Annotated in this window: 55 protein-coding genes and 1 riboswitch (2 of these 56 running past the window's edge); of the genes, 33 read left to right on the forward strand and 22 right to left on the reverse strand. The window is 72.1% G+C overall.

Annotation, left to right across the window (positions count from 1 at the left end; all coding sequences use genetic code 11):
• A protein-coding gene (gene map, locus N538_RS0116450) for a type I methionyl aminopeptidase (RefSeq protein WP_028638189.1) crosses the window boundary here: on the reverse strand, positions 1-415 show its 5' portion. The gene continues 365 nt to the left of window position 1, outside the view; 415 of the gene's 780 nt are visible here — the first part of the coding sequence; it begins with the start codon at positions 413-415; the stop codon falls past the left edge of the window.
• Positions 416-450: 35 nt separating this feature from the next.
• Between map and N538_RS0116455 the strand changes: the two genes are divergently transcribed.
• The 4 genes from N538_RS0116455 to N538_RS0116470 all read left to right on the forward strand — a co-directional run bounded on the left by N538_RS0116455 (position 451) and on the right by N538_RS0116470 (position 3493).
• The gene (locus tag N538_RS0116455) at positions 451-1344 is read left to right on the forward strand and encodes an aldo/keto reductase (protein WP_028638190.1); all 894 of its coding nucleotides are present in this window, start codon (positions 451-453) and stop codon (positions 1342-1344) included.
• 62 nt (positions 1345-1406) lie between these two features.
• Entirely contained in the window at positions 1407-2012 is a 606-nt protein-coding gene (locus N538_RS0116460; protein ID WP_028638191.1) for a ClpP family protease, read from the forward strand.
• 76 nt (positions 2013-2088) lie between these two features.
• Entirely contained in the window at positions 2089-2691 is a 603-nt protein-coding gene (locus N538_RS0116465) for a ClpP family protease (RefSeq protein WP_028638192.1), read from the forward strand.
• Between the two features lie 28 nt (positions 2692-2719).
• Entirely contained in the window at positions 2720-3493 is a 774-nt protein-coding gene (locus tag N538_RS0116470) for a maleylpyruvate isomerase family mycothiol-dependent enzyme (protein ID WP_028638193.1), read from the forward strand.
• A gap of 5 nt (positions 3494-3498) precedes the next feature.
• Here N538_RS0116470 and N538_RS0116475 read toward each other — a convergent pair whose 3' ends face one another.
• The 5 genes from N538_RS0116475 to N538_RS0116495 all read right to left on the reverse strand — a co-directional run bounded on the left by N538_RS0116475 (position 3499) and on the right by N538_RS0116495 (position 7482).
• Positions 3499-3816 carry a helix-turn-helix domain-containing protein gene (locus N538_RS0116475; protein ID WP_028638194.1) on the reverse strand — a complete coding sequence of 106 codons (318 nt, stop codon included), beginning with the start codon at positions 3814-3816 and terminating at the stop codon, positions 3499-3501.
• Between the two features lie 98 nt (positions 3817-3914).
• The gene (locus N538_RS0116480; protein WP_028638195.1) at positions 3915-4139 is read right to left on the reverse strand and encodes a putative signal transducing protein; all 225 of its coding nucleotides are present in this window, start codon (positions 4137-4139) and stop codon (positions 3915-3917) included.
• Positions 4140-4272: 133 nt separating this feature from the next.
• Positions 4273-5439, reverse strand: coding sequence for a thiolase domain-containing protein (locus N538_RS0116485; protein ID WP_028638196.1), 1167 nt, complete (start codon positions 5437-5439; stop codon positions 4273-4275).
• Positions 5439-6506, reverse strand: a complete 1068-nt coding sequence (locus tag N538_RS0116490) for a thiolase domain-containing protein (protein ID WP_028638197.1) — start codon at positions 6504-6506, stop codon at positions 5439-5441. Before N538_RS0116490 ends, N538_RS0116485 begins: the two co-directional genes overlap by 1 nt.
• 10 nt (positions 6507-6516) lie before the next feature.
• Positions 6517-7482: a Zn-ribbon domain-containing OB-fold protein gene (locus tag N538_RS0116495; protein ID WP_028638198.1), complete on the reverse strand. Its 966-nt coding sequence runs from the start codon at positions 7480-7482 to the stop codon at positions 6517-6519.
• 73 nt (positions 7483-7555) lie between these two features.
• On the opposite strand from N538_RS0116495, the gene N538_RS0116500 reads away from it, so the two are divergent.
• Positions 7556-8599 carry an LLM class F420-dependent oxidoreductase gene (locus N538_RS0116500; protein ID WP_028638199.1) on the forward strand — a complete coding sequence of 348 codons (1044 nt, stop codon included), beginning with the start codon at positions 7556-7558 and terminating at the stop codon, positions 8597-8599.
• Positions 8600-8616: 17 nt separating this feature from the next.
• Here the strand turns inward: N538_RS0116500 and N538_RS0116505 are convergent, their stop codons facing one another.
• The gene (locus tag N538_RS0116505) at positions 8617-9000 is read right to left on the reverse strand and encodes a hypothetical protein (RefSeq protein ID WP_051549368.1); all 384 of its coding nucleotides are present in this window, start codon (positions 8998-9000) and stop codon (positions 8617-8619) included.
• Between the two features lie 101 nt (positions 9001-9101).
• Here N538_RS0116505 and N538_RS25915 point away from each other — a divergent pair, with 101 nt between their 5' ends.
• Genes N538_RS25915 through N538_RS0116535 form a run of 6 tightly spaced genes read left to right on the forward strand, consistent with a single transcriptional unit; the run spans position 9102 to position 14311 of the window.
• Positions 9102-10310, forward strand: a complete 1209-nt coding sequence (locus N538_RS25915; RefSeq protein ID WP_036570795.1) for an NAD(P)/FAD-dependent oxidoreductase — start codon at positions 9102-9104, stop codon at positions 10308-10310.
• Between the two features lie 11 nt (positions 10311-10321).
• A complete protein-coding gene (locus N538_RS0116515; protein ID WP_028638201.1) occupies positions 10322-11395 on the forward strand; it encodes a type III polyketide synthase in 1074 nt (357 codons plus the stop codon).
• Positions 11392-11928 carry an isoprenylcysteine carboxyl methyltransferase family protein gene (locus tag N538_RS0116520; RefSeq protein WP_028638202.1) on the forward strand — a complete coding sequence of 179 codons (537 nt, stop codon included), beginning with the start codon at positions 11392-11394 and terminating at the stop codon, positions 11926-11928. Before N538_RS0116515 ends, N538_RS0116520 begins: the two co-directional genes overlap by 4 nt.
• Positions 11921-12943: an NAD(P)/FAD-dependent oxidoreductase gene (locus N538_RS0116525; RefSeq protein ID WP_028638203.1), complete on the forward strand. Its 1023-nt coding sequence runs from the start codon at positions 11921-11923 to the stop codon at positions 12941-12943. The genes N538_RS0116520 and N538_RS0116525 overlap by 8 nt, the downstream gene beginning before the upstream one ends.
• Positions 12940-13524 carry an isopentenyl-diphosphate Delta-isomerase gene (idi, locus tag N538_RS0116530; RefSeq protein WP_028638204.1) on the forward strand — a complete coding sequence of 195 codons (585 nt, stop codon included), beginning with the start codon at positions 12940-12942 and terminating at the stop codon, positions 13522-13524. Before N538_RS0116525 ends, idi begins: the two co-directional genes overlap by 4 nt.
• A gap of 1 nt (position 13525) precedes the next feature.
• Positions 13526-14311 (forward strand): UbiA family prenyltransferase, encoded by a 786-nt coding sequence (locus tag N538_RS0116535; protein WP_036570797.1) that lies wholly within the window; start codon positions 13526-13528, stop codon positions 14309-14311.
• 80 nt (positions 14312-14391) lie between these two features.
• Here N538_RS0116535 and N538_RS0116540 read toward each other — a convergent pair whose 3' ends face one another.
• Positions 14392-14961: an NADPH-dependent FMN reductase gene (locus N538_RS0116540; protein WP_028638206.1), complete on the reverse strand. Its 570-nt coding sequence runs from the start codon at positions 14959-14961 to the stop codon at positions 14392-14394.
• A 180-nt stretch (positions 14962-15141) separates the two neighbouring features.
• On the opposite strand from N538_RS0116540, the gene fadD8 reads away from it, so the two are divergent.
• Positions 15142-16749 (forward strand): fatty-acid--CoA ligase FadD8, encoded by a 1608-nt coding sequence (fadD8, locus tag N538_RS0116545; protein ID WP_028638207.1) that lies wholly within the window; start codon positions 15142-15144, stop codon positions 16747-16749.
• Here fadD8 and N538_RS25920 read toward each other — a convergent pair.
• Together N538_RS25920 and N538_RS0116555 are read right to left on the reverse strand one after the other, a co-directional pair.
• Positions 16676-17539, reverse strand: coding sequence for a phosphatase PAP2 family protein (locus N538_RS25920; RefSeq protein WP_081790530.1), 864 nt, complete (start codon positions 17537-17539; stop codon positions 16676-16678). The two genes, fadD8 and N538_RS25920, sit on opposite strands and share 74 nt — an antisense overlap.
• Before the next feature lie 82 nt (positions 17540-17621).
• Positions 17622-18425 carry a crotonase/enoyl-CoA hydratase family protein gene (locus N538_RS0116555; RefSeq protein ID WP_028638208.1) on the reverse strand — a complete coding sequence of 268 codons (804 nt, stop codon included), beginning with the start codon at positions 18423-18425 and terminating at the stop codon, positions 17622-17624.
• Between the two features lie 46 nt (positions 18426-18471).
• On the opposite strand from N538_RS0116555, the gene N538_RS0116560 reads away from it, so the two are divergent.
• From N538_RS0116560 to N538_RS0116575, 4 genes are all read left to right on the forward strand, one after another.
• Entirely contained in the window at positions 18472-20124 is a 1653-nt protein-coding gene (locus N538_RS0116560) for an acyl-CoA synthetase (RefSeq protein ID WP_028638209.1), read from the forward strand.
• Positions 20125-20127: 3 nt separating this feature from the next.
• The gene (locus N538_RS0116565; protein ID WP_028638210.1) at positions 20128-21228 is read left to right on the forward strand and encodes an NAD(P)H-dependent flavin oxidoreductase; all 1101 of its coding nucleotides are present in this window, start codon (positions 20128-20130) and stop codon (positions 21226-21228) included.
• A 132-nt stretch (positions 21229-21360) separates the two neighbouring features.
• Positions 21361-21528 carry a hypothetical protein gene (locus tag N538_RS28595; RefSeq protein ID WP_155992168.1) on the forward strand — a complete coding sequence of 56 codons (168 nt, stop codon included), beginning with the start codon at positions 21361-21363 and terminating at the stop codon, positions 21526-21528.
• 28 nt (positions 21529-21556) lie between these two features.
• Positions 21557-22414, forward strand: a complete 858-nt coding sequence (locus tag N538_RS0116575) for an NAD(P)-dependent oxidoreductase (RefSeq protein ID WP_028638211.1) — start codon at positions 21557-21559, stop codon at positions 22412-22414.
• 115 nt (positions 22415-22529) lie between these two features.
• On the opposite strand, the gene N538_RS0116580 is transcribed toward N538_RS0116575, so the two are convergent.
• From N538_RS0116580 to N538_RS25930, 3 genes are read right to left on the reverse strand one after another with little or no spacing between them, the layout of a single operon-like run.
• Complete coding sequence (locus N538_RS0116580; RefSeq protein WP_036570799.1) at positions 22530-23579, reverse strand: NAD(P)H-dependent amine dehydrogenase family protein; 1050 nt, start codon at positions 23577-23579, stop codon at positions 22530-22532.
• A gap of 44 nt (positions 23580-23623) precedes the next feature.
• The gene (locus N538_RS25925) at positions 23624-24865 is read right to left on the reverse strand and encodes a DUF1501 domain-containing protein (RefSeq protein ID WP_036571130.1); all 1242 of its coding nucleotides are present in this window, start codon (positions 24863-24865) and stop codon (positions 23624-23626) included.
• Positions 24866-24870: 5 nt separating this feature from the next.
• On the reverse strand, positions 24871-26343 hold the full coding sequence (locus tag N538_RS25930) for a DUF1800 domain-containing protein (RefSeq protein ID WP_051549369.1): 1473 nt from the start codon (positions 26341-26343) through the stop codon (positions 24871-24873).
• A gap of 194 nt (positions 26344-26537) precedes the next feature.
• Between N538_RS25930 and N538_RS0116595 the strand changes: the two genes are divergently transcribed.
• The 13 genes from N538_RS0116595 to N538_RS0116655 all read left to right on the forward strand — a co-directional run bounded on the left by N538_RS0116595 (position 26538) and on the right by N538_RS0116655 (position 39095).
• Positions 26538-27896: a hemolysin family protein gene (locus N538_RS0116595; protein ID WP_028638213.1), complete on the forward strand. Its 1359-nt coding sequence runs from the start codon at positions 26538-26540 to the stop codon at positions 27894-27896.
• The gene (locus N538_RS0116600; RefSeq protein ID WP_028638214.1) at positions 27893-28939 is read left to right on the forward strand and encodes a hemolysin family protein; all 1047 of its coding nucleotides are present in this window, start codon (positions 27893-27895) and stop codon (positions 28937-28939) included. The genes N538_RS0116595 and N538_RS0116600 overlap by 4 nt, the downstream gene beginning before the upstream one ends.
• A gap of 57 nt (positions 28940-28996) precedes the next feature.
• Positions 28997-29605, forward strand: a complete 609-nt coding sequence (locus N538_RS0116605; protein WP_028638215.1) for a CDP-alcohol phosphatidyltransferase family protein — start codon at positions 28997-28999, stop codon at positions 29603-29605.
• Positions 29598-30455 (forward strand): DUF881 domain-containing protein, encoded by an 858-nt coding sequence (locus N538_RS27570; protein ID WP_051549370.1) that lies wholly within the window; start codon positions 29598-29600, stop codon positions 30453-30455. Before N538_RS0116605 ends, N538_RS27570 begins: the two co-directional genes overlap by 8 nt.
• On the forward strand, positions 30452-30784 hold the full coding sequence (locus N538_RS0116615; RefSeq protein WP_028638216.1) for a small basic family protein: 333 nt from the start codon (positions 30452-30454) through the stop codon (positions 30782-30784). Before N538_RS27570 ends, N538_RS0116615 begins: the two co-directional genes overlap by 4 nt.
• Complete coding sequence (locus N538_RS25940; RefSeq protein ID WP_051549371.1) at positions 30777-31556, forward strand: DUF881 domain-containing protein; 780 nt, start codon at positions 30777-30779, stop codon at positions 31554-31556. Before N538_RS0116615 ends, N538_RS25940 begins: the two co-directional genes overlap by 8 nt.
• 49 nt (positions 31557-31605) lie before the next feature.
• The gene (gene gcvH, locus N538_RS0116625; protein ID WP_028638217.1) at positions 31606-31992 is read left to right on the forward strand and encodes a glycine cleavage system protein GcvH; all 387 of its coding nucleotides are present in this window, start codon (positions 31606-31608) and stop codon (positions 31990-31992) included.
• A gap of 98 nt (positions 31993-32090) precedes the next feature.
• Positions 32091-32624 (forward strand): FHA domain-containing protein, encoded by a 534-nt coding sequence (locus tag N538_RS0116630; protein WP_028638218.1) that lies wholly within the window; start codon positions 32091-32093, stop codon positions 32622-32624.
• On the forward strand, positions 32621-33361 hold the full coding sequence (ftsR, locus tag N538_RS0116635) for a transcriptional regulator FtsR (protein ID WP_028638219.1): 741 nt from the start codon (positions 32621-32623) through the stop codon (positions 33359-33361). Before N538_RS0116630 ends, ftsR begins: the two co-directional genes overlap by 4 nt.
• Positions 33362-33425: 64 nt before the next feature.
• On the forward strand, positions 33426-33899 hold the full coding sequence (locus N538_RS0116640) for a bifunctional nuclease family protein (protein WP_028638220.1): 474 nt from the start codon (positions 33426-33428) through the stop codon (positions 33897-33899).
• Between the two features lie 150 nt (positions 33900-34049).
• On the forward strand, positions 34050-34643 hold the full coding sequence (locus tag N538_RS0116645; RefSeq protein WP_028638221.1) for a MerR family transcriptional regulator: 594 nt from the start codon (positions 34050-34052) through the stop codon (positions 34641-34643).
• A 46-nt stretch (positions 34644-34689) separates the two neighbouring features.
• Positions 34690-34800, forward strand: a riboswitch (glycine riboswitch).
• A gap of 87 nt (positions 34801-34887) precedes the next feature.
• Complete coding sequence (gene gcvP, locus N538_RS0116650) at positions 34888-37758, forward strand: aminomethyl-transferring glycine dehydrogenase (RefSeq protein WP_028638222.1); 2871 nt, start codon at positions 34888-34890, stop codon at positions 37756-37758.
• Complete coding sequence (locus N538_RS0116655) at positions 37755-39095, forward strand: serine hydrolase domain-containing protein (RefSeq protein WP_028638223.1); 1341 nt, start codon at positions 37755-37757, stop codon at positions 39093-39095. Before gcvP ends, N538_RS0116655 begins: the two co-directional genes overlap by 4 nt.
• 37 nt (positions 39096-39132) lie before the next feature.
• On the opposite strand, the gene N538_RS0116660 is transcribed toward N538_RS0116655, so the two are convergent.
• The 3 genes from N538_RS0116660 to N538_RS0116670 all read right to left on the reverse strand — a co-directional run bounded on the left by N538_RS0116660 (position 39133) and on the right by N538_RS0116670 (position 42612).
• The gene (locus tag N538_RS0116660) at positions 39133-39642 is read right to left on the reverse strand and encodes a hypothetical protein (RefSeq protein WP_028638224.1); all 510 of its coding nucleotides are present in this window, start codon (positions 39640-39642) and stop codon (positions 39133-39135) included.
• A 76-nt stretch (positions 39643-39718) separates the two neighbouring features.
• Positions 39719-41092 carry a TldD/PmbA family protein gene (locus tag N538_RS0116665; protein ID WP_028638225.1) on the reverse strand — a complete coding sequence of 458 codons (1374 nt, stop codon included), beginning with the start codon at positions 41090-41092 and terminating at the stop codon, positions 39719-39721.
• Complete coding sequence (locus N538_RS0116670) at positions 41092-42612, reverse strand: TldD/PmbA family protein (protein ID WP_028638226.1); 1521 nt, start codon at positions 42610-42612, stop codon at positions 41092-41094. The genes N538_RS0116665 and N538_RS0116670 overlap by 1 nt, the downstream gene beginning before the upstream one ends.
• A gap of 43 nt (positions 42613-42655) precedes the next feature.
• On the opposite strand from N538_RS0116670, the gene N538_RS0116675 reads away from it, so the two are divergent.
• The gene (locus N538_RS0116675) at positions 42656-43354 is read left to right on the forward strand and encodes a sulfotransferase (RefSeq protein ID WP_028638227.1); all 699 of its coding nucleotides are present in this window, start codon (positions 42656-42658) and stop codon (positions 43352-43354) included.
• On the opposite strand, the gene N538_RS0116680 is transcribed toward N538_RS0116675, so the two are convergent.
• The 4 genes from N538_RS0116680 to pepN form a co-directional block, all read right to left on the reverse strand.
• On the reverse strand, positions 43351-45987 hold the full coding sequence (locus N538_RS0116680) for an AAA family ATPase (protein WP_028638228.1): 2637 nt from the start codon (positions 45985-45987) through the stop codon (positions 43351-43353). The genes N538_RS0116675 and N538_RS0116680 overlap by 4 nt on opposite strands.
• Positions 45984-47144: an exonuclease SbcCD subunit D gene (locus N538_RS0116685; protein WP_028638229.1), complete on the reverse strand. Its 1161-nt coding sequence runs from the start codon at positions 47142-47144 to the stop codon at positions 45984-45986. Before N538_RS0116685 ends, N538_RS0116680 begins: the two co-directional genes overlap by 4 nt.
• A gap of 181 nt (positions 47145-47325) precedes the next feature.
• On the reverse strand, positions 47326-48153 hold the full coding sequence (locus tag N538_RS0116690; protein WP_231496248.1) for a formate dehydrogenase accessory sulfurtransferase FdhD: 828 nt from the start codon (positions 48151-48153) through the stop codon (positions 47326-47328).
• A 10-nt stretch (positions 48154-48163) separates the two neighbouring features.
• Positions 48164-50611: an aminopeptidase N gene (pepN, locus tag N538_RS0116695; protein ID WP_028638231.1), complete on the reverse strand. Its 2448-nt coding sequence runs from the start codon at positions 50609-50611 to the stop codon at positions 48164-48166.
• Between the two features lie 115 nt (positions 50612-50726).
• On the opposite strand from pepN, the gene N538_RS25945 reads away from it, so the two are divergent.
• Positions 50727-52505, forward strand: a complete 1779-nt coding sequence (locus N538_RS25945) for a hypothetical protein (RefSeq protein WP_036570804.1) — start codon at positions 50727-50729, stop codon at positions 52503-52505.
• Between the two features lie 22 nt (positions 52506-52527).
• On the forward strand, positions 52528-54294 hold the full coding sequence (locus N538_RS25950; protein ID WP_231496249.1) for an aminotransferase class V-fold PLP-dependent enzyme: 1767 nt from the start codon (positions 52528-52530) through the stop codon (positions 54292-54294).
• Here the strand turns inward: N538_RS25950 and N538_RS0116710 are convergent.
• Entirely contained in the window at positions 54246-54770 is a 525-nt protein-coding gene (locus tag N538_RS0116710; protein WP_028638232.1) for a hypothetical protein, read from the reverse strand. The two genes, N538_RS25950 and N538_RS0116710, sit on opposite strands and share 49 nt — an antisense overlap.
• 70 nt (positions 54771-54840) lie before the next feature.
• On the opposite strand from N538_RS0116710, the gene N538_RS25955 reads away from it, so the two are divergent.
• Positions 54841-56103: a YncE family protein gene (locus tag N538_RS25955; protein WP_036570806.1), complete on the forward strand. Its 1263-nt coding sequence runs from the start codon at positions 54841-54843 to the stop codon at positions 56101-56103.
• 184 nt (positions 56104-56287) lie between these two features.
• On the opposite strand, the gene N538_RS0116720 is transcribed toward N538_RS25955, so the two are convergent.
• A protein-coding gene (locus N538_RS0116720; protein WP_028638233.1) for a Fe-S cluster assembly protein HesB crosses the window boundary here: on the reverse strand, positions 56288-56460 show its 3' portion. It continues 112 nt past the right edge of the window; 173 of the gene's 285 nt are visible here — the last part of the coding sequence; its start codon lies off the right edge, out of view; its stop codon occupies positions 56288-56290.

Here is a 56460-nt window from a genome sequence, read left to right on the forward strand (position 1 = left end):
CGGCGTCGAGCGCCCGCCCGGTGACCTCGATCAGGTCGAGGTCCTCCCGGCGCGGCGTGCCGACGACGACGCTGAGCGCGGAGTCGGCGACCCATCCGTCCACGCTCGCGGCGAAGTCGACGCTGACGAGGTCGCCGTCCCGGAGCACGTAGTCGTGGGGCAGCCCGTGCAGCACGGCGTCGTTGACCGACGTGCACAGCACCTTGCCGAACGGCGAGGCGCCGAATGACGGGTGGTAGTCGATGTAGCAGGACTCCGCGCGGCGCTCGCGGATCATCGCGTGCGCGAGCTCGTCGAGCTCGAGCAGGTTCACCCCGACGTCGGCCTTCTCGGCGAGGGCGCTGATGACGTCGGCGACGAAGCGTCCGGCCGGACGCATCTGCTCGATCTGGGCGGGGGTGCGGAGCTCGATCACCCGTCGACCCTACCGAGCCTCGTAGGGTCGACCTCGTGGACCTCGTTCTCGGCACCATGTACTTCGGCACCCGCACCGACGAGCCGACCTCGTTCGCCCTGCTCGACCGGTTCGTCGAGGCCGGCGGACGGATGCTCGACACGGCGAACTGCTACTCGTTCTGGTCCTCACCGACGGGTCACGGCGGCCAGAGCGAGGCCGTGCTCGGCCGCTGGCTGGCCGCGAACCCGGGTCTGCGCGACGAGCTGGTGGTCGCCACCAAGGTCGGCGTGGAGCCACGTGACGAGGGCGGCACCGAGGGCCTGTCCGCCGCGGTCATCGAGCGGGAGGCGGGCCGGAGCCTGGACCGCCTGGGCCTGGACGTCATCGACCTGTACTGGGCGCACGGCGAGGACCGGTCGACCGACCTCGAGGAGACGGTGTCGGCGTTCGGCTCGCTCGTAGCCTCGGGCGCGGTACGCCGGCTGGGCGTCTCCAACCACCCGACCTGGCGGGTCGAGCGGGCCCGGGCCATCGCGGCTGAGCTGCGTGTCGAGCCGTGGACGGCGCTGCAGCTGACCACGTCGTACGTCGAGCCGCGCCCGGGCGCGCAGGTGCCCGGCAAGGACCACCGGTTCGGGTTCGTGAGCGACGAGACCATCGACTACCTCGACGAGCACCCCGACCTGGATCTCTGGGTCTACAGCCCGTTGATCCAGGGCAGCTACGACCGCGCGGACCGGCCGTTCCCGGAGGCGTACGACCACCCCGGCACGACCGAGCGGCTCGCCGAGCTGCGCGCGGAGGCCGAGGCGCGGGGTGTGCCGCCGTCGCAGCTCGTGCTCGCCTGGCTGCTGGCCAGGGGGTGGCAGCCGATCGTCGGCGTCAGCACGGTCGAGCAGCTCGACTCCGCCCTCGCGTCGGTGGCCCTCGTCCCGGACCTCAGCTGACGGCAGATCTGCTGCCAGCGGATTCGCTGGTGAGCGCCGGCCCGGCGGCAGAGGCTCGGTGCATGACCCAGACACCTTCGCTCGCCGGCCTCACCGCGGCCGACCGCCTGCTGCACCAACGGATCATCGTGCTCGGCCAGCAGGTCGACGACGACATCGCCAACAAGCTCTGCGCCGAGCTGCTGCTGCTCTCCGCCGAGGACCCCAAGCGCGACATCGCGCTCTACATCAACTCGCCCGGGGGCTCGGTCAGCGCCGGGCTCGCGATCTACGACACCATGCGGCTCATCCCGAACGACGTCAGCACGCTCGCGATGGGGCTGGCGGCGAGCATGGGGCAGTTCCTGCTCTCGGGCGGCACGCCCGGCAAGCGCTACGCGCTGCCGCACTCCCGGATCCTGATGCACCAGGGCTCGGCCGGCATCGGCGGCACCGCGATCGACATCGAGATCCAGGCCGAGAACCTCGAGCACACCAAGAACGTGATGATCGGGCTCATCGCCGAGCACACCGGCCAGCCCGTGGAGCGGATCGAGCGGGACTCGTTGCGGGACCGGTGGTTCACCGCCGAGGAGGCGCTCGAGTACGGCTTCGTCGACCAGGTGCTCGCCGACGTCCGCGAGGTCACCCCCTCCCGGCAGGGTGCGGCGTTCGGGCTGGTCCGATGAGCGAGCGAAGCGAGCGAATCATTCAATGGAGCGCGCCCTGTGCCTCATGCGCGCACGGAGCGAAGCGAGTACGTGCATGAGCAGCTACACGATTCCGTCCGTCGTGGAGAAGACCCACCGTGGCGAGCGGGCGGTCGACATCTACAGCCGGCTGCTCACCGACCGGATCGTCTACATCGGCACCGAGATCGACGACGGCGTGGCGAACGTCGTCATCGCCCAGCTGCTGCACCTGGAGTCCGAGAGCCCCGAGACGCCGATCAACCTGTACTTGAACTCACCGGGCGGCTCGGTGACCGCGATGCTCGCGATCTACGACACCATGCAGTTCGTCCGCTCACCGATCGGGACGACGTGCGTCGGGCAGGCGGCCTCGTCGGCGGCCGTGCTGCTCGCCAGCGGTGCGCCGGGCAGCCGGATGGTCCTGCCGCACGCGCGGGTCGTGCTGCACCAGCCGTCGGGGGGCGGCCAGGGGACACTGCCGGACCTCGCGCTGCAGGCCAAGGAGATCGTGCGGGTGCGCGCCGAGATGGAGCGCATCCTGTCCGAGCACACCGGCCGCTCGGTCGAGCAGGTGCGCGAGGACACCGACCGCGACCTGATCCTGTCGGCGCAGGAGGCCGTGGCGTACGGCCTCGTCGACGGGATCCTGCACAGCCGGAAGGCGCGGGTGGAATGAACCGACGAGGCTGAGAGGTTGCGTCGGCATGAGCGAACTCGTGGACCGGACCATCGCCGCCCTGCGCACCGAGCACGAGATCCTCGTGACGCTGCTCCCCAACCTCGCCGACGCGCAGCTGGCGGCACCCAGCGGCGCCGCGGACTGGACGGTCGCCCAGGTGCTCTCGCACCTGGGCAGCGGGGCCGAGCTCGCCCGCAAGCCGATCGCGAGGGCGGCCGGCGAGACCGTCGACGAGGAGGACAACCAGAGCGTCTGGGCGCGCTGGGACTCCTCCTCGCCGATCGACCAGGCCGCCGGGTACGTCGAGCACGCCTCTCGCTACCTCGAGACCGTCGCGGCCCTGACGCCCGAGCAGCGCGACTCCCTGACGATCGACCTCGGCTTCCTGCCGGAGCCGGTCCCGCTCGTCGTCGCGCTGGCCATGCGCCTCAACGAGGTCGCCAACCACGGCTGGGACGTGCGCGCCGGCCTGCACCCCGGCGCCGAGATCGGCGAGGAGTCGGCGGCGCTGCTCCTCGAGCTGTTCGCGGGCCCGCTGGCGTTCCTGCTCGGCTTCTCCGGCAAGGCCGACCAGGTCGAGGGCCCGGTCCGGCTCGCGGTCCCCGGCGGCGGCATCGTCGTCGACGACGGCGTCACGGTCGTGGCGTCGCTGCCGGACCCCACGGCGACGCTGCGCGGCCCGGAGGGTGCGGTGGTCCGCCTGCTCAGCGGTCGGCTCAAGGAGGGGTACGCCGACGGCGTGGAGGTCGAGGGCAACGTCTCGCTGGACGACCTGCGCCGGGTGTTCCCCGGGTACTGAGACCGCTACGCGGCCAGGCAGACCGGCCCGGAGATCCGGGTCAGCCGCCGGCTGACCCGGATGGTCAGGTCGACCAGCCGCAGGCCGAGCGCGCCGGCGACCGCGCCGAGCACCTCGGAGCTGGGCTCCTTGAGGCCGCGCTCCACCTCGGAGAGGTACTGCGTCGAGACGCCGGCCTCGCCGGCGACGTCGGAGAGCGTGCGGCCCGTCGTACGTCGCTCCTCGCGCAGCTCGTGCCCCACGGCCTCGCGCCAGAGTGGCTCGGGCTCGGTCTCGGGCGCGGGAGTGCGGTCGGGGGTCGGGAACGCGATCAGCTCACCCATGTCCCGACTGTAGGCCCGGGGCGGGCGCGGCGCGCCCCGGTTCGCCGACGGCGAACACTCCACGGCGAACAGCCGAGGCGGGCAACCCAGCCGGGCCCTCAGCCCCGGAGCCACTCGCCGAGGTCGGCCTCGCGGATCAGGTCCCGCGCCTCGTCGGCGCGGTCGTCGGGCACCAGGACGCGCATCTGGATGAACTGGAGCGAGCCGTCGATCACGCTCGCGTTCCGGTCCGCGACGTGCACCGGGATCTCCTCGCCGTTGAGGAGGGCCTCGACGACGGCGATCAGGGCCAGGTCGTTGGTGCGGATCAGCTCCGTCGTCATGCAAGGAGCCTAGGCGCGTTGTGTCTGTCCTCCGGCGCGAACTCGTCGTGGGAAACCCGACCGACACGCCGGGCCGCGTCGGCGTGTCGGGCGGGTTTCCCCGGTCAGCCGGAGAAACCCGCCCGCGTGTCGCTCAGTTCGAGGGCTTCTCCGCACCGACGACCCACATCGCGAAGAACTGCGAGCCCCCGCCGTACGCGTGGCCGAGGGCGCGCCGGGCGCCGTCGACCTGGTGCTCGCCCGCCGCGCCGCGCACCTGCAGGGCCGCCTCGCCGAAGCGCAGCATGCCGGAGGCGCCGATCGGGTTGGACGAGAGGACACCGCCCGAGCAGTTCACCGGCAGTACGCCGTCCATGGCGGTCCCACCCGACTCGGTCAGCCGCCAGCCGCCGCCGTTCTCCTCGGCGAAGCCCAGCGACTCCAGCCACATCGGCTCGAACCACGAGAACGGCACGTAGATCTCGGCCGCGTCGATCTCCTCGAGCGGGTTGGTGATGCCGGCCTGCTTCCAGAGGGCCGCGGCCGCGTCGCGGGACGCCTGCGGGTTGACCTGGTCGCGCTCGGCCGCCGTGGTCGCCTCCGACCGCATCACGGTGCCGTGGATCCACGCCGGGTTGGGCGAGGCGGCCGCGACGTCCTCGGAGACGATCACCAGCGCGCAGGCGCCGTCGGACGACGGGCAGGTCTCGTCGTACCGGATCGGGTCCCAGAGCATCTGGGACGCGAGCACCGACTCGACGGTGGTGTCGGGGTTCTTCAGGTGGGCGTACGGGTTGCGCAGCGCGTTCTGCCGGTCCTTGGCCGCGACGATCGCGCCGACGTGCGTGGGGGCGTTGGACCGCCGGATGTAGGACCGCACGTGCGGGGCGAAGTAGCCGCCGGCGCCGGCGTGCACCGGCATGTTGAACGGCAGCGGCACCGACAGCGCCCACATCGCGTTCGACTCCGACTGCTTCTCGTAGGCGACCGTCAGCACCTTGCGGTGCACGCCGGCCTGCACGAGCAACGAGGCCACGATCGCGGTGGAGCCGCCGACCGATCCGGCGGTGTGCACGCGCAGCAGCGGCTTCCCGGCGGCGCCGAGCGCCTCGGCGAGGAACAGCTCGGGCATCATCACGCCCTCGAACAGGTCGGGCGCCTTGCCGACGACGATGGCGTCGATCTCGTCGAGCGTCATCCCGGCGTCCTCGAGAGCCCGGTCGATCGCCTCGCGGCACAGGCCCGCCATCGAGACGTCCTCGCGCTTGGCTCGGTGGTGGGTCTGGCCGACACCGACCACGGCGGCGGGTTGCTTCGTCATCAGTTGCTTGCCCCTTCGGTAGTCGAGCCCAGGACGCAGACCAGGTTCTGTTGCAGGGCCGGGCCGGACGTCGCGTGCGCGACGGCCTTGGACACCTCGCCGGACCAGATCCGCTGGGCCGCCTCGCCGATGCGGATGCCGCCGGCGGAGAACATCGGGTTGCTGGTGAGCGCGCCTCCCGAGGGGTTGATGCGGACGTCGTCGGCGAGCCCGAGCTCGTGCCGCAGGATGAGCTCCTGGTGGCTGAACGGAGCGTGCAGCTCGGCGAGCTCGACGCCGTCCAGGTCGACGGCGGCTGCCGCCCGGGCCGTGGACGGCGAGCGGGTCAGGTCGCGGGTGCCCATGCTCATCGGGTCGATGTAGTGGGAGACGCCGCCGATCCAGGCCGGCCGGTCGCGCACCTCGCGGGCCCGGTCGCCGGCGGCGAGCACGATGGCGGCGGCGCCGTCGGTGACGGGGGAGCAGTCGTGCTTGCGCAGGGGGTCGGCGTACATCGGCCGCGCCAGGAGCTCCTCCACCGACGACCCGCCCTTGCGGACGGAGTACTCGTTCTTCTCCGCGTCGGTGAGCGAGCGGTTGGCCACCTCGGCCATCGCCCGCTCGTCCCAGAGACCCGCGTCGAGGCCGGCCCGCGCCTGCAGGCCGGCGAGCGACACGGTGTCGGGCCACAGCGGGGTCATCGTGTACGGCTCCAGCTGGAGGGCGAGGGTACGGCGGAGCACGCCCGCCGAGGCCTTGCCGAACGCGTAGACGAGCGCGGTGTCGACCTCGCCGGTCTGGATCTTCAGCCAGGCCTCGTACATCGCCCACGCGAGGTCCATCTCCACGTGCGACTCGTTGACCGGCGGGATCACGCCGATCGCGTCGACCGCCGACACGAACGAGAACGACCGTCCGGCCAGGTAGTCCGAGGAGCCCGAGCACCAGAAGCCCACGTCCCGCCGGGTCCAGCCCGTCTGCTCGTAGCACTCGGCGAACAGCGGGACGAGCAGCTCCACGCACGTGGGCGACCCGTCGAACTCCTCCATCTGTCGCTGGGCGAACCCGACGACTGCAACGTCTCTCATCTCGCGCCCCTCAGAGGTGGTGCCGGTAGGTGTCGTAGTCGGCGTCGGGATCGCCGGTGGGCTCGAAGTGGTCGATGTTCTCGAGCGAGTACGTCCACTCCTCCTCGGGCTTCCAGACCGCCTTGACCCGCATGCCCATCCGCACCTCGTCGGCCGGGACGCCGAGGATCAGGTGCAGGATCGCGATGTCGGCGCCGTCGAGCAGGACGTACGCCGAGACGTACGGCGGGGTGATCTTCTGGCCGAGGAACGGCACGTTGACGATGCAGAACGTCGTGATCGTGCCGGTCTGCGAGACCTCGACCTCCTCGGCCGTGGGCGTGCCGTCCGCCGGACAGGCGCTGCGCGGCGGCACGTAGACCTTGCGGCACGTGGGGCAGCGCTGGCCGACGATGCGGCCCTCGTTCAGCCCGCGGTAGAACGCCGACTCCTCGGGGCTAGCGGCGTACTGGTAGTCGAGCGAGACGGGCGTGATGACACCGGTGACCGGGTTCTCGCCCAGCCTGCCCTCGGGCGCGTCGACGGCGGTCGGTCCGTTGCCGGTGGCGGGTTCGAGGCCCGCGATGTCGGTGATCGCGCCGACCCGCTCGTCGGCCCAGCGCACCTGCACCCGCATCCCCGTGGAGACCTGGTCGGGGGAGGACACGTCCAGTGCGTGGAGGAAGGGCGCGTCGGCGCCGTCCAGGGTCACCAGCACGAAGGCGAAGGGGCGGTCGAACGGCTGCCCCGCCACCGGCTCCGGCACCCAGGTCCACGAGGTGACGGTGCCGGTGGGGGCGACCTCGACGAAGTCGTCGATCGCGGCGTGCGTGACCGGGTCGAACTCCGGTGGCGGCACGACGACCTTGCCCTCGGAGGTGCGGCCGCCGACCAGCTTCGCGTCGCGGAGCCCGGTGAGGAAGCGCCCGAGGACCGGTCCGGTGGAGCGGGTGTAGTCGAACGCTACGGTGACCGGTGCTGACAGTGTTCGTGTCATGGTCCGAAAGTAGAACACGTTCTACAATCGGGCAAGCACCGCGCCCATTCCCGGGCAGACGAACGGAGACCACATGAAGCTCGGACTGCAGCTCGGCTACTGGGGTGCGCAGCCCCCGCAGGGCGTCGCGGACCTCGTCGCCGCGGCCGAGGACGCCGGCTTCGACGCGATCTTCTCCGCCGAGGCGTGGGGGAGCGATGCGTTCACGCCGCTCGCCTGGTGGGGCCGCGAGACGTCCCGGATCAAGCTCGGTACGTCGATCGTGCAGATGTCGGGCCGCGCGCCGACGTCGATCGCGATGCACGTGCTGACGCTCGACCACCTCTCGAACGGCCGCGTGATCCTCGGCATGGGCGTCAGCGGCCCGCAGGTGGTCGAGGGCTGGTACGGCCAGCCGTTCGGCAAGCCGCTGGCCCGCACCCGCGAGGTCGTCGACATCATCCGCAAGGTGCTGGCCCGCGAGGGCGCCGTCACCAACGACGGCCCGCACTACCCCCTCCCGTTCCGTGGCGATAACTCCGTGGGGCTCGGCAAGCCGCTCAAGCCGATCGTGCACCCGCTGCGGGCGGACGTGCCGATCTGGCTCGGCGCCGAGGGCCCGAAGAACGTCGCGCAGACCGCGGAGATCGCCGACGGCTGGATCCCGATCTTCTACACGCCGAGGTCCGCCGGCATGTACCAGCCGTGGCTCGACGAGGGCTTCGCGCGACCGGGCGCCCGCCGTACCCGCGCCGACTTCGAGATCGCCGCGACGTGCCACCTCCAGGTCGTCGACAGCGCGGAGGAGAAGGCCGCCGTCCTCGACGCGATGCGGCCGTTCGTCTCGCTCTACATGGGCGGCATGGGCGCCAAGGAGGCGAACTTCCACAACCAGGTCTTCGTGCGGATGGGCTACGAGGACCTGGCCGCCGAGGTCCAGAAGCTCTACCTCGGCGGCGAGAAGGACCGCGCCACCGCGTTGATCCCCGACGAGCTCGTCGACGACATGCACATCATCGGCACCGCCTCGGAGGTGCGAGAGCGGGTCGCGCAGTGGGAGGAGACCGGCGTGACCACGCTGCTGCTCAGCTGCCGGTCGGCCGACGAGGTCCGGTCGGTCGCCGAGCTGCTCGCCTGAGCCGGACGGTCCGGTGCTCAACTCCGGCGGGCGCGGCTCCACAGCCCGATCCACATCGCCTCGAAGGCTGCGTCGATCAGGTACGTCCAGCGGATCCGCCCCGCGGGGACGAACACGAGGTCGATGGCCAGGAGGGTCCCCGCCGTCCCGTAGCCGAGGGCGCGCGCGGTCGGCACCACACCCCCGCGCGCAGCGAGGACCTGGCTGAGTCCGTTCGTCACGAGCAGGCCCGAGACCGTGTACGCCAGCCACCGGTCCTCCTTGGGACCGAACACCGCCTCGAAGCTGCGCATGCTCACCAGCGGCCAAGCGCCGCCGATGACGGTGGACACCCCCTGGGCGTGCGCAAGTGCGACCGGATCGGCCAGCCGGTCCAGGGCTCGTGTGGCAAGGCGCGTCATGTGGGGGCGGTACCCGCTCCTCCGGTCGAACATCGCGGAGCTGGTCGGGCTCGGCGAGGTGGACCGGCCCCGGACCTGGACGCTCTCTGTACGTTGGGGTGATGACCCCGCCGCATGGGGAGCAGATCGAGTCCTGGGACCTGGTGATCGTGGGTGCCGGCCCGGCCGGGGCTGCCACCGCGCTCGGTGCCCTCGCCCGTGCGCCCGGGCTGCGCGTCCTCCTGCTCGACCGCGCGGACTTCCCACGCGACAAGTGCTGCGGTGACGGGATCGCACCCCACGTCCTGGACGTGCTCGCTTCGGTGGGTGTCCGGGACGCGACCGACGGCTGGACGCCCTTGCGCCGACTGGAGCTGTCCCGGGACCAGCACCGGGTCACCGGCCGCCTGGCCCGGCCCGTGTGGGTGATACCCCGCGAGGTCTTCGACGCGCGGCTGGTCGAGCGTGCGGTCGCGGCGGGCGCGGTGCTGCGGCGGCATCGTGTTTCCGAGGTGCGGCGGGTCGATGGCGGCATCGTGCTGGACGACCGGATCGGGGCGCGGATCCTCGTCGGGGCCGACGGGGCGCACTCGGTCGTGCGGTCCTCGCTCAGCTCGTTGAGCAGGGGCTGTCGGGCGCTGGCGATCCGGGGCTACTCGCCCACGCCGGAGACCAGGCGCGGGCGCCAGATCATCCGCTACGGGGATCGCCGCCAGCCGTCGTACGCCTGGGCGTTCGACCGAGGGGATGGACTGACGAACGTCGGGTACGGCGAGTTCGTGGACGAGCACCGATCTCCCGACAGGGGAGGACCGACCCGGGCGATCCTGCTCGAGCAGCTCGACCGGCTGCTTCCCGGCAGTGTCGCCGACGGTGACGCCTGGCGCGCCCACCACCTTCCGCTATCCGGCTGGCGCTGGAGGCAGCCCGACGGTCCGGTCCTGCTCGCCGGCGACGCGGCCGGGCTGATCAACCCGATGACCGGGGAAGGCATCTACTACGCCGTGGCGACGGGGGTGCTGGCCGGCCGTACCGCATCGCGGGCACTGGACGCCGGGAGCCCGTCGGCCGCGGGAGCCGCCCACCGCAGTGCCGTGCGCGGTCTCCTGGGCCGTCACCTCAAGCACACGTGGGTCGCTTCCCGGCTCACGAGGCTGCCGGTGGTGGTGGACGCAGGGATCAGGGCCGCCGGGCGCAGTCAGCACGTCTTCGACTCCCTCGTCGAGCTGGGGCTGGGCGATGGTCGCATCACTCCTCGCCTGACCGGCGGACTGGCGTCCGGACTGGTCAGCGGCCTCACCACCCGCCCGCCTCTGCCCCGGCGTCGATAGGGAGCCGGCACATGGAGATCCTGTCGGTCCGCGGGGTCCTCCCCGAGCACACCTACCCCCAGGAAGCGATCACCGACGCCTTCGCCGCGGTGATCGCCCGGGGCGGACTCGACGAGCGCCTGCTGCGCCGCTTCCATGCCAACGCCGGTGTCCGCCAGCGCAGTCTCGTCCTGCCCCTGGAGGCCTACGGCGAGCTCGACGGCTTCACCCAGGCCAACGACCTGTTCATCGCGAACGCCGTCGAGCTCGGCGCGCGTGCCGTCGTCGACGCCCTCAAGGCCGCGGACCTCACACCCACCGACGTCGACCTGATCGTGTCCGCGACGGTCACCGGCCTCGCCGTACCGTCCCTCGAGGCCAGGATCACCTCCTTGATCGGGCTGCGAGCCGACGTCAAGCGCGTTCCACTGGTCGGGCTGGGGTGTGTGGCGGGCGCGGCGGCCATCGCGCGGCTGCACGACTACCTGCTCGGTCATCCCGACGAGGTCGCCGTGGCGGTGACGGTCGAGCTGTGCTCGCTGACCGTGCAGCGGGACGACATGTCGATGCCGAACCTGGTGGCGAGCGGGCTCTTCGGTGACGGGGCAGCGGCGGTCGTGGCCCAGGGCGGGACCGACCGGGGCGGAGCGGTGGAGGTGATCGGCACCAGGAGCCGGCTCTACCCCGACTCCGAGCGCACCATGGGCTTCGACATCACCGGGACCGGGCTGCGGATCGTCCTCGACGCCCAGGTCCCCGCGGTGGTGAGCCACTACATCCGCGACGACGTCGACGGGTTCCTCACCGATCACGGGCTGGACCGAGCCGACATCGGGTGGTGGGTCTGCCATCCCGGCGGCCCCAAGGTGATCGAGGCGCTCCAGTCCGCTCTCGAGCTGTCCAGGGACTCCGTCCGGCTCACCTGGGACTCGCTCGCACGGGTCGGCAACCTGTCGTCGGCCTCCGTGCTGCACGTCCTCGAGGACACCCTCCGCGATCGACCTCCCCAGCCGGGCTCCTACGGCGTGGTGCTGGCCATGGGCCCGGGCTTCTGCTCCGAGCTGGTGCTGGTCCGCGCGACGGGGCGTCGGGAGGCGGACTCGTGACCAGCCTGTGGGCGTTCACGGTCCTGGTCGGCCTGGTCGCCGTGGAGCGGCTGCTCGAGCTCGTCGTGTCGAAGCGCAACGCGACGTGGAGCTTTCGACATGGGGGCCGGGAGTCGGGGCAGGGTCACTACCCGTTCATGGTGATCCTGCACTCCGGGTTCCTGGTGGCGATGGTGGTCGAGGCATGGGTACGCCGTCCCGAGGTGGCACCGCTGCTGGCCTGGTCCATGCTCGCGGTGGTCGTCGCATCCCAGGCGCTGCGCTGGTGGTGCATCGCGACGCTGGGTCGACGCTGGAACACCCGGGTGATCGTCGTGCCGGGTCTGCCGCCCGTCACCTCGGGCCCCTACCGGTTCCTTCCGCACCCCAACTACGTCGCCGTGGTGGCGGAGGGCGTGGCGCTCCCGATGGTCCACGAGGCGTGGCTGACGGCCGCCGCGTTCACCCTGCTCAACGCCGCCTTGCTCACGGTCCGGATCCGGGTCGAGAACGCCGCACTCCGGACGCTGCCCGACGGGCTCGTCGATGCGTGACCTGCTCGTTGCCGGCGGGGGACCGGTCGGCCTGGCGGTCGCCATGTACGCCGTCCGCGCCGGTCTCGACGTGGCGGTCGTCGAGCCCCGAGGCGGCGTCATCGACAAGGCGTGCGGGGAGGGACTGATGCCGGGCGCGGTGGCGGCGCTCACCGCCCTGGGCGTGCCTCTCCACGGCCACCCGATCACGGGCATCCGCTACGTCGGCGGGGCTCGTCAGGCCGAGGCGACCTTCCGTCACGGCCCCGGCAGGGGGGTACGACGTACGACGCTCCACCGTGCGATCTCCGCTGCCGCCCTGGCGGCCGGCGTCACGACCGAGCGACGCGCGGTGTGCCAGGTCGAGGACCGTGGCGACCACCTCCTGGTCGACGGCGAGCCCACCCGACACCTGGTCGCTGCGGACGGCCTCCACTCGCCCGTGCGCCGGATGCTCGGGCTCGATGCACCCGTGGCGGGGCGTCGCCGGTACGGGCAGCGCTGCCACGTGTCCGTGCCGCCCTGGACCTCCCTGGTGGAGGTCCACTGGGCGGGCTCGGGAGAGGCCTACGTGACCCCCGTCGGTGAGGACCGGGTCGGCATCGCCGTGCTGAGCCACGAACGACGAGGACTGGCCGACCTGATCGGGGACTTCCCGGCGCTGGCCGCGCGCCTGACGGGGCAGACGATCGAACAGGTGCGCGGGGCAGGCCCCCTGAGGCAGCGCGCCCGCCGCCCGGCAGCTGGACGGGTCCTGCTGGTCGGCGACGCGTCCGGCTACGTCGACGCCCTCACCGGGGAAGGGATCGCTCTCGGTCTCGCGCAGGCGCGTGCGGCCGTCCATGCGGTTCTCGTCGGACGGCCGCAGGCCTACGAGCTCGCCTGGCGCCGGCTCGGTTGGCGGCATGCCCTGCTCACCCAGGGACTGCTGATCGCGACCCGTCATCGCGCGATCCGGAGGAATCTCGTACCGGCGGCGGCCCGGATGCCTGGGGTGTTCGGCGTGGCGGTCAACCAGCTCGCGAGGCCGGCATGAGCGCCGGGGACAGCGAGGAGCTGGTCGTCCTTCTCGACGAGCACGGCCGGGCGATCGGAAGCACCCCCAAAGCCGGAGCACACCACGCGGACACGCCGTTGCACCTGGCGTTCTCCTGCTATCTCTTCGACCCAGGCGGTCGACTGCTGATGACCCGACGCGCCCGCACCAAGCCCACCTGGCCGGGCGCCTGGAGCAACAGTGTCTGCGGGCATCCGGCACCGGGCGAGTCGATCGCCGACGCGGTACGACGCCGGGTGCGCGCCGAGGTCGGCGTCCGGACCGAGCGGGTGACGCTGATGCTCCCGGCCTTCCGCTACCGCGCCGTGATGCCCAACGGTGTCGTCGAGAACGAGATGTGCCCCGTCTTCATCTCCAGCACGACCGAGGCACCCGCCCCTGACCCCGCCGAGGTCGAGGACGCGACCTGGGTGGACTGGGCGGACTTCCGCGCGGCGATCCTCGACGGCAGTCGCGCGATCAGCCCGTGGTGCCGCGATCAGGTCGCGCTGCTCCCGGAGGACCCGTTGCGGGCGCCCGGTCAGCCGGAATCCTTGCTGCCCCCCGCAGCCCGGGGCTGACGTGCCTGCGCTGCTGCGTGCCGCCCACCCCGGACCGGGGTCGGCGGTGGTCGTGCTCGCACTGCTGCTGGCCGTCGGCGCCGACCTGTCCCTCGGCCGGACGGTGCTGGTCGGCCTGGCCGTGCTCGCCGGACAGCTCTCCGTCGGGTGGTGCAACGACCTGGTCGACCGGGACCGGGACCGGGTCGTCGCGCGCTCGGACAAGCCGCTGGCGACCGGGGCGGTCAGCGCTCGGGCGGTCCGGTTCGCCTGCGGGTCGGCGGTAGCCGCGCTGGTGCCGCTCTCCCTCGCCTGCGGCTGGGCCGCCGGCGTCGTCCACATCCTGGCGGTCGCCTCCGCCTGGGCCTACAACCTCTGGCTCAAGTCGACGGTCTGGTCCTGGCTTCCCTACGCATTCTCCTTCGGTGCCCTCGTGGTGTTCGTGAGCCTGGCCGGGGAGCCCAGCCGGTTGCCGCCGTGGTGGATGCCCGCTGCGGGCGCTCTGCTCGGGGTCGGTGCGCACCTGGTCAACGTGCTTCCGGACCTCGCAGAGGACGAGGCGACGGGGGTGCACGGCCTGCCGCACCGGATCGGTGCTCGGCGGCTGCCGGCGGTCGCGACGGCCGTCCTGGCCGCTGGCTCGCTGGTTGTAGCGATCGGCACCGGCCTCGCGAGGGTCGGCTCCGTCGCCGCCCTTGCGGCGGTCGCGGCGCTGGTCATCGTCGCCCTCACCGGTCGTGGACGAGCGCCGTTCCTGGCCGCCGTCGGCATCGCACTCGTCGACGTGGTGCTCCTGGCCTCGGGATGACCCGGCGTCACGTGTCGAGACGTCGCTGAAGACGGCGCCGGCCCCCCGGCGCCGCGCTCGCGTCCCACCCGGAGGTCCCTTCAGGAACGCGGAATCACCGTGAGTACGCGCTCGGTGTGCATGTGGAACTCCTGCATGAAGTCCGCGAGAAATGCCGCGGTCGACTCGTCGGTGACTTCTCCGTCGTCGGTGAAGAGTCCCGGACGGAAGTTGATGTAGGCCTCCGGAGCGGTCATCTGCCGGGCGTTGCAGAAGCTCAGCACCGCGCGCAGGCTCTGCTGGGCGAGGGCCGTCCCGATCTGGCCCGGGGACGCCCCGATCACCGCTGCGGGCATGTGGTCGAACGAGTTGCGTCCCCAGGGCCGGGAAGCCCAGTCGATGGCATTCTTCAGGGCGCCCGGGATGGATCGGTTGTACTCCGGGGTCACGAAGAGGACGGCGTCCGACGCGGCGAGCGCCTCCTTGAGCGCCACTGGCTCGGGCGGGTAGTCGGTGTCGAAGTCCGGACTGTAGAGCGGAAGATTGCCGATCGGGATCTCGGTGAGCTCGAGCTCCGAGGGCGCCAGGCGGATCAGAGCCTTGCTGAGGACCCTGTTGATGGAGCTGGACGACAGGCTGCCGACGAAGAACCCGACCTTGTGCGTACTCACACTGACCTCCCACAGGCAGAGCCCCGGAACCGGTCGCCGAGGCAGGCGGATGTTCCCCTTCCCGTACCCGCGGCCGCCGTGATTACCCACAGCGCCAGGGTCCGCTTCATCCGGCGAACGTTCCGGGCCGACGACCACCTTCCACTGGCGTGGAACTGGAACACGTTCTAGTCTCGGCGCATGACGTCGGACGACATGCGCCTCGGCACCCACAACGGTCACCTGATGGTCGCCGCCCTCAAGCGGCACCGCGACAAGCCCGTGATGTACCTGGGCGACACCACCATCACCGGCGGGCAGGCCGCGGAGCGGATGAGCCAGTACGTCCAGGCCTTCGAGGCCCTCGGCGCCGGCCGGGGTACGGCGGGGGCGCTGCTCGCCCTCAACCGCCCTGAGGTGCTCTTCATCCTCGGCGCCGGCCAGACGCAGGGCTACCGGCGCACCTCGTTGCACCCGCTCGGCTCGCTCGACGACCACGCCTACGTGATCAACGACGCGGAGATCACCAGCATCACGATCGACCCGGTGCCGATGTTCGTCGAGCGGGTGCTCGGCCTGCTCGAGAAGTGCCCGAAGCTCGAGAAGGTGCTGACCGTCGGGCCGGTGCCCGAGGAGCTCGCCCACGTCGGCCAGGACCTCGTCGCGGCCGCGGCGTCCTTCGATCCTTGCCCCCTGGAGGCGCAGACCCTCGACCCCGAGCACATCGTGTCGATCACGTACACCGGCGGCACCACCGGCCGGCCCAAGGGCGTGATCGGCCTGTCCCGGCAGATGAACATGATGACCCAGATCCAGATGGCCGAGTGGGAGTGGCCGGAGTCGCCCCGGTTCCTCATGTGCACGCCCCTGTCGCACGCGGGCGCCGCGTTCTTCGTGCCGACGGTGCTCAAGGGTGGCTGCCTCTACGTGCTGCCCAAGTTCGACCCGGCCGAGGTGCTCAAGACCATCGAGGAGCAGCGGATCACCGCCACCATGCTGGTGCCGTCGATGCTCTACGCGCTCATGGACCACCCGGACAGCAGGACCCGGGACCTGTCCTCGCTGGAGACCGTCTACTACGGCGCGTCCGCGATCAACCCGGTCCGGCTCAAGGAGGCGATCGAGCGGTTCGGCCCGATCTTCGCCCAGTACTACGGCCAGTCCGAGGCGCCGATGGCGATCACCTACTTCGCCCGGGAGGACCACGTCGGCGGCGACGACCGCCGGCTCGCCTCCTGCGGGCGGCCGTCGGCGTTCGTCCGTACGGCGCTTCTCGACGAGGACGGCAAGCCGGTCCCGGTCGGGGAGCCGGGCGAGATCTGCGTGGCCGGGCCGCTGCTGGCCGGCGGCTACTGGAACCTGCCCGACGAGACCGCCGAGACGTTCCGCGACGGCTGGATGCACACCGGCGACGTCGCCCGCGAGGACGAGGACGGCTTCTGGTACATCGTCGACCGGACCAAGGACATGATCGTCACCGGCGGGTTCAACGTGTTCCCCCGGGAGGTCGAGGACGTCGTCGCCGAGCATCCGGCGGTCGCGCAGGTGGGCGTCATCGGCACGCCCCACGACAAGTTCGGCGAGGCGGTCACTGCGATCGTGGTGCTCCGGTCCGACGCCGCGCGCGACGAGGCGTCGATCGCCACGATGACCCAGGAGATCCAGCAGATGGTCAAGGAGCGGAAGGGCTCGGTCCAGGCCCCCAAGCAGGTGATCGTGGCGGACTCGCTGCCGCTCACCGGACTGGGGAAGCCGGACAAGAAGGCACTGCGGGCTCAGTTCTGGACGGGGGACCGGGCGGTCGGCTGAGCTCCCGCCGGCTGGCGAGGTGGCGGCGGCCGGCGGTGTCGGCCGCGAGCCCGCCGAGCAGCAGCAGGACGGCGACCACGCCGTCGAGCCACCAGTGGTTCGCCGTCGCGGACACGACGAGCGTCGTCACGATGACGTGGAGCAGGAAGAACCAGCGCCAGACGCTCGTGCTCGCCGCGATGATGCCGAACGACACGACCGCCGCCCAGCCGACGTGGATCGACGGCATCGCCGCGAACTGGTCGGACACGCCTCGCTGGACGTCCGCGCCGTACACGGAGATCCCGAAGTGGCGGCCGAGGTCCTCGTAGCCGAGGTCGGGGTAGAAGCGCGGCGGGGCGACCCGCACGAACCGGATCACCAGGCACCCGGCGGTGAGGAACACCAGCCCGTTGCGCCAGTGCGGGTACTGGTCCCGGTGCCGGAAGAACAGCCAGACCAGGAACGCGAGCAGCGCCGGCACGTGGACGGTCGCGTAGAACCAGGACGTCGCCGAGGCCAGCCAGTCGTGGCCCAGCACGAAGTGCTGCAGCGACAGCTCGCTCGGCAGGTGCAGCGCGTGCTCGATCCTCGCCACGTCGCGGCCGCGCGCCATCGCGCCCGTGGTCGTCGCCAGGGGGAGCATCCGGGCCAGCCGCCACACGGCGTACAGCGCCGCGATCAGCGCGAACTCCTGCGCGACCGGCGCGACGTGGGCGGTGATCCGGCTCGGGCGGAGCCGGACCGCCCACCAGATCGCCAGGCTGATGGCGGCAGCGATCGCTGCTTGGTCCCAGCTCGGCCACGGCACGCGGGGATTCTCTCAGGTGCGCGGTCGGAATCGCACGGGTACGACGCAGCGCGGGTCCTCGAGGCGGGCCGGCGCGGGCGGTCTAGCGGCCCTGGAAGCTCGGGGTGCGCTTCTCCGCGAAGGCGCGCGGGCCCTCCTTGGCGTCCTCGGAGGCGAAGACGGCCATGCCCACGCGGGCGTCGTCGGCCCAGCAGTCCGCCTCGTGCCTGCCCTCGGAGTCCCGGACCGTCTTGAGGATGGCCTGCACGGCGAGCGGGCCGTTGGCGCAGATGAGGTCGGCGATCTCGTGCGCCTTGGCGAGCGCCTCGCCGTCGGGGACGACGTGGCCGATCAGCCCGATCTCCTTGGCCTCGGCAGCCCGGACCAGCCGGCCGGTCAGGAGCAGGTCGAGCGCGACGGTGTACGGGATCTGCCGGGGGAGGCGGACCGCGGAGCCGCCCATCGGGTAGAGGCTCCACCTCGCCTCGGCGACCCCGAACCGGGCGGACTCGCCGGCGATCCGGATGTCGGTGCCCTGGAGGATCTCGGTGCCGCCGGCGACCGCCGGGCCCTCGACGGCGGCGATCAGGGGCTTGATCAGCCGGAAGCCCTTGAGCAGGCCCTTGATCACCGAGGGGTCGAACCCGGCTTTGAAGCTCTCGTCCGGCGATCGCTCGGTGGCCGCCTTGAGGTCCATGCCGGCGCAGAAGTAGCCACCCGCTCCGGTGAGGATGCAGGCCCGGATCTCCCGGTCCGAGTTCACCCGGTCCCAGGCCTCCTCCATGATCGCCATCATCTCGCCGGAGAGCGCGTTGCGGGCCTCCGGCCGGTTCATCGTGACGACGAGCTTGTGGCCGTCCTGCTCGACGAGGCAGTGGGGGGCCGCCTCCGACTCGGGTGAGGTCATGCCGGCGATGCTAGCCAAAAACGAGAACGTGTTCTAGTCTCGCGGCGTGGCCCTGAACATCGCCGACCTCTTCGAACACGCCGTCGACGCCGCGCCCGACAACGCCGCCCTGAAGGTGGGCGACCGGGTCGTGTCCTACGCCGAGCTCGAGACCGACAGCAACCGGCTCGCCCACTACCTGCAGGCGCACGGAGTGCAGCCGGGGGACCACGTCGCGATCTATGCGAAGAACAGCATCGAGCACGTCGTCGCCATGCTCGCGATCGTCAAGATCCGCGCGGTCATGATCAACGTGAACTACCGCTACGTCGAGGGCGAGCTCAACTACCTCTTCGAGAACGCCGACGTCGTCGCCGTGGTCCACGAGCGCTCCTACGCCCCGCTCGTCGCGGCGTGCTGGGACAAGCACGAGAAGCTGCAGGTCGCCGTCGTCGTCGACGACGCGCTCGACCCCGACGACCGGTCGGACTACTCGTCGTACGGCGGCGTCCACTACCGCGACGCCCTCGCCGGCCAGAGTGCGGCGCGCGACTTCGGCGAGCGCAGCCCCGACGACATCCACATCATCTACACCGGCGGCACGACCGGCTTCCCCAAGGGCGTGATGTGGCGTCAGGAGGACTGGTGGCGTGTGCTCGGCGGGGGCATCGACTTCTACAGCGGCGAGCCGCAGGACGAGTACTCCCAGTCCCGCCAGGCGACCGACCCGCGGATGACCACGTTCCCGCTCAGCCCGCTGATGCACGGCGGCGCCCAGTCGGGCCTGCTCATGCACCTGTTCGCCGGCCACCTGACCGTCCTCGAGCCCAAGTTCGACCCGGTCCGCACCTGGGAGATCATCGAGCGCGAGAAGGTCCAGCTCATCTTCATGACCGGCGACGCGATGGCGCGCCCGCTGATCGAGGCCTACGAGGACAAGCTGAGCGCCGGGAGCGGCTACGACTGCTCGAACCTGGTCGCGATCTCCAGCAGCGCGGCGATCTTCAGCCCTCCGGTGAAGTCGCGCTGGATGGCGGCGTTCCCGAACTCGATCTTCACCGACTCCGTCGGCGCGACGGAGACCGGCTTCCAGGGCATGGGCCTGGGCGATCCCAACAACATCAGCCCGGACGGCCCGGTCGTCGGCATCGGTCCGGCCACGATCGTGCTCGACGAGGACAACCGCCTGCTCGACCCCGCGACCGACGTGGGCAAGGTGGGCCGCCTCGGTCGGGGCGGCTCGGTGCCGATCGGCTACTACAAGGACCCCGAGAAGTCCGCGGCGACGTTCCTCGAGATCGACGGGCAGCGCTACTCGGTGCCCGGTGACTTCGCCCGGATCGAGGAGGGCAACCGGGTCACGTTGCTCGGGCGCGGCTCGAACTGCGTGAACACCGGCGGGGAGAAGGTCTACCCCGAAGAGGTCGAGATGGCGATCAAGAACCACCCGGCCGTGTACGACGTTCTCGTGGTCGGGGTGCCGGACGAGAAGTACGGCCAGGCGGTCGCCGCCGTGGTCGAGCTGCGCGACGGCGAGTCACTGGAGCTGGAGGACCTGCGCTCGTTCCTGCGCGAGTACCTCTCCGGCTACAAGCTCCCGCGGGCGCTGACGCTGGTGGACGAGATCCCGCGCAACGCCGCCGGCAAGGCGCAGTACCCACGCGCGAAGGAGCTGGCCGTCGCCGGCTTCGCCGCCAAGCACCCGACGACGGTGGTGTGAGCGATGCGCACCCCGCTGTGTGACGAGTTCGGGATCGAGTACCCGATCTTCGCGTTCACCCCGTCCGAGCACGTCGCGGCGGCCGTGTCCCGCGCGGGCGGCCTCGGCGTACTGGGCTGCGTGCGGTTCAACGACACCGACGAGCTCGAGCAGACGCTGAGCTGGCTGGACGACAACACCGACGGAAAGCCGTACGGCGTCGACATCGTGATGCCGATGAAGATCCCCACCGAGGGGAAGTCGGTCGACCTGAAGGCGATGATCCCGCAGGACCACATCGACTTCGTCGACCGGACGCTGCAGAAGCTCGGCGTACCCCCGCTGCCGGAGGGCGAGGGTCGCGAGGGCGTCCTGGGCTGGCTGCACTCGGTCGCGCGCTCCCACCTCGACGTCGCGCTCAACCACCGGCCGGTGCTGATCGCGAACGCGCTGGGCTCGCCGCCGGTCGACGTGATCGAGAAGTGCCACGAGCACGGCCTCAAGGTCGCCGCGCTGGCCGGCGCTGCCAAGCACGCGCTGTCGCACGTGCAGAACGGCGTCGACATCATCGTCGCCCAGGGCTACGAGGCCGGCGGCCACACCGGTGAGATCGCGAGCATGGTGCTCCAGCCCGACATCGTGGACGCCGTCGGTCCCGACGTGCCCGTCCTCGGCGCGGGCGGCATCGGCTCCGGCCGGCAGATCGCGGCCTCGCTAGCGCTCGGATCGCAGGGCGTGTGGACCGGCTCGATCTGGCTCGGCACCGAGGAGTACCAGAACCTGCAGTCGAACTCCGGCTGGACCGAGGCGTTCACGCGGGCGACCTCCTCCGACACGGTGCGCACCCGGATCTACACCGGCAAGCCGGCCCGGCTGCTGAAGACGAAGTGGACCGAGGCCTGGGCCGAGGAGGGCGCGCCGCAGCCGCTCCCGATGCCGCTGCAGAACCTGCTCGTCTCCGACGCGCACAACCGGATCAACGCCTCCGGCGACCCGGACGTCATCTCGATGCCGATCGGCCAGATCGTCGGCCGGATGAACGAGGTGCGCCCGGTCGCGGACGTGGTCGCGTCGCTGGTGGCGGAGTTCGAGGAGGCCGTCGGTCGCCTCAACAAGGTGGTCTGACGCACGTCGCCGTACCTCTAGGCATCCGCAAGATGCCGGCGTGCGTGCCGCCGTTCCTCGCGCGCTGTGTCAGCATGGGGAACAGGGGAGGAACACGCTTCACCTGCAGCACGAGGGTCTGGGGGGACTTCGATGCGAGACATCCTGCACGCCTTCGCGGCGGCGGCGGTGATCGCCGTTGCGGCGCTCTGCACCATGGTGCAGCTCAGTGACGCCAACCACGCGTTCGACCACCTGGGTCACGACGAGCAGTCCGTGATCCAGCAGGTCAGCAGCGACACCGGCCACCGCGCCAGGTGAGTTGCAGGTCCGACGTACGGTCGGGCCCATGACCGCTGCTCCGACCGTCGCCCTGCTCGGCACCGGAACGATGGGCGCCGGCATGGCGCGCAACCTCGCGGCCGCCGGGCTTCCCCTCCGGGTCTGGAACCGCACCTCCTCGAGGGCCGAGCCCCTCGCGGACCTGGCGTCCGTCGCGTCCTCGGTGCGCGACGCGGTCTCCGGTGCCGACGTGGTCGTCACGATGCTGTTCGACGAGGAGTCGACGGCCGAGACCATGGCGTCGGCGAAGCAGTCGCTCGCACCCGGCGCCGTCTGGGTGCAGAGCGCGACCGTCGGCGTCCAGGGCGCGGCCCGGCTCGCCGCGCTCGCGGACGAGCTCGGCGTCCGGTACGTCGACGCGCCCGTGCTGGGGACCAGGCAGCCGGCCGAGGCGGGCGCGCTCGTCGTCCTCGCCTCCGGACCGCCCGACGTGCGCGACGCCGTGGCGCCCGTGTTCGACGCGATCGGCAACCGCACGCTCTGGGTCTCGGAGAACGCCGGGGACGGCTCGCGGCTGAAGCTGGTGGCCAACGCTTGGGTCTTCACCGTCGTCGAGGGAGTGGCGGAGTCGCTCGCGCTGGCCCGCGACCTCGGCCTCGACCCCGCGCTGTTCCTCTCCGCGGTCGAGGGCGGCGCCACGGACTCGCCGTACGTGCAGAGCAAGGGCCGGGCGATGCTCGAGGGCGCCTTCGACCCGGCGTTCGCGCTGTCGGGCGCGCTGAAGGACACCGGGCTGGTGCTCGAGGCGGCGTCGGCGGCCGGCACGTCGCTGGGACTGATGCCGGGGATCCGCGAGCACTTCCAGCGCGCGGTCGACGCCGGCCACGGCGACCTCGACATGTCAGCGACGTACGCCGAGCACTGAGCAACGCCGAGTCGGCGCAGTCTCAGCTGAGACTGCGCCGACTCGGCGTCGCAAGGGCTGAGATGGCGCCGACTCGGCATCGAGAGGACTGAGACTGCGCCGACTCGGCGGTGGGTCAGCGGAGGTCGGGGTGCGCGCGGCCGGCGATCAGGGGCAGGTCGAGGTAGGTCTTGATGCCCGGGTCGGCGGCCACGACGTACGGGATCGAGTTCACGCAGTGCACGGCGGTGGCCACCACGCCCGGGTTGCGCGCCAGGCCCTGCTCGACGGTCTCGGGCTGCCAACCCTTGATCACCACGAAGCAGTCCGGGTCGCCCTTCACCTCGACCTCGAACCGCTCGCCCTGGGGGCCGAAGCTCCACGGTGGGTCCAGGTGCTGCTCGCCCATCAGCCAGTTCACCGCGATCCGCACCACGCAGGTCTCGCCGACGAACGCCTCCCAGACGAACCGCTGGCCGGCGACGTGCCCGGGCTCGATCACGCCGATCGGCGTCTCGATCGGCTGCGTGGCGACGGCGACCTCCTGGGAGGTGCGGATGCGCGGGTCCGCCGCGAAGCCGAGCGCGTCGACGCACATCCGCGCGGACTGGATGAAGCCACCCGACAGCAGCCCCAGCATGGGGCCGCCCATCGCCTCGTCCGGCTTGCCGCCGAACATCATGATGTGGCGGACGACGTCCGGCGCGTTGTAGGTGCGGATGTCGCTGAACTCCTCGCCGCGCACGAACGTCACGGCGGAGGACAGCGCGGAGAACATCAGCGGGTGCAGCTCGGTGATGCCGCCCGGGTTGATGCCGGTCCCGTGCAGCGTCGTCCCGCCGTCCGCGCAGGCGGCCGCGAGGGGCGCGCCGTCCTTCTCGGTCGGGTAGAACCAGCCCACCGGCGTCACGACGTTCTTGCCGGAGCGCAGCAGGGCGGCGACCTCGCCGCGGTCCGGGACCAGCGGCGCGTAGACGACCGCGTCCGCGTCCATGGCGAGCACGTCGGCCATGCTGCTGGTCGCGAGTACGCCGAGGGGTCGCGTGCCGATGATCTCGCCGACGTCGACCCCGTGCTTGCTCTCGGAGTGGACCCAGCAGCCGACCAGCTCGAGGTCGGGGTGCAGCAGGATGCTCTCGATCGCGGCCCTGCCGACGCCGCCGGTGGCCCACTGGATGACGCGCACGCCGCCACCCTCTCAACGAGAACGTGTTCTCGTCCAGCGGTGCGTCAGAGCGAGGTCATGACGCCGACGGACTCGGGGGAGAAGCCCGGGAACACCGCGGCGGTCGAGGCGCCGAACCGGTACCGCACCACCTCGGAGAGCACGCTGCGGTAGTCCGTGGTGACCATGACGTCGGAGTCGAGGTCGTTCGTGAGGCCCTGCCACCGGCCGTAGTACGTCCCGCCCCGGACGCCCGCACCGGCCAGGAGCATCACGTTGCCGTAGCCGTGGTCGAGTCCCTGGCTGGCGTTCTCGACGGTCCGCCGGCCGAACTCGCTGATCGTCAGCAGCGTCACCTTCGGCGCCTGGTCGCCGAGGTCGCCGAGGAACGCGGCGACCGAGGTGGCGAGGTCCCGGGCGTTGTCGTTGAGCCAGCCGCCGTCGGCGGTGCCCAGGTCGGCGTGCATGTCCCAGTTGCCCTGGTCCACGGTGATCACCTCGACGCCGACGTTGCCGCGGATCACCCGCGCCACCTCCGAGAGGGCCCGGCCCAGGTCGGTCCTGGGGTAGCTCGCCCGGTTGTCCGCGGTCTCGCGGGCCGGTGCGAAGTCGTCGAGCGCGCCGAACATCGACCGCATCGCCGTGCCCAGGGGAGTGCGGTCGCCGTCCCACAGCGTGTGCAGCGACGCGCGCCGCCCCTTGGTGGTGTCCCACTTGTCGTCGCCGGGGATCTGGACGTCGTCGACGGTGCCGGCCGACATCACCGGCTGGACCCCGTAGAGCGACGTCGGCACGACACCGCCCGCCGCGTTGAACCCCTGGAGCGGTGAGGTCGAGGCGTCGGTGCCGACGAGCCGGTTCAGCCAACCACTGCGGATCGTCGAGCCCGGGTCGGCGTCCTCGACCTCCTCCATCGCGGAGAAGTGCGAGCGGTTCGGCGCGGGCAGCCCGGTCGCGTGCACGGCCGCCAGGCGGCCGGCGTCCCAGAGCGGCACCAGCGGCGCGAGCTCGGGGTGCAGCCCGAACAGGCCGTCCTTCGCCAGCAGCCGGTCCGACGGTACGGCGATGCTCGGGCGGGCGTCGTAGTACACGGGGTCGCCGTGCGGCACGACGAGCGACAGCCCGTCGGCGGCACCGCGCAGCGACAGCACCACGAGCACCGACGCCGCCGGCGTCAGCGCGGCGGCGGAGGTCGTGATCGCGGCCGAGCCGACGATCGTGGTCGCACCGACGAGCGCGACCGTGCCGCCCAGGAACGAGCGGCGGGAGAGGCGGGCGAACTCGTCGCAGCAGAAGGTGTCGGTCATGGCGGTCACCGGGTCAGGAAGGCGGGGGAGTCGAGGAAGGTCGTGAGCAGGCGGTACCAGTTCCACCTCACCAGGCCGTGGTCCTTCGTGATCCGCTCGCGCGGCTGGACGTCGACCGCCTCGCAGCACGCCTGGAGCAGCTGAGCGGTCGAGCGGCGGTGCAGGATCCGTTGGGAGAGCGCGTCGACGAGCACGTCGAAGCGGATCGGGTAGCGCGGCACCCACCAGGCGGTCGAGTGGTACGTCGCGCCCTTGTCCGGCCACCACGTCCCGGCCATGTCGAGGTGGACGCTCATCGTGGCGAGCATCCGCGACGGCGACGACCAGGCGTCGTTGTCGATCGGCTGGCCGTCGGGCCGCGGCCAGTCGAAGGGCTTCGTCCCGATCGAGTCCGCCTGCCAGACGATCTGGTTGGCGGCGTACGAATCGCCGGCGTCCCCGGCCGGCGGCCGATCGAGGCGCACGTCGAGGGCGCGGTACGTCGCCACGACGTCCTCGCCGGGGTCGCGGACCTTGGCGCCCACCGACCGGGCGAACTCGCTCGACCGCACCAGCGCGCGGAGCACCGGCCGGATCTCGGTGGAGTTGTCCAGGTACACGGCCGCGAGCCGGGCGACCAGCGCGTCGGACGGGTCGTCGCTCACGAACTTGACCGCGAGCTTGCGCGCCACGCGCCGCGCGGTCGCCTCGTGGTGGGCGAGGTAGGTGAGGTAGGCCCTCGTCACCCGGCGCCCGTCGGCGTCGGCGTTCGGGTCCGCGAAGCCCATGACCTGCACCGGGCCGGTGTCGTGCCACTTCTGCCGGTAGACGGGATCGAAGGTGTCCCACATGTCCGCGCTCCACCCGGTGAGGATCCGGGCCGAGCCCTTGACGTCGTCCTCGTCGTACTCGCCGCGACCGACGGTGTGCAGCTCGAGCAGCTCGCGGCCGAGGTTCTCGTTCGGGTGTGCAGCGCTGGAGCTGACGTTGTCCAGGTTGATCAGCATCGCCGGATGGGTGACCACTGCGTGCAGGAGGTCGTCGAACCGGCCGAGCGCCCCGGCGCGGATCGTGTCGCCGTACTGCCTGCGCCAGAACCACGCGTTGTCGTTGTAGACCGGCACGTTGAAGTGGTTCTCCCACAGCTCGGTCACGGCCTCGAGGACCTGCCGCCTCGACCGGATGCGGCGCAGCAGCACCCAGCGCTGGTAGTCCTCCATGACCTCCCAGCCGCCCTCGACACCGTCGCGCTGGCGGTGCCAGATGTCCGTGGCGCTGCGCGAGAGCGACGGCCACCACGAGCGGAGCTCGTCGGCCCGGCCGTCGTCGACAGCGCCGGGGTCCAGCTGGTGGTCGAACCACCCCAGCGCCCCGCCGGCGGCGCCGACCTGGCGCGCGAGCGTCAGCGTGAGGCCGTACGAGAACCGGCCGACGAGGTGCCGGGCGGCGGCCGGCAGCAGCTTCTGCCCGCGGTAGTGCGCCGGCGTGTACGTCGTCATGGAGGCTCCCGAGTCTCTCCCGGTGGCGGGGAGTGGGAGAAAGCGTAGGGCCCGCGGGGCGGCGGCGGGCGATGTTCGACCCGGTAGAGTGGCGGCTCGACCGCCCCCACACCGTGAGGACACGACCCCCAGCCCATGGACGGCTCCCAAAGTCCCCGGCTCTCGCCGCCGGCTGATCGCGGAGGAGAGCCCCGATGACGGCCTGGCTGCTGCTGCTCGCGGCACTGCTCCTGATCGCCGCCTGCGGTGTGTTCGTCGCGGCGGAGTTCTCGTTCGTCACCGTCGACCGGAGCAGCGTCGCGCAGGCCGCCGCGGCGGGTGACAGCGGTGCCCGCGGGCTCCAGCAGGCGCTCCGCTCGCTCTCGACCCAGCTGTCCGGCGCGCAGGTCGGCATCACGATCACCAACCTCGCGATCGGCTACCTGGCCGAGCCGACGATCTCCGGCCTGATCGACGACCCCCTCGAGGCGGCCGGCGTGCCCGCCGGTGCGGTCACGCCCCTGGCGGTCGGCATCGGTCTCACCGTCGGCACCGTGCTCACGATGATCTTCGGTGAGCTGGTGCCCAAGAACCTCGCCCTCGCGAAGCCGATGCAGGTCGCGCGGGCGACCCAGCGCTTCCAGCGCGGCTTCACCGCTTCCGTGCGGCTGCCGATCAAGGTGCTCAACGGCTCGGCCAACGCCTTCGTGCGGCGGGTCGGGGTCGAGCCGCAGGAGGAGCTCCGCTCGGCCCGCAGTTCGACCGAGCTGGCCTCCCTGATCCAGCGGTCCGCCGACCTCGGCACCCTGGACGTCGAGACCGCCGAGCTGATGGAGCGGTCCGTGGAGTTCGGCACCCGCACCGCGGGGGAGATCATGACGCCGCGGGTCCGCACGGTCAGCCTGGAGGCGAACGACCGCGCCAGCGCGGTCATCGAGCTCACCCGCGAGACCGGCCACTCGCGCTTCCCGGTGCTCGACGCCGACGAGAACGTCGTCGGCACGGTGCACGTCAAGAACGCGGTCGCGCTGCCGGTCGGCGAGCGGGCCACCACCAGGGTCAAGCACCTGGTGGCCAAGCCGATCGTCGTCCCCGACTCCCTGCGGCTGGACCCGCTGCTTGCCCAGCTGCGCGACGAGAGCTTCCAGCTCGCGGTCGTGATGGACGAGTACGGCGGGTTCGCGGGCATCGTCACCCTCGAGGACGTCGTCGAGGAGATCGTCGGCGACATCTCCGACGAGCACGACCGGCTGAACGCGAGCTCGCGCCAGCACCGCGACGGTTCGTGGTCGCTCTCCGGGCTGCTGCGTCCCGACGAGGTCGAGGACCTCACCGAGATCGAGCTGCCCGACCACGAGGACTACGACACCATCGCGGGGCTGGTCCTGCAGGTGCTCGGCCGGGTGCCCGAGGTCGGTGACATCGCCGAGGTGCCGGTGCCCGACCGGTCCGACCCCGACGAGCCGACCCAGCGGCTGGCCGTCCTCGCCGTCGAGCGGATGGACGGGCTGCGCATCGACCGGCTCCGGCTGCGGCTGCTGGACACCCCGACCGAGGACGGCGAGGGCCGATGAACAGTGGGACCGCCATCGTCGTCACCGTCCTGCTGCTGCTGGGCAACGCGTTCTTCGTCGGCGCGGAGTTCGCGCTGGTGTCGGCCCGGCGTACCCAGCTCGAGCCACGGGCGGAGGCCGGGTCGCGGATGGCGCGGACCACGATCAAGGCGATGGAGAACATCTCCCTGGTCATCGGCGTGAACCAGCTCGGCATCACCGTCTGCTCGCTGGTGCTCGGCGCGGTGGGCGAGCCCGCGGTGGCGCACCTGGTCGAGCCCGTGCTGCACGCGCTGCACCTGCCCGAGGGCGCCCTGCACCCGGTGTCGTTCGTGGTCGCGCTCGCGGTCGTCGTCTACCTGCACGTGGTGATGGGGGAGATGATCCCCAAGAACCTCGCGCTCGCCGCCCCGGACCGGGCGGCGCTGGCGCTCGGCCCGCCGATCTGGGGCATCGTCACGGTCCTCCGGCCGATCGTCGTGGTGATCAACTGGGTCGCGGGCGGTGTGCTGCGGCTGCTCGGCGCCCGGCTCACCGACGAGGTCAGCTCGACGTACACCCGCGAGGAGGTCGCCGCCCTGGTCGAGGAGTCCCGGGGCGAGGGCCTGCTCGCGGCCGACGAGTACGACCGGCTCGCGGGCGCGCTCGGCTTCACCGAGAAGACCGTGTCGGCGGTGCTGATGCCGCCCGAGACGCTGACGACGGTGCCCCGCGGGATCACCCCGGCGGAGGTCGAGGCGCTGTGCGCGGCCACCGGCTACAGCCGGTTCCCGGTGACGGAGGACGGCGAGGTCCTCGGCTACCTGCACATCAAGGACGCGCTGGAGACCGACGAGGTGCGTCGGGAGCGGCCGATCGACGACAAGTGGATCCGGCCGTTCGCCCCGATGGCGGCGGACGAGGCGCTGCACGGCGCACTCGAGACGCTGCAGCGCCGCGGCGCGCACATGGCGCGGGTCGTCGACAGCGAGGGCCGGACCCTCGGCCTGGCCACCCTCGAGGACGTGATCGAGGAGCTCGTCGGGGAGATCCGCGACGCGGCGCACCACGAGGACGCCATCTGAGCCCTCCGCCGTTAAGGTTGCGACGGCAGGGGACCAGGGAGAACAGACGGGCGGGCAGTGGCGGACGACTCGACGCGCAGTCAGGCACGGCGCGTGTGGACGGTACCCAACCTGCTCAGCCTGCTCCGGCTGGCGGGCGTGCCGCTCTTCCTGTGGCTGGTGCTCGGTCCGGAGGCCGACGGCTGGGCGCTCGCGCTGCTCGCGGTCATGGGCATCACCGACTTCCTGGACGGTTACCTCGCCCGCCGGCTCGGCCAGACCTCGGCGCTCGGCGAGGTCCTGGACCCGGTCGCGGACCGGCTCTACATCCTGGCCGTCGTCGTGGGGCTCGCGCTGCGCGAGGTGATCCCCTGGTGGGTGGCGCTCTCGCTGCCGCTGCGCGACCTGCTCCTCTGGGGGCTGGTGCCGCTGCTGCGCACCCGTGGCTTCAATGCGCTGCCCGTGCACTTCCTGGGCAAGGCCGCCACGTTCAACCTGCTCTACGCCTTCCCCCTCCTGCTCCTCGGGGACGGCGACGGCACCGTCGCGACGCTCGCCAACGTGTTCGGCTGGGCGTTCGCGATCTGGGGCATCGGGCTGTACTGGTGGGCCGGCGTCCTCTACGCGTGGCAGGTCCGCACCCTGCTGAGGACGACCGAGCGTCGTACGGCGGTCTCCGATGCCTGACACCGCCGCGCCGCCGAACGACCGGGTCAACACCCCGCTGCTGACGCTCATCACGCAGCAGTCCCTCGACGAGGACTACCGCCACGTCGCCGACCGCAAGGCCCTCGAGCCGGGTGCCCAGCGCCGGACGTCCGGGATCGCCGCGATCGTGGTCGCGGTGTTCGGGGTGCTCGTCACGGTCGCCGCGCTCCAGACCCAGCAGGGCGAGGACGTCCGCAGTGCCAGCCGGACGACGCTCATCACCCAGATCGACGAGGGCCGCGCCAACCTCTCCGAGCTGCAGCGGAGGATCGTCCGGCTGCGCGAGCTCAACGTCGGGCTCCAGTCGCACCGCGACGAGGTGACCTCCGACCAGCTCGGCGCCGAGGCCCGTGTCCAGCGGCTGGCCGCCAGCACCGGCTTCGGTGCGGTGACCGGGCCGGGCGTGAAGATCACCGTCGACGACAACCCGGACGGCACCCTGGTCCGGGACCGTGACCTTCGGCCCGCGGTCAACGGGCTCTGGCAGGCCGGCGCCGAGGCGATCGCGGTCAACGGCAACCGGCTGACCGCGCGCTCCGCGATCCGCAACTCCGGCATCGCGATCCGCGTCAACAACAGGTCGCTGTCGCCGCCGTACGTCATCACGGCCATCGGCAACGAGAACACCCTCCAGGCGAACCTGATGCAGACCACGAGCGGGCTGGTGTTCCGGAACACGGTCGAGTCGCTCGGCTTCCCCTGGAGCATGGACAATGCGGATCAGCTCTTCCTGCCCGCTGCTCCGCCGCGGATCGCCCGGCTGCGGTCGGCCGAGGCGGGGACCGCGGAGCAGAACCAGAACCAGCACCGGAAGGAGGCCCCGCAGTGATCGCCGCGCTCGGGCTCCTGGTCGGCATCGTGCTGGGCGTCATGTTCCAGCCGGACGTGCCGCTCGGCCTGGAGCCGTACCTGCCCATCGCCGTCGTCGCCGCGCTCGACGCCGTGTTCGGTGGTCTCCGGGCCTACCTGGACGGCATCTTCGACGACAAGGTCTTCGTCGTGTCGTTCGTGAGCAACGTGGTGATCGCAGCCGCGATCGTCTACCTGGGCGACAAGCTCGGCGTCGGTGGCCAGCTCTCGACCGGCGTCATCGTCGTGCTCGGGATCCGGATCTTCTCCAACGTCGCCGCGATCCGGAGACACCTGTTCCATGCCTGAGGTGCCCGAGAGCCCCCAGAGCCCCGCGAGCGCCCGGGGCCCCGAGAGCCCGACCGGACGTGAGCGCCTCCGCGGCGCCCTGCTGCGACCGACCCGTGGGCAGGTCGTGGTCGCGGTGCTGCTGGCGGTGCTCGGGTACGCCGCGGTCACCCAGGTGCGCTTCACCCAGGTCGACAACACCTACGCCGGCCTGCGCGAGCAGGACCTGATCGACGTGCTGAACGGTCTGGCCGGCACCACGCAGCGCGCCGAGTCCGAGATCACCCGGCTGCAGCGCACCCGCGACGACCTGCAGTCGGACACCGGCGCCCGTGAGGCGGCACTGGCGCAGGCCCAGCAGCAGGCGGACAACCTCGCGATCCTGGCCGGCCTGGTGCCGGTCACCGGGCCGGGCATCCGGCTCACCGTCACCGAGGAGACCGGCCAGGTGGACGTGCAGACCATGGTCGACACCATCCAGGAGCTCCGCACGGCCGGCGCCGAGGCGATCCAGGTCAACGGCCAGGTCCGCGTGGTCGCCGACACCGCTGTCGAGGACGCCGCGGGCGGGCTGCTGATCGACGGACAGCTGGTGAGCTCGCCGTACGTCATCGACGCCATCGGCGACCCGCACACGCTCGCCGACTCCGGCATCGACTTCCCCGACGGTCCCCGCGACCTCTTCGCCGAGGACGGGGCCTCGATCACCGTCGACGAGCTCCAGTCGCTCGACATCGAGAGCGTCGTCAAGCCGTCGAAGCAGGAGTTCGCCACGCCCGCGCCGGCCCAGTAGGCCATGCGCAGTAGCCTCACCCCGTCCGGCCCGATCCCGAGGAGACGCCTTGTACCCCGACGACCTGAAGTACACGACCGAGCACGAGTGGGTCCGTGAGCCCGGCGAGCACGAGGGGTCGGTCCGTATCGGGATCACCCACTACGCCCAGGACGCCCTCGGCGACATCGTCTACGTCTCGCTGCCCGAGGTGGGCCAGGCCGTGCAGGCCGGCAGCACCTGCGGCGAGCTCGAGTCGACCAAGTCCGTGAGCGACGTCTATGCGCCGCTGTCCGGCGAGGTGGTCGCGCGCAACGACGCCCTCGACGCCACGCCCGAGCTGGTCAACAACGACCCGTACGCCGGCGGCTGGCTGTTCGAGGTCGTCCCGTCCGACCGCAGCGAGCTCGACGGCCTGATGGACGCCGCGGCGTACCAGGCGACGCTCGGCTCCTGACCCGTCAACCTGCCTTGATCGCCGTGCCCCGGCTGATAGGTTCGGGGCAACCATCAACCTCAGCCCGGCGTTGAGGGTTTTGTCCGGAGGTCCGACCGATGCCGTTCTGCACCGCGTGTGGCAAGCAGAACCCCGATGACGCGCGATTCTGCTCCCAGTGCGGTACCCGCCTGGTGAGGCCCGACGCCGCGCCCGCGGCGCCGGCCGAGCCGACCGAGGCCGCCGACGACGCGACGGCGACGATCTCGATCGGCACCGGCGACAAGGCCGAGACCTCGGACCGCCAGCTCAACCCGGTCGACGCGGCCGCCGTCGACGCGCTGCCGTCCGGACACGCGCTGCTCGTCGTCCAGCGCGGTCCGGGCTCGGGCAGCCGGTTCCTCCTCGACGCCGACGTCGTCAACGCGGGACGGCACCCGGACAGCGAGATCTTCCTCGACGACGTCACCGTGTCGCGGCGGCACGCCGAGTTCCACCGTTCCGGTGACACCTTCACCGTGAGCGACGTCGGGAGCCTGAACGGCACCTACGTCAACCGCGACCGGATCGACCGGGTCCAGCTCAAGGACGGCGACGAGGTCCAGATCGGCAAGTACCGCCTGGTGTTCTTCTCGGGGCACGCGAGCCGATGAGCACCGCGGCCTCGGGCCCCTCCGCCTCCTCCCGGGCGCGGATGAACATCGGCGAGGTCCTCGACCGGCTGCGCCCGGACTTCCCGGGAGTCACCATCCCCAAGATCCGGTTCCTCGAGGACAAGGGCCTGATCAAGCCCGAGCGGACCCCCGCGGGCTACCGGAAGTTCTCCCACGACGACGTCGAGCGGCTCCGGTACGTGCTGCGGATGCAGCGCGACCACTACCTCCCGCTGCGCGTGATCGGCGAGCACCTGGACGCCATCGACCGCGGGATGGAGCCGCCCCCGATCGACCCGGTCGTGCCCACGGTGCCGAAGGTGGCGCTGGCCGCCGACGGGCTGCCGAGCGCGGAGTCGTTCCGCCGGCACGACCAGGTGCGGCTGTCACGGCGCGAGCTGCTCAAGATCGCGGAGATCTCCGAGCAGCTGCTCGCCGAGCTCGAGCAGTTCGGGTTGGTCGCGGCCTCCCGGACCGGCCACTTCGACACCGACGCGCTCGTGGTCGCGCAGACCGCCCGGGAGCTGGCCGACTTCGGCTTCGAGCCCCGGCACCTGCGCGCGTTCAAGACCTCCGCCGACCGCGAGGTCGGGCTGGTCGACCAGGTCATCGCACCGCACAAGGCCGGCCGCGACCCGTCCGCCAAGGCCCGGGCCGAGGAAGCCGTCTCCGAGATCGCCGCCCTCTCCGTCCGCCTGCACGCGACGCTCGTGAAGATCGGGTTGCGCTCGTCCTAGCGGCCCCGATCGCCCGGGAAGTACGGCCGGCGATGGACTCGCGCGCCGGGGGTACTGTGGTGTCGTGCGCGAAGTCGATGTCATGGGAGTTCGGGTCGAGATGCCCTCGAACCAGCCGATCGTGCTGCTGCGCGAGGTGTCGGGGGAGCGCTACCTCCCGATCTGGATCGGCGCCGTCGAGGCCACCGCGATCGCCTTTGCCCAGCAGGGCGTGGTGCCGCCCCGCCCGTTGACCCACGACCTGCTCAAGGACGTGCTCGAGGCGACCGGCAACGAGCTCGCCGAGGTGCGCATCACCGACGTCAAGGACGGGGTCTTCTTCGCCACCCTCGTCTTCGGCTCCGGCGCCGAGGTGAGCGCCCGGCCCTCGGACTCGATCGCGCTCGCGCTGCGCACCGGCAGCCGGATCGTGTGCGCCGAGGAGGTCCTCGACGAGGCCGGCCTCGCCGTACCCGCGGAGCAGGAGGACGAGGTGGAGAAGTTCCGCGAGTTCCTCGACCAGGTCACCCCCGAGGACTTCGACGCGCCGACGGAATGAGCGGGAACCCTCACTCTCAAGTAGAGGTTGAGGGTTTACGACACGCCGCCGAGATCTTTGACGGTCCTCGATCGGGGACCTACCTTGAAGTGTCTCCGTTGTAACTACTTCCCCGGTGTTACGCACAACGGATAGCCGTCGGAGGACCGCGTGAACGAGAACGAGCAGCACACCGAGAACGTCGAGGCCGCGCACGCCGCCGCGGTGGCCGAGGAGCAGGGTCTCCTGTTCGCCGACGACGTCTCCCCGCTGCCGAGCGACACCGGCTACCGCGGCCCGACCGCGTGCAACGCCGCCGGCATCACCTACCGACAGCTCGACTACTGGGCCCGCACCGGGCTGATCGAGCCGACCGTGCGCGGGGCGAAGGGCTCCGGCTCGCAGCGCCTGTACTCGTTCCAGGACATCTTGCTGCTCAAGGTCGTCAAGCGGCTGCTGGACGCCGGCATCTCCCTGCAGCAGATCCGGACGGCGGTCCAGCACCTGCGCGAGCGCGGCACCGACGACCTGACCCGCGTCACGCTGATGAGCGACGGCGTCTCGGTCTACGAGTGCACCAGCAACGACGAGATCATCGACCTGCTCCAAGGCGGCCAGGGTGTCTTCGGCATCGCGATCGGCGGCGTCTGGCAGGAGATCGAGGGCACGCTCGCGGAGCTGCCCAGCGAGCGCACCGCCGAGGCCGACGACGCGCCGACCGCCGGCGACGAGCTCGCCGCGCGCCGCGCCCGCAGGATCGGCTGAGTCGCACCGAGAGGCCTGGCCCGATCGGCTAGGCTGGGTCCGCTGACGATCCCGCACGGGAGAGTCTTCGCCGGTCGGCCGTGAGGCACGGCCGGTGGAGCGCCGAAGGGGCAATTCCTCCCCGGAACCTCTCAGGCGCCCGGACCGTGCGGGTCAGGCAACTCTGGAGATCCCTCGACGTGGGGCGGCCGACAGAGGGGGAGGCACCCGAACGACGACAGTCGACTCCGAGGAGCCCCCCAGCATGGCCGACCACCCCACCCTCACCGAGCTGGACGGCGTCCTGCCGTTCGTCGAGCGCCACATCGGTCTCCGCGACGCCGACGTCGCGACGATGCTGGAGCGACTCGGCTTCGACTCCCTGGACGCCCTGATGTCCGCGGCCGTCCCCGACGGCATCCGGGCCGCGGAGTCGCTCGACCTCCCGACGGCGCTCAGCGAGGAGGCCGCGGCCCGCGAGCTCCGGCACCTGGCCAACCTCAACCGGCCCGGCGAGGCGATGATCGGGCTCGGGTACCACGGCACGATCACGCCGCCCGTCGTCCGCCGCAACGTGCTCGAGGACCCGAGCTGGTACACCGCCTACACGCCGTACCAGCCGGAGATCTCCCAGGGCCGGCTCGAGGCGCTGCTGAACTTCCAGACCGTCGTCGGCGACCTCACCGGGCTGCCGACCGCCAACGCGTCGCTGCTCGACGAGGGCACCGCGGCGGCCGAGGCGATGACCCTGGTGCGCCGCGCCAACAAGTCGGCGCAGGGCCCGTTCGTCGTCGACGCCGACGCGCTGCCGCAGACCATCGACGTCGTGCGCACCCGGGCCGAGGGGATGGGCATCGAGGTCGTCGTCGCGGATCTCGCCGACGGTCTGCCGGACGGCGACCTGTGCGGTGTCCTGGTCCAGTACCCCGGCGCCTCCGGGCGGGTGCTCGACCCGCGCCGGGTGATCGAGCAGGCCCATGACCGCAACGCCCTGGCCGTGATCGCGGCCGACCTGCTCGCGCTGACGCTGCTGGAGTCCCCGGGCGAGCTCGGCGCCGACGTCGCCATCGGCTCCAGCCAGCGCTTCGGCGTTCCGCTGTTCTACGGCGGCCCGCACGCCGGCTACATGGCCGTGTCCGCCGGGCTCGAGCGGCACCTGCCCGGCCGGCTGGTCGGGGTGTCCGTGGACGCCGAGGGACGCCCGGCGTACCGGCTCGCGCTGCAGACCCGCGAGCAGCACATCCGTCGGGACAAGGCGACGTCCAACATCTGCACCGCGCAGGTGCTGCTCGCCGTGGTCGCGTCGATGTACGCCGTCTACCACGGTCCCGAGGGGCTCCGGTCGATCGCGACCCGCACCCACCGGTACGCCGCGGTCCTGGCCGGGGCGCTGGCCGAGGCCGGCATCCGCGTGGCGCACGAGGAGTTCTTCGACACGCTGACCGTCGAGGTGCCCGGCCGGGCCGCCGACGTCGTCACCACGGCCCGCACGCTCGGCCTGCAGCTGCGGCTGGTCGACGCCGACCGCGTCGGCATCAGCACCTCGGAGTGCACGACCCGGTCGACGATCTCCAGCGTGCTCAAGGCGTTCGGGCTCCCGGTCGCCGACCTGGACTCCGTCGACTCCGCCACCTCCGACGCGCTGCCCGAGCAGCTGCGGCGGACCACGCCGTACCTCACGCACGAGGTGTTCACGACCCACCACAGCGAGACCGCGATGCTGCGCTACCTGCGCAGGCTGTCGGCCCGCGACTACGCGCTGGACCGCGGGATGATCCCGCTCGGGTCCTGCACGATGAAGCTCAACGCCACCACCGAGATGGAGCCGGTGTCGCTGCCGGGCTTCGCCGACCTGCACCCCTTCGCGCCCGCCGAGGACGCTGCCGGCTACCGGCAGCTGGTCGGCGAGCTGGAGGACTGGCTGGCCGAGGTGACCGGGTACGACCAGGTCTCGATCCAGCCGAACGCCGGCTCGCAGGGCGAGCTCGCCGGACTGCTCGCGATCCGCGGCTACCACCGCGCCAACGGCCAGGGCGAGCGCGACGTCTGCCTGATCCCGTCCTCGGCGCACGGCACCAACGCCGCGTCCGCGGTGATGGCCGGCATGAAGGTCGTGGTCGTGAAGTCCGGGGAGGGCGGCGAGGTCGACCTCGAGGACCTGCGGGCGCAGTGCGAGCGGCACGCCGACGACCTGGCGGCGATCATGGTGACCTACCCGTCCACGCACGGTGCCTACGAGGACACCATCACCGAGCTGTGCCGGATCGTGCACGAGCACGGCGGCCAGGTGTACGTCGACGGCGCGAACCTGAACGCACTGCTGGGCTACGCGCGGCCGGGCGAGTTCGGCGGGGACGTGTCGCACCTCAACCTGCACAAGACGTTCTGCATCCCGCACGGCGGCGGCGGCCCGGGCGTCGGACCGGTGGCGGTCCGCGCGCACCTGGCGCCGTACCTGCCCTCGCACGCGCTGCACCCCGACGCCAGCAAGCGCGAGGGGATCGGCGCGATCAGCGCGGCGCCGTACGGCTCCGCGGGGATCCTGCCGATCTCGTGGGCCTACATCCGGCTGATGGGTGCGGCAGGGCTGACCCGGGCGACCGCGGTCGCGGTGCTCTCGGCCAACTACATCGCCACCAGGCTCGGCGAGCACTACCCGGTGCTGTACCGCGGCCACGGCGGCCTGGTCGCGCACGAGTGCATCCTCGACCTGCGCGGGATCACCAAGGACACCGGTGTCAGCGTCGACGACGTCGCGAAGCGGCTGATCGACTACGGCTTCCACGCGCCGACCATGTCGTTCCCGGTCGCCGGCACGCTGATGGTCGAGCCCACGGAGTCCGAGGACCTGGCCGAGATCGACCGGTTCGTCGCGGCCATGATCGCGATCAAGGACGAGATCGACCGCGTCGCCGCGGGGGAGTGGTCACCCGAGGAGTCGCCGTTGCGCGGCGCCCCGCACACCGCGCGGGCGCTCGTGGCTGACTGGGACCGGGCCTACTCGCGGGAGGTCGCGGTGTTCCCGTCCGGGCTCGACCCCGACAAGTACTGGCCCCCGGTGGCCCGCATCGACCAGGCGTACGGCGACCGCAACCTGGTCTGCTCGTGCCCGCCTCTGGAAGCATTCGCGGAGTGACGGTCAGCGACCACACCGACCGCCGGCTGCTCGTCCGGCTCGCGCACGCCCAGAGCACCGGGCGCCTGCCCTCGGTCGTCGCGGGGCTGCTCCGCGACGGTGCGCCCGCCTGGTTCGGCTCCTACGGCTCACCGGCGGTGCCGGACCACGACCCGCTCGACGTGCAGTACCGGATCGGGTCCATCACCAAGACCATGACCGCGGTGCTGGTCCTCCAGCTGGTGCGGGACGGGCGGCTCGCCCTGTACGACCCGGCCGCGACGGTCGTGGGCGACGTCGGGTACGCCGACCGCTCGGTCCGCGACCTGCTCGCGCACTCCTCGGGCATGCAGTCGGAGCCCGTCGGCTCCTGGTGGGAGCGGTCCGCCGGGCTGTCGTTCGACGAGCTGACGGCCGCGAACGACGGCAGTGGCGGCGTGTTCGCCGCGGGCGACCGCTTCCACTACTCGAACCTCGGCTACGCGCTGCTCGGCGAGCTGGTCGCGAGACTCCACGGCAGCACCTGGTGGGAGGCGGTCCAGCAGCGGATCCTGGCCCCGCTCGGCATGACGCGCACGTCGTACCTGCCCGAGGGCGCGGCGGCGCAGGGTCAGTCCGTGCACCCCTACGACGGCACGCTGGTCGCGGAGCCCGCGACGGACACCGGCGCGATGGCGCCGGCCGGCCAGGTGTGGGCGACCATCCAGGACCTCGCGACGTACGCCGTGTTCCTCGGCAGGGGCCACCCGGACGTGCTGTCGGTCGAGGAGCTCGACCGGGCCTACACACCGTTGTCCAGCACGCCGGAGGACGGCACCAGGTCCCTGCACGGACTGGGCTTCCAGATCTTCGCGGGCGGCTCCGGGACGCTCGCCGGTCACACCGGCTCGATGCCCGGCTTCCTCGCGACCGTGCTGGTCGACCGCAAGCGCCGCACCGGTGGTGTGGTGCTCGCCAATGCGACCGCCGGGTACTCGCCTGCCGCGGTCGTCATGGAGCTCCTCGACGAGCTCGAGCGCTGCGAGCCGACGATCGCCGAGCCGTGGCTCCCCTCGGCGGGCGTCCCGGACGAGCTGTCCGGGGTGCCGGGCGTGTGGCACTGGGGCAACACGCCCTTCGTCCTCGCGATGGAGGGCACCGATCTGGTCGCGCGCCGCAACGGCGCCGAGGCCTACCGGTTCGGCGTCGCCGACGACGGGCGCGTGGTGGGGCGGACCGGCTACCACGCGGGCGAGGAGATGCACGTCGTACGCCGGCCCGGCGGGTCGGTCCGGTACCTCGACGTCGCGACGTTCATCTACACCCGCACCCCGTACGACCCCGACGCCCCGATCCCCGGCGGGCTGCCGGGCGCCTGAGCGTCGGTCCCCAGGTTCACCCAGCCGGCCGGCCGCGCTAGTCGACCGTCGACTCCCTGACGACCACCAGCCGGTAGGCGAACGCCGTGTCGCAGTCCAGCGGCACGGTGCGGCCGCGCCAGGTGAGGTCGAGGTCGGTATCGAGGAGGCGGTGCGTGCCGTCCGCGGTGATGTGCTGGCCGGCGTCGTCGTACTCGTCGTGCACCGGGGTGTTGCGGCCGACCTTCCGTGCGGTCCCGGAGATCAGGGCGCGCGAGCCGCCGACCTTCATCGCGGCGGTGACGCGGCCGCCCCCGAGGAAGCCGTCGCGGTCCTGGCGGCTGCCACCGACCTGCTGGGCGTCGTCGCCGATCAGGACCTGGAGGACGTTGGCGAAGTGGTTGTTCTCGTAGAGGCTCGCGTAGACGTCGCGGCCCTGGACGGTGCCGGAGCACTCGACGACGATGCCGCGCTCGTGGGTGGTCGTCGACTCGGTGGTCTGGGTGGTCGGGGCCGCGGTGCCGAGCCCGATCAGGGCGGCGGTGGCGGCGAGGGCCAGGGGGTACATGGTGGTTCCTTCTGCTGTGTGGTGGTTCGGACAGCAGGAGTACGCCGCAGCAGCCCCTCCGGTTGCATCAGCCCGGCTACTGGGCCTGCGACACGCTCGACATGTTGAAGTCGGGCACCCGCAGCGCCGGCATCGCCGTCCGGCTGAAGTAGTCGTCGCCCCACTCGCGGCTGAAGGCCGGCCCGGTCGCCGACGCGTGGGTGAACCGGGTGAGGATGTCGACCGGGCTCTCGTTGAAGCGGAAGTTGTTCACGGCACCGGTGACCTCACCGTCCTCGACCAGGTACACGCCGTCGCGGGTCAGGCCGGTGAGCAGCAGGGTCTGCGGGTCGACCTCCCGGATGTACCACAGACAGGTGAGCAGCAGGCCGCGGTCGGTCCCCGCCACGAGGTCCTCGATCGACCCCGACCCACCGTCGACGACCAGGCAGAGGTTGTCGATGCCGGGCGTCATCGGCTGGGCGGTCATCGCGGCGCTGTGCCGGGTCTGGATCAGCCCGGCCAGCTCGCCGTCCCTGATCCAGTCGGTCCGGCCGAGCGGCAGACCGTTGTCGAACACCGACTCCTCGTTGCTCGAGCTCGAGGTGACCGCGAACGGCAGGCACTCCAGCCCGGCGTACGACGGGTCGGAGAACAGGTTCACCCCGGGCCGGGCGATCCGCTGGCCGATGCGGGTGCCACCAGCACGCTCGCTGTAGACCGACTGGCCCTCCCACGCGACCCGCGCACCGGCGCTCCAGTACGCGTCGATCATCAGGTCGGCCACCGCCGTCGGCGGCAGGATCGTGTCGTACCGCCCGGCGGGCAGGTCGACCCGACGCTCGGCCCAGGCGAGCCGCCGGGCCAGCTCGTCGTCGATGGCGAGCGGGTCGACGTCGTCGAAGTCGCGGGTCGCCGCTCCGACCCAGGCGCTGCGGGTCAGGTCCGCGGACTTCCCGGTGCAGCCGACGTGACCGGTCGGCTGGACGTGCCGCAGGCGCAGGCCGGTGGACGAGCCGAGGTACGTCGTGGTCATCTCGTGGTTGACGAACCCGTACAGGATCCGTCCGGCGGCGGCCGCCCGGCCGAACGCCTCACCCAGGGCGGGCGCCACGGCGTCGTACACGTGGATGTCGGTCGGGACCGGCGGCTCGTCCCAGTCCGGCGATGCGTGGTCGCGGACCAGCTCGTCGGCGTCCTCGGCGGGGTCGGCCTCGCGGGCCGCGCTGTCGGCGGACTCGACGAGCCGGGTCAGGCCGTCGAGGGTCGTCACGCTGCCGGACGCCGACGCCGTCGCCTGCCCGGCGAACGAGACGACCGTGACGTCGACCCCGCTCATCACGCCGTTCGTGGTCAGGGTGCTGTTCGCCCACCTCAGGTTGGCGCTGGTGCTGCTGCGGAGGACGACCATGCAGTCGTCGGCGGTCGAGGTGGCGAGGGCGTGCTCGACGACGGACTGGGGTGTGGTCATCAGTGACCGGCCTCCTCGGTCGTGTTGAGGATGCGGACGTCGCGGAACAGCGCGGTCGGGCAGCCGTGGCTCACCGACGCGACCTGCCCGGGCTGGGCCTTGCCGCAGTTGAACGCGCCGCCCAGCACCCAGGTGTCCGGGCCACCGACCGCCTCCATGGAGTTCCAGAACTCCGTCGTCGTCGCCTGGTACGCCGCGTCGCGGACCTGGCCGACCAGCTCCCCGTCGGAGATCTTGTAGAACCGCTGCCCGGTGAACTGGAAGTTGAAGCGCTGCATGTCGATCGACCAGGACTTGTCCCCGACGATGTACAGCCCGCGCTCGACGCGTCCGACCAGCTCGTCGGTGGAGGGGCCGTCCGGTGCGGGCTGCAGCGAGACGTTGGCCATCCGCTGGATGGGGATGTGCCCGGGGGAGTCGGCGTACGCGCAGCCGTTGGACCGGCCGTCGTTGAGCGACGGCATCGCGGCACCCATCACCCGGTCGAGCTGGTAGCCGACGAACACGCCGTCGCGGACGATGTCCCACTGCTGGGTGGCGACGCCGTCGTCGTCGTACCCGATCGTGGCCAGCCCGTGCTCGACGGTCCGGTCGCCGGTGACGTTCATGACCGGCGAGCCGTACTGCAGGGTGCCGAGCAGGTCGGGGGTGGCGAACGACGTGCCCGCGTAGTTGGCCTCGTACCCGAGCGCCCGGTCGAGCTCGGTGGCGTGCCCGATCGACTCGTGGATGGTCAGCCACAGGTTCGAGGGGTCGATGACCAGGTCGTAGGTGCCCGCCTCGACGCTCGGCGCCTCGAGCTTCTCGGCGAGCAGCTCGGGGACCTGCTCGATCTCGTCGTCCCAGTCCCAGGAGTCCGGCCCGCCGTCGAGGTACTCCCAGCCGCGGCCGACCGGTGGCGCGATGCTGGCCATCGAGTCGAACGTGTCCGCGCCGGCGCCCATCGCCTCGAAGCCGGGGTGGAGCCGCACCCGCTGCTGGGTCGTCCGGGTGCCGGCGAGGTCGGCGTAGTACTTGCACTCGTGCACCTGGAGCAGGTGGGCCGACGCGTGGTCGACGGCGGCGCCGGCGCGCAGCCGGTTCGTCCAGTCGACGAGCAGGGCGGCCTTCTCGCGGACCGGGACCTCGAACGGGTTCACGCGGTACGACGACACCCAGGTGACGTCCTCGTACACCGGCTCGTCCGCGAGCTCCACGGGCGCGCTCGTCATCTCCGCCGCGACCCGGGCGACCGCGACCGCGGTCTCCGCGACCCGGACCGCCTCCTCGGCGGTCAGCACGACCCCGGACGCGAAGCCCCACGAGCCGCCGTGCACGACGCGCACCGCGAAGCCGAGGTCCTCGCTGTCGCTGGCGCTCTGCAGCACGCCGTCGCGGGCGACCACCGTCTGGTACCGCACCCGCTCGAACCGGAAGTCGGCATGGGTGGCGCCGAGCTCCCGCGCGCGGGACAGCGCGGCGTCGCCGAGGCTGCGGTGGGGGAGTGCGGAGAACGAAGGATCGAGGACCGGCCCGCTCATGCGGCGAACCTACCCGACCGGCTCTGTCCTAGGGTCTGTCGACATGGGTGCACCTTCCTGGCTGGGCATCGGCGCTCAGCGCAGCGGCACGGCGTGGTTCACGGGACTCCTCACCCAGCACCCGCAGGTCGATCTCGGGACCAACGGCAAGAAGGAGCAGCAGCTGCTGCACAAGGTCGCCGACGGTCGGACGCCGGCGGCGGACTACCTCGACCTGTTTCCGGAGGACGGGGTCCGCCGGGGCGACTTCTCGCCGCAGTACCTGCGGCACCCGTCGGCCGGCGTCGTCGTTCCGCGGCTGGTGCCGGACGCTCCGATCCTGGTGCTGCTGCGGGACCCGGTGGAGCGGTACCGGTCGGCCATGCGGCTCGGCGTCACCCGTGGCCGGTCGCAGCCCTACCCGATCCCGGTGAACCTGCAGACCTGGGCCGGCTTCTACGCCGACCAGCTCGACGTGTGGGCGTCGTTCGTCGGCAAGGACCGGCTCACGGTGCTGGTCTACGAGCAGGTGCGCGACAACCCGCAGCCGGCCGTCGATCTGGTGTGGGGCCAGCTCGGCCTGGCGCCGGTGCCGCTGGCCGCGGTCCACGCGCCGTCGCGGTCCAGCTCGTCCGAGGAGGCCGACTGGGAGTGGCCGGAGGGCATGCAGGACGCTCTGCGCGTCCTCTACCGCCCGCAGGCCCGGCGCCTCGCCGACGACTGGGGACTCGACGTGAGCACCTGGGAGACGTTGCGCTTCTAGCGGCTGATCCCGACCGTCGAGCCGCGACGGTCCTTGCGGACGACGAGCTGGACCGGGATCCGGTCGCGCATCTCGGCGACGTGGCTGACCACTCCGACCACGCGGCCACCGTCGCGCAGCGAGTCGAGGGTGTCCATCACGTCGTCGAGGGTGTCGGCGTCCAGGGACCCGAACCCCTCGTCGACGAAGAGGGTGTCCAGGTCGGCGCCCCCCGCCTCGTGGGCGACGACGTCGGCCAGCCCGAGCGCCAGGGCGAGCGAGACCACGAAGGTCTCCCCGCCGGACAGCGTCGCGGGGTCGCGGGACTCGCCGGACCAGTCGTCGCGCACGAGCAGGCTGAGGCCGCCGCGGGTCTCCCCGGCGCCGCGTCGGCCGGTGTGCTCGAGGGAGTAGCGCCGGTCGCTCATGCCGGCGAGCCGGGTGTTGGCGGCGGCGACGACCTGCCCGAGCCGGTAGCCGAGGACGTACGCCGAGAGGCGCATCTGCAGCCGGTTGTCGGGCGACTTGCCCTCCACGAAGCCGGACAGGCTCGTGGCGAGGTCGAGCTCGTCGCGGAGCGGTGCCCAGACGGCCAGGGCCGCCTCGAGCTCGCCCACGAGCGAGCCGAGCCGCTGGGCGAGCGCGGCCCAGCGCGCCTCCCGGGCGCGGGCCTCGCCGAGTGCGTCGAGCGCAGTGGCGTGCTCGTGCGTGAGGGCGTCGAGGTCGGGGAGGGCGGCCGTCGCGACCTCCTCCGAGCCGGGCTCCGCGAGCACGGCGGTGACGGCGGCGAGCCGGCGGTCGTGCTCCGCGACGCGGTGGGCGAGGTGGTCGTACGCCTGTTGGTCGAGGGCGGCCGCGAGGGCACTGTCGACGACGTCGAAGCCGGCCTCGTCGACCGCCGCCGCGAGCGCCGACTCGGCCTCCGCGAGCGCTGTCGCAGCGGTCGCGAGCCGGTCGAGGGAGGCCAGCGCGGAGCGCGCCGCCCGCTCGGCCCGCTGCGAGGTGGCGAGCCGGTCCTCGTCGTACTCGGCGAGCTCGTCGGCGAGCGCTGTCGACTCCGCCGCCAGAGCCGCGAGCGACGCGGCGACCGCGCCGGACTCGGCCGCGATCCCGGCTGGGACGGCGTCGGCTCGATCGGTGGCCGCGGCGAGCGCCGCGCGGACCTCGCCGACCTTGGTCTCGAGGGCGAACTCCGCGACGACCGCATCGTCGGCGGCTCGCTGGGCGTCCTTCTCGGCGGACTCGTCGGGGGCACCGTGCGGCGCGGCGGCCTTGTGCGGGTGGTCGCAGGAGCCGCACACCGGGCAGGACCCCCCGACCACCAGGCCGGCGGCGATCTCGGCGGCCATGCCGTTGACGCGCTGCTCGCGCAGCCCGATCGCGCGCTCGCGGAGGTCGAGGGTCAGCTGCCTGGCCAGGACGTGCGTCTCCTCGGCTTCGGCCAGTTGCGTGGTCAGGGCGGTCACGAGCTCGCGGGCCTCCGCGCGGGCCCGCTCGGCGGCTCTGCGCAGCTCGGTCGAGCGCCGCTCGAGCCGGGCCATGTCGGAACGGACGGCTGCCAGTCGCCGGGCCCGGGGCTCGAGCGCCCGGATCCGGGCGCCCTCGCCGACCGCCTCGGCGAGGTCCTGCTCGATCGCGTCGCGGTCGGTGCCGGTCACCGAGGCGACGGCAGACTCGTGGGTGCGACGGGCGGTGACCGCCATCCGGTGCAGGGGCACCACACCGGCAGCGCGACGGGCAGCGGCGAGGCGGTCGCGGGCAGCGTCGTGCTGGCCGGACTCCTCCAGCAGCCGCTGGTGCTCGGCCCGTGCGCGGTCGAGGCGTGCACGACGCTCGGTCAGGACCCGGGCATCCTCGAGCCGGGACCGGGTCGCGGCCTCGGTGTCGGCCGCCTCCGCCGCGCCTGCCGCGGTCGCGGTCGCGCGCTCCGCGGCTCGTGCCAGCAGGGCTCGGGCCCACGAGGCGTGCTCCTCCTCGGGTGCGTCGACACCGGTGGCCTCGCTGACCCGGCTGACGAGGTCGTCGACGGTCGCGGCCGCGGTCTCGGAGCGCTTGCGCAGGGCGACGCGGTGGTCGCGCAGCCACCTCTCGACGGACTCGAACCGGCCCGTGCGGAACAGCTGCTGGAGCAGGTAGTGACGCTCCTCGGAACGGGCCCGCAGGAACGCCTGGAACCGGCCCTGCGGCAGCATCGCGACCTGGGTGAACTGGGCGACGTTCATGCCGACCAGCCGGGTGACCAGGTGCCCGGTCTCGTCGAGGCGCGTGCTGAGCATCGTCCAGGTGCCGTCGATGCGCTCCGCGATGCTCACCGATGCCTGCTCGGTCGTGACGCCGTCGCCGCGCTTCTTGGGTCGGGTCCACGCCGGTGAGCGGACGACCCGGAACCGCCGGCCGGACAACGTGACCTCGAGCGTCACGCTGGGTCGTACGCCGGGCGCCGCCTGGTCCGAGCGCAGCCGCTTGGCGCTGTTGCGGTCTCCCGGGACATCGCCGTACAGCGCGAAGCAGACCGCGTCGAGGACGCTGGTCTTGCCGGCCCCGGTCGGCCCGGACAGGAGGAACAGCCCCGCGTCGGAGAGGTGGTCGAAGTCGACCCGGACAGTGTCCGCGAACGGCCCGAAGGCGGTGATCTCGAGCTCGTGGAGCCTCATCCCGCCCCCGAGACCAGCACGTCGAAGTCGGGGTCCTCGCAGCAGGCGTCGACGGCGGCCAGCAGGAGCGCCGCCTCGGCCTCGGTGGCGGGCGTACCGCGGACGGCGTCGACGAAGTCGAGGGCGACGGCGTGGTCGGAGCGTCCCTGCGGGACCGCGGTCGGGACGTGGTCGCGCTCGCCCCCCGCCGGCTCGAACCCGAGGACCAGGGTGTGCGGGAAGCGGGAGCGCAATCGCTCCATCGCCTGCAGGGGGCGGACGTCGTCGACCAGGGTCGCCTGCACCCAGGCGTCCTCGTGACCGGTCAGCGCCGGGTCGGCGAGCAGGCCGTCGAGCGTGCCGCGGATCCTGGCGAGGCGGCGGGGGACCGGGGCCTCGACGAACTCGGCGCCTGCGAACCCGCCGGCGTCGAGCTCCACGAGCCAGGAGCCCTTGACCTGGCCGGCCTCGGAGAAGGAGTAGGCGAGCGGTGAGCCGGAGTAGCGCACCGTCTCGGTGAGCGTGTGCCGGCCGTGCAGGTGGCCGAGCGCGGCGTAGTCGACTCCCTCGAACACGGTCGTGGGCACGAGCGAGACGCCGCCGACGCTGATGTCACGCTCGGAGTCGGAGGGCTGGGCACCCGCCACGAACGCGTGGGCCAGGACGACGCTCCGTGCGCCGCGGCCGCCGCGGTCGGCGTTCACGCGCGCCATCGCGGCGGCGAGCGCGGCCTCGTGGGAGCGGGCCGTGAGTCCCCAGGGCTCGCGGACCGCGTCGGGATCGAGGTAGGGGATGCCGTAGACGGCCACCGGACCGTGCTGGTCCTCGAGCAGCACGGGCGTGCCGACGGTGCGGGCGTCGGTGCGGATGAAGACGCCCGCGGCGTCGATCAGCCGGGAGCTGAACCCGAGCCGCTGCGCGGAGTCGTGGTTGCCGCTGGTGAGGACGACCGCGGCGCGGCTGGCGGCGAGCCGGGCCAGCGCCTCGTCGGCGAGGCGGACCGCGTCGACGTGGGGGAGCGCGCGGTCGTAGACGTCGCCCGAGACCACGACGAGATCCACCCGCTCGTGCGCGACCACCTCGAGGAGGTGGTCGACGTACGCCGCCTGGTGCCCGAGCATGCCCTCGCGGTGGAAGGAGCGCCCGAGGTGCCAGTCGGAGGTGTGGAGGATGCGCACACCGCAACGCTAGGAGCGGGCGCCGACAGTCCCGGTCTGCCGCGCCGGGTGGCCGGTGATCAGTGGTGGAGCGTGCTCGTGCGGACGGCGTCGAACGTCGCGGATTGGTCACCAACCGCACGTGGGAGCGCTCCCTTCCTGCGGTTGGTGACCAAACCGCAGAACTTCGCGCGCTCGTGAATCAGGTGTAGCGCACGCACCGCTCGGCGGAGGTGAACCCGTAGAGCATCAGGCCGGCCTCGGTGGCGAGCCGGACCGAGAGCGACGTGGGGGCGCCGACGGCGACGAGGGAGCCGATGCCGGCGGCGACCGCCTTCTGCACCAGCTCGAAGCCGGCGCGGCCGCTGACGACCAGGCACGCCTCGGCGGGCGAGGAGCCGGCGAGCACCCGGGCGCCGGTGACCTTGTCGACCGCGTTGTGCCGGCCGACGTCCTCGCGCACGACGAGGGCGTCGCCCGAGGCGGTGAACAGGCCGGCGGCGTGCACGCCGCCGGTCCGGGAGAACACGGCCTGCCCGGGCCGCAGCGCACCGGGCAGCGATCTGACGATGTCGGGCGTCGGCAGCGGCCCGGTCCACGCCGGGCCGCGGGGAGCGGTGAGCGCCGACCCGACGCTGTCCTTGCCGCACACTCCGCACGCCGACGACCCGGATCCGGCGTGCCGGTGCCCGGGGTCGCGCAGGGGAGCGGACGAGAGCGTCACCGTGACGACGTTCAGCTCCTGGTCGGGCGTGAGTGACTCGTCGGTGCAGTACGCCACCGCCTGGACGGCCGCCGGCGCCGCCACGCCCTCGTGCACCAGCCACCCGGCCGCGAGCTCGAAGTCGTGCCCGGGAGTCCGCATCGTCACCCACACCCGGCGCGGCGGTACGCCGGGCCAGGCCAGCCGGATCTCGAGCGGTTCCTCCGTCGCCAGCCGGTCCTCGCGCCGGTGCTCACCGTCGGACGCGTGCTCGTGCACCCGGGTCCGGACCGTCGGACCCGGGCGTCGCGCGCGGTCGAGGCTCACGGCCGTCCTCTCACGGGTGCGGGTACCTCGTCATCACCGCGAGCGTGCGCGTGAGCCGGTCGGCCTGGTCCGCCAGCCGGCGGCGCACCGAGAGGTCGAGGCTCTCCTCCCGGGACATCGCCAGCGTCCGGTCGCGGGTCTCCTCGGTCACCGAGGTGCGCGGGAAGAAGAAGTCGGTCGCGTCCGCCAGGACCCACCCCGACCGGACGCCGACCGTCGCGGGCAGGTCGACGAAGTAGCGGTCGACGTACGCCGCGGTCAGCTGCTCCTGGCCGCCCCGCCACATCCCCGCGCCGGCCGCCTCCAGCTCGTAGTTGGGCACGTCGACCTTGCCGGTGAACCGGTCCCAGGCCCACGCCTTGGCCTCCGCGTCCGGCAGCGAGGCCAGGGCGCGGGTGTGCTCGACCCGCGACCGGCCGGTCGGCTGGTCGTCCAGCGCGGCCTGGAGCTCCTCGCGGTCCGTCGCCCCCAGTGTCGCCAGCCGCACCAGCAGCCGCCAGCGCAGGTCCAGGTCGAGGTCGACCCCGGCCGGCGTGGCGGCGAGCCACGCCCGCAGCTCCTCGGGTGACTCCGACGACGAGATCGCCGCGCGGAACGCCGCGAGCTGGCGCTCGGACCCAGGCTCGAGGGAGGCCAGCTTCGCCAGCGCCGCGCCGTGGACGCGGGCGAGCGCGCCCGGACCCGCCACCGGCACCACCTTGTTGAACACCCACGTCAGGGTGCGACGGCTGGAGTCCTCGGTGTCCTCGACCGGCAGGCTGGCCTCGACGATGTCGAGCACGTCGGCCGGGTCGACCTCGGCGTCGTGCAGCGCGCCGCGCAGGTTGTTCCAGACGCCCGCGCGGAGCAGGTCGTCGGTGACGCCGGGGAGCACCGTCTTCAGCGCGGTGACGGTCTCGGCGTCCGGCTTCGCGACGTCCCACGACTCGTCGTACGGGTCCAGCAGCACCGCCGCGCCGGGCGGGACCGGGAACGCCGTCTCGGGGCTGTCCAGGATGACCGGCCGGTCCTCCCACACGCCGTCCACCGCCACCGCCGCGCGGAACGTGTGCGCGCGGTCGGCCGGCCTGCCCTGCGGCGGGGTACGGCGGACCAGTCCGGCCTCGCGGTCGAAGGTGAGCGTGTCGGCGCCGGCGGTCCGCAGCCAGTTCGTCGTGAACGACGACAGGTCACCCGCGCCGGCGGACTCCCACGAGGACAACAGGTCGTGCATCGTCGCGTTGCCGAACCGGTGCCGGGTCAGGTGGTCCACGACGCCGCCCAGGAAGACCTCGTCGCCGAGCGCGGCGTTGAGCTGCTTCAGGATGCTCGACCCCTTGGCGTACGAGATCCCGTCGAAGTCCTGCAGCGCCGCGCTGGCGTCGAACGCGCCGTTGCCGGCGACCGGGTGGGTGCTCGGGCCCTCGTCGGCGGTCAGGCCCCATAGCCGGCGGTCGTAGGCGTGGTCGGTCCACGCGTCGGCGTACTCGGTCACGTCCGCGGTCACGCGCACGCCCATGTACTCGGCGAACGACTCGTTCAGCCACAGGTCGTCCCACCACTTCGGGGTGACGATGTTGCCGAACCACTGGTGCGCCATCTCGTGGGCGACCGTCGTGGCGCGGGAGATCCGCATCCCGCGGGTGACCCGGCTGGAGAAGACGAGCGGGTCGCGGAACGTCACGCAGCCCGGGTTCTCCATCGCGCCGGCGTTGAACTCGGGCACGAAGGCCTGGTGGTAGTCGCCGAACGGGTACCGGATCCCGAACAGCCGGTGGAACTCGTCGAAGCACTGCTTGGTCATCGTGAACAGCTCGTCGGCATCGGCGTCCAGGTCCTCGGCGAGGCTGGCGCGCGCGGAGAGGCCGAGCGGGATGCCGTCGTGCTCGTCGCGGAGGACGTGGTACGGCCCGGCGACCAGGGTGACGAAGTAGGTCGAGAGCGGGTGGGTCTGCTCGAACTCCCACACCCCGGGCTCGGGGTTGCTGCCGGGCGCGTTGCCGATCACGACCCAGTCCGCCGGCGCCGTGACGTGGAAGGTGTACGGCGCCTTCAGGTCCGGCTGGTCGAAGCACGCGAAGACGGTCGGCGCGGCGTCCATGAACGACATGCCGTAGACGTACTGCCTGCCGTCGGCCGGGTCGGTGCTGCGGTGCAGGCCTTCGCCGTCGTTGCGGAACGGCATCACGGCGTCGACGACCAGCTCGTTCGCGCCGGCGGCGGTCACCAGGGGGAGCCGCCCGCGCTCCAGCAGATCGGGGTCCAGGCGCTGCCCGTTGAGGCGGATCTCGTTCACCCGGACCGGCTTCAGGTCGACGAACGTCGGTCCACCCGCGCTCTGGAAGCGCAGGGTGGTCACGGACCCGAACGTGCTCTCGTCGCCGGCGAGGTCGAGCACGACGTCGTACCCGTCCACGGTCAGGAGCTCGAAACGGGCGATCGCCTCGGTGTGCTGGAGGCTCTGGTAGGGGCTGCTCACGCGGCCACCCTAAGCCTTGGAGTGTCGCGGATTTCACACCCGTCGGTGGACCCACCTACGATCCGCGGTCGGGGGTACGAACGGCGTGTCTCCGTCCGATCTCGGGAGAGACCGCATGTCACGCAGCCCCCGGCGCGCCCGCGCCCTCGCGTCCCTCACGGCCGTCGCCGGCCTCGGTCTGGCCGGCGCCGCCGTCACCACGTCGCCCGCCCAGTCGGCCGCACCCGCGGGCGACTGTGCGGTCGCCTTCCCCGTCGACCAGCTGGCCGCGGGCGACGCCGTCACCGGCCTCACGGTCACCCACGGCACGACGCCGGAGGGCTTCACCGGTGAGGTGCTCGGGGTCCTCGACGACGGCATCGGCCCGGACGTCGACATGGTCATGGTCCGCCTGACGTCGCCCGAGATCGACCGGGTCGGCATCTGGCAGGGCATGTCCGGCTCTCCGGTGTATGCCGCCGACGGCCGCCTCATCGGGGCCGTGAGCTACGGCCTGGCGATGGGCAGCTCGCCGGTCGCCGGCGTGACGCCGTACGACCACATGGACGACCACATGGCTGACCCCATGCAGGACGGCATCGCGGTCGACCGCACCGCCGCCCGCCAGATCGCCCGCGGCAGCGACGTGTCCGCGGCCCGCGCGGAGCAGGGCTTCGCCCAGCTGCCGATGCCGCTCGGCGTGGCCGGGGTCGGCGCCGGCCGCCTCACGGCCGCCGCGGCCAGGGCCGGCGACCGCAGCTGGCTGCCGCGCTCGGCGTACGCCGTGGGGCGCGCTGGTGCCGCGGACGCGACGGCCGGCGACATCGTCGCGGGCGGCAACCTCGCCGCCTCGTTGGCCTACGGCGACGTCACCATGGCCGGTGTCGGCACCGCCACCTCGGTGTGCGGCGACCGGGTCGTCGGCTTCGGGCACCCGCTCGACTACTCGGGCAGCACCACGCTGGCGATGCACCCCGCCGACGCGATCTACGTCCAGGAGGACCTGGTCGCCGGCTTCAAGGTGGCCAACCTCGGTGCCCCGGTCGGCACGATCACCGACGACCGGCTCGCCGGCATCACCGGCACGATCGGCGCCCTGCCGGCGACCACCGACATCACCTCGTCGCTGACGTACGCCGACCGGTCGCGGACCGGCGTCTCGCACGTCACGCTCGACACCCCGGACGCGCTCGCCTCGACGGCGTTCTACGAGCTGCTCGCCAACCACCAGGCGGTCGTCGACGGCCCGATCAAGGGCTCGGAGGACCTCGCCTGGACGATCACCGGCACCGACGGCGACGGCACGCCGTTCGAGCTGCACTCCTCGGACCTCTACTCGTCGAGCAGCGACCTGACGTACCGCCTCGGCTTCGGCCTCGGTGACCTGGTCTACGGCATCGCCCGGATGGGCGGCGTCTCCATCGACTCGGTCACGACCGACAGCACGCTGCGTGACGACGTCACGTCGTTCAAGATCTCGCGGGTGCAGGCCCGCCAGGGTGGCGAGTGGGTCACCGTGTCGCGTCACTCGGGGCTGGTCGTCCGGGGCGGCGGCAGGCTCGCGGTCCGGGTGACCCTCACCGGTGGCGGCACGACGACGGTCCTGCCCGGCAGCCTCGACGTCCCGGCGCGGTTCTCCGGCCGGCTCGGGTTCTTCGGTGTCGCGGGCGGGTCGCGCGTCGACCTCGGCCGGCCTCCCCGCGACCTCGGCCAGATGCAGGCCTGGCTGGACCGGCAGGTCCGTCACGACGAGGTCGTCGTGCTGCTGGCCCGCGGCCCGCGGGTCCACTCCGGTCACGCCAGCGTCACCGCCGCGGCTCGCCGCGCCGGGACGCCGCGGTACGTCCAGACGGTGCTCGGCCCGGTCGGCGGCGTGGTCCGCGGCCAGGCGGTCTCGGAGGCCTTCATCCGCTGAGCGGAGGTCTACGCTGAGGCCCGTGGAGGTGGGGACGCAGGAGCTCCTCGCACTGATCCGGGACTCGGTGATCGGCGAGGACCACGTGATGGAGACGCCGTACGGCCGCCGCCGGGTGACGTACGCCGACTACACCGCGTCCGGTCGCGCGCTGACGTTCGTCGAGGACTTCATCCGCGACCAGGTGCTGCCCGGCTACGCCAACACCCACACCGAGTCCAGCGGCACCGGCCTGCAGACGACCCGCCTGCGCGAGGACGCCCGCGAGATCATCCGCGCCGCGGTGGGCGGCGACGAGGACACCGTGGTGCTGTTCGCCGGCTCGGGGTGCACCGGGGCGATCGCCAAGCTGATCGGCGTACTGGGCCTGCGGATCCCGTCGGTGCTCGACGACACCCACGCGCTCAGCGAGCACGTCCCGCCGGCCCAGCGACCGGTGGTGTTCATCGGGCCGTACGAGCACCACTCGAACGAGATCTCCTGGCGCGAGACGATCGCCGACGTCGTCACGATCCGTCAGGACGCCGACGGCGGCGCCGACCTCGTCGACCTGCGTGAACAGCTCGAGAAGTACGCCGAGCGGCCGCTGAAGATCGGCTCGTTCTCGGCCGCCTCCAACGTGACCGGCATCCTCTCCGACACGGCCGGGATCGCGGAGCTGCTGCACGAGCACGGGGCGTTGAGCTTCTGGGACTTCGCCGCTGCGGCGCCGTACATCGACATCACGATGCGCCCGTTCGAGGACCGGCCGCTGTCGTACAAGGACGCGCTCTTCCTCTCGCCGCACAAGTTCATCGGCGGGCCGTCGACGCCGGGGGTGCTGGTGGCGCGCCGGGAGCTGTTCGCGAACCGGGTGCCGGACGTGCCCGGCGGCGGCACGGTGGCGTACGTCAACGACGACGACCACCGCTACCTCGCCGACCCGACCCACCGCGAGGAGGGCGGCACGCCCGCGATCATCGAGTCGATCCGCGCCGGCCTGGTGTTCCAGCTCAAGGAGGCGGTCGGGACCACGACGATCCGGGAGCAGGAGGAGCGGCACCTCCGGCGGGCCGTCGAGGCGTGGCGGTCCGAGCCCGCCGTCGAGCTGCTCGGCAACCTGGACGCGCCGCGGCTCTCGATCGTGTCGTTCGTCCTGCGCTCACCGTCGGGTCGGTACCTGCACCACAACTACGTCGTCGCGCTGCTCAACGACCTCTTCGGCGTCCAGTCGCGGGGCGGCTGTTCCTGCGCGGGACCGTACGGCCACCGGCTGCTCGGCATCGACCTGGAGCGCTCGCACGAGTTCGAGCGTGAGATCACCGGCGGTTGCGAGGGCATCAAGCCCGGCTGGGTACGCGTGAACTTCAACTACTTCGTCTCCGACGCGGTCGTCGACTACCTGGTCGAGACCGTCCGGCTGGTCGCCCGCGACGGCTGGCGACTGCTCGGCGACTACCGGTTCGACCCGGCCACGGGAATGTGGCGGCACCGGGACGGCGTGGTCACGCCGCCGCTGAGCCTGAACGACGTCTCGTACGCCGGTGGCCGCCTGTCGATGCCGTCCGACGAGGCGACCGGGGGAGAGGAGCTGCTCGCCGAGCACCTCCGCGACGGCGCCGCGATCCTGGGCGCGGCCGCCGGGCCCGACCTGGACTCGCACCCGGCCAACGTGAGCGAGGACTTCGAGCACCTCCGGTGGTTCGACCTCCCCGCCGTGAGCCTGCGGGTCGAGCGCGGTCCCGACGAGCGGGCGCAGGGTCAGCCGCGCGGCACCCAGGGCGACTGGCCGGTCTCGTCGGGCAGGTAGTCGGTGTCCCCGTCCCGCTCGGTGAGGACGGCGAAGCGCACCGCGGTGTAGTCGCCGCCGGTCAGGCAGCTGGCCGGCATGATCAGCCGGACCGTCGGCTCGTCGGCGCTCCAGCGCACCCGGAACCCACGGCAGGGCACCCGCTCCGGCTCCTCACCGGTGTCGTGGTCGCCGAAGGAGCCCGCGAGCACACGGTTGCGGGTGTGCCCGACCGCGTCGTACTCGCTGACCAGCCGGACGCCGCGCGCGTGCCGCGGGTCGACGCTCACGATCAGGTCGCCCCGCACCGAGCGCACGAACTCGACGTCGACGACGATCCGCTGGCCGAGGTTGCGCAGCGTCGCGCCGGTGAGGTCGAGGCCGTGACCGGAGCGGTCGCCGGCGGGGTCGCTCATGCTGAGGTGGGCGGCGGACGCGGGACCTCCGGTCAGCACCACGGCGGCGAGCGCGATCGCACCCGAGATGAGTCGCTTCATGCGGGCAGCGTCGCACACGTCACGCGGGCCGGCGGCGTAACGCGCTCTCGACGCGGGTCGTTCTCCCGGCATGAGGCTCCGCGTCGCGATCACCGCCCTGGCCACCGTCGCCGCCACCGTGGCCCTGGCTCCGCCGGCGTCGGCCGAGGAGACCCGGGGCTCCCTCGAGCGTCGCGCCGACGACGTACGCCGGGTGGTGTTCGTCGGCAACAACTGGGCCGGCACCGCCGACGTGCTCGACCCCGCGACGTTCGAGCGGCTCGGCCGGATCGACGTGGTGCCCGACAAGGACGAGCGGATGCAGGAGATCACGACGAACGCCTACCGGTTCGCCTACTTCCTCGCGATCCGCGCGCTGATCGGCGAGGGCCACGACCAGTTCGTCGACGACATGTACTCCTCGAACGACGGTCGGCTGCTCGTCGTCTCGCGGCCGTCCTTCGCCGACGTCGTGGCGATCGACCTGGCCACCCAGCAGATCGTGTGGCGCTTCCCGGTCGCGGGCGTGCGCTCCGACCACATGGCGCTGTCGCCCGACGGACGGCGCGTGGTCGTCAGCGCGTCGACGGGCGACGTCGTGCACGTGCTGCGGGTCAAGGACGGCACGGAGGTCGGCCGGTTCCCCTCCGGTGGGTCCCCGCACGAGAGCGTGTTCATCGACGGTGGCCGCAAGATCCTGCACGCCAGCATCGGCATGGTCTACAGCCCGCTGGACCAGCCGGAGGCGGACTCGACGAAGCAGGAGCGGGTCTTCGAGGTCGCCGACGCCCGCACCCTGGACGTGGTCCGCCGGTACGACCTCCGCAAGGCGCTCGACGACCGGGGCCTGGACCGGATGTCGACCGCCGTACGGCCGATGACGCTGTCTCCCGACGAGAAGACCGTGTACTTCCAGCTGTCGTTCTTCCACGGCTTCGTCGGGATGGACCTGCGCACCGGCAGGATCGTCAAGGTCGTGCGGCTGCCGAACCTGGTCCCGGACATGCCGCGCGAGCAGTACGTCCTCGACTCCGCGCACCACGGCATCGCCATGAACCCGGCCGGCACGAAGATCTGCGTCGCCGGCACCATGGACGACTACGCGACGGTCGTGTCCACGTCGGACTGGCAGCACGGCAAGCTGCTGAAGAAGGCCGACGGCAAGCCCTACTGGGTCACCCAGAGCTACGACGGCCGCTACTGCTACATCTCCTGGAGCGGCACCGACGAGATCGCCAAGATCTCCTACCGGACCGGCCGGATCGTGCAGACCGCCCCCGTCGGTGACCACCCGCAGCGGGTCCGCAACGGGTTCGTCCGCACCGACCTGGTCGCGGGGCTCCCGGCCGCCTGAGCACGCGGATTGGTCACCAACCGCAGATTGGGCACGCTCCCACGTGCGGTTGGTGACCAATCCGCGCACCATCCGGCGTCCGGAAACTCGCCACACAACGCCCCAGGGACGCCCCGGAACGCACCGAGCCGACGCGGTCGAGAGGGACCGCGCCGGCTCGGCGGAGTGGGTTGCGGCAGCGGGGTCAGCCCTGGACGGCGAGCGCGAACTCGACCTTCCCGGACGGGTCCACGGCGGCGTCGAGGACCTTGTCCTCGAGGAGCTCCGCGGCCGAGGCGTCGAGGTAGACGGTGGCACCGTTCTGCTCGACGACCTGGTCGCCCGGCTCGCCCGCTTGCGCGGCGGAGACGGCGAACG

Source organism: Nocardioides sp. URHA0032 (genome assembly GCF_000620645.1).
Lineage (GTDB): Bacteria > Actinomycetota > Actinomycetes > Propionibacteriales > Nocardioidaceae > Nocardioides.

Coding starts and splice junctions, on each gene's coding strand:
- N538_RS0116460 (WP_028638191.1), top strand. CDS start 1,407: ATGACCCAGACACCTTCGCTCGCCGGCCTCACCGCGGCCGACCGCCTG.
- N538_RS0116465 (WP_028638192.1), top strand. CDS start 2,089: ATGAGCAGCTACACGATTCCGTCCGTCGTGGAGAAGACCCACCGTGGC.
- N538_RS0116470 (WP_028638193.1), top strand. CDS start 2,720: ATGAGCGAACTCGTGGACCGGACCATCGCCGCCCTGCGCACCGAGCAC.
- N538_RS0116475 (WP_028638194.1), bottom strand. CDS start 3,816: ATGGGTGAGCTGATCGCGTTCCCGACCCCCGACCGCACTCCCGCGCCC.
- N538_RS0116480 (WP_028638195.1), bottom strand. CDS start 4,139: ATGACGACGGAGCTGATCCGCACCAACGACCTGGCCCTGATCGCCGTC.
- N538_RS0116485 (WP_028638196.1), bottom strand. CDS start 5,439: ATGACGAAGCAACCCGCCGCCGTGGTCGGTGTCGGCCAGACCCACCAC.
- N538_RS0116490 (WP_028638197.1), bottom strand. CDS start 6,506: ATGAGAGACGTTGCAGTCGTCGGGTTCGCCCAGCGACAGATGGAGGAG.
- N538_RS0116495 (WP_028638198.1), bottom strand. CDS start 7,482: ATGACACGAACACTGTCAGCACCGGTCACCGTAGCGTTCGACTACACC.
- N538_RS0116500 (WP_028638199.1), top strand. CDS start 7,556: ATGAAGCTCGGACTGCAGCTCGGCTACTGGGGTGCGCAGCCCCCGCAG.
- N538_RS0116505 (WP_051549368.1), bottom strand. CDS start 9,000: ATGACGCGCCTTGCCACACGAGCCCTGGACCGGCTGGCCGATCCGGTC.
- N538_RS25915 (WP_036570795.1), top strand. CDS start 9,102: ATGACCCCGCCGCATGGGGAGCAGATCGAGTCCTGGGACCTGGTGATC.
- N538_RS0116515 (WP_028638201.1), top strand. CDS start 10,322: ATGGAGATCCTGTCGGTCCGCGGGGTCCTCCCCGAGCACACCTACCCC.
- N538_RS0116525 (WP_028638203.1), top strand. CDS start 11,921: ATGCGTGACCTGCTCGTTGCCGGCGGGGGACCGGTCGGCCTGGCGGTC.
- idi (WP_028638204.1), top strand. CDS start 12,940: ATGAGCGCCGGGGACAGCGAGGAGCTGGTCGTCCTTCTCGACGAGCAC.
- fadD8 (WP_028638207.1), top strand. CDS start 15,142: ATGACGTCGGACGACATGCGCCTCGGCACCCACAACGGTCACCTGATG.
- N538_RS0116555 (WP_028638208.1), bottom strand. CDS start 18,425: ATGACCTCACCCGAGTCGGAGGCGGCCCCCCACTGCCTCGTCGAGCAG.
- N538_RS0116565 (WP_028638210.1), top strand. CDS start 20,128: ATGCGCACCCCGCTGTGTGACGAGTTCGGGATCGAGTACCCGATCTTC.
- N538_RS28595 (WP_155992168.1), top strand. CDS start 21,361: ATGCGAGACATCCTGCACGCCTTCGCGGCGGCGGCGGTGATCGCCGTT.
- N538_RS0116575 (WP_028638211.1), top strand. CDS start 21,557: ATGACCGCTGCTCCGACCGTCGCCCTGCTCGGCACCGGAACGATGGGC.
- N538_RS25925 (WP_036571130.1), bottom strand. CDS start 24,865: ATGACCGACACCTTCTGCTGCGACGAGTTCGCCCGCCTCTCCCGCCGC.
- N538_RS25930 (WP_051549369.1), bottom strand. CDS start 26,343: ATGACGACGTACACGCCGGCGCACTACCGCGGGCAGAAGCTGCTGCCG.
- N538_RS0116595 (WP_028638213.1), top strand. CDS start 26,538: ATGACGGCCTGGCTGCTGCTGCTCGCGGCACTGCTCCTGATCGCCGCC.
- N538_RS0116600 (WP_028638214.1), top strand. CDS start 27,893: ATGAACAGTGGGACCGCCATCGTCGTCACCGTCCTGCTGCTGCTGGGC.
- N538_RS27570 (WP_051549370.1), top strand. CDS start 29,598: ATGCCTGACACCGCCGCGCCGCCGAACGACCGGGTCAACACCCCGCTG.
- N538_RS25940 (WP_051549371.1), top strand. CDS start 30,777: ATGCCTGAGGTGCCCGAGAGCCCCCAGAGCCCCGCGAGCGCCCGGGGC.
- N538_RS0116630 (WP_028638218.1), top strand. CDS start 32,091: ATGCCGTTCTGCACCGCGTGTGGCAAGCAGAACCCCGATGACGCGCGA.
- ftsR (WP_028638219.1), top strand. CDS start 32,621: ATGAGCACCGCGGCCTCGGGCCCCTCCGCCTCCTCCCGGGCGCGGATG.
- gcvP (WP_028638222.1), top strand. CDS start 34,888: ATGGCCGACCACCCCACCCTCACCGAGCTGGACGGCGTCCTGCCGTTC.
- N538_RS0116660 (WP_028638224.1), bottom strand. CDS start 39,642: ATGTACCCCCTGGCCCTCGCCGCCACCGCCGCCCTGATCGGGCTCGGC.
- N538_RS0116665 (WP_028638225.1), bottom strand. CDS start 41,092: ATGACCACACCCCAGTCCGTCGTCGAGCACGCCCTCGCCACCTCGACC.
- N538_RS0116670 (WP_028638226.1), bottom strand. CDS start 42,612: ATGAGCGGGCCGGTCCTCGATCCTTCGTTCTCCGCACTCCCCCACCGC.
- N538_RS0116675 (WP_028638227.1), top strand. CDS start 42,656: ATGGGTGCACCTTCCTGGCTGGGCATCGGCGCTCAGCGCAGCGGCACG.
- N538_RS0116680 (WP_028638228.1), bottom strand. CDS start 45,987: ATGAGGCTCCACGAGCTCGAGATCACCGCCTTCGGGCCGTTCGCGGAC.
- N538_RS25945 (WP_036570804.1), top strand. CDS start 50,727: ATGTCACGCAGCCCCCGGCGCGCCCGCGCCCTCGCGTCCCTCACGGCC.
- N538_RS0116710 (WP_028638232.1), bottom strand. CDS start 54,770: ATGAAGCGACTCATCTCGGGTGCGATCGCGCTCGCCGCCGTGGTGCTG.
- N538_RS25955 (WP_036570806.1), top strand. CDS start 54,841: ATGAGGCTCCGCGTCGCGATCACCGCCCTGGCCACCGTCGCCGCCACC.